Source organism: Fusicatenibacter faecihominis, from assembly GCF_020686945.1.
Taxonomy (GTDB): Bacteria; Bacillota; Clostridia; order Lachnospirales; family Lachnospiraceae; genus Limivivens; species Limivivens faecihominis.
Map to the genome: position 1 here is coordinate 57,672 of NZ_JAJEPR010000010.1, position 50,452 is coordinate 108,123.

44 protein-coding genes and 1 pseudogene (1 of these 45 running past the window's edge) are annotated in these 50,452 nt (G+C 51.2%); 38 read left to right on the forward strand and 7 right to left on the reverse strand.

All coding sequences use genetic code 11. From position 1 onward, the window contains the following. The 6 genes from LKD71_RS07820 to LKD71_RS07845 all read left to right on the forward strand — a co-directional run. Positions 1–878, forward strand: partial view of an ABC transporter permease gene (locus LKD71_RS07820; RefSeq protein WP_227614993.1) — the 3' portion only. Its footprint begins 43 nt before the window's first position; the window shows 878 of its 921 coding nt (coding positions 44–921); its start codon lies beyond the left edge, outside the window; it ends in the stop codon at positions 876–878. A gap of 11 nt (positions 879–889) precedes the next feature. Beyond that, complete coding sequence (locus tag LKD71_RS07825) at positions 890–1,888, forward strand: ABC transporter permease (RefSeq protein WP_227614994.1); 999 nt, start codon at positions 890–892, stop codon at positions 1,886–1,888. A gap of 155 nt (positions 1,889–2,043) precedes the next feature. After that, positions 2,044–3,609, forward strand: a complete 1,566-nt coding sequence (locus tag LKD71_RS07830) for a peptide ABC transporter substrate-binding protein (protein WP_227614995.1) — start codon at positions 2,044–2,046, stop codon at positions 3,607–3,609. Positions 3,610–3,686: 77 nt separating this feature from the next. After that, positions 3,687–4,793 (forward strand): dipeptide epimerase, encoded by a 1,107-nt coding sequence (locus tag LKD71_RS07835; RefSeq protein ID WP_227614996.1) that lies wholly within the window; start codon positions 3,687–3,689, stop codon positions 4,791–4,793. Positions 4,794–4,814: 21 nt separating this feature from the next. After that, positions 4,815–5,720 (forward strand): SH3 domain-containing C40 family peptidase, encoded by a 906-nt coding sequence (locus LKD71_RS07840; RefSeq protein WP_227614997.1) that lies wholly within the window; start codon positions 4,815–4,817, stop codon positions 5,718–5,720. Further along, positions 5,717–7,126, forward strand: coding sequence for a transglutaminase-like domain-containing protein (locus LKD71_RS07845; protein WP_227614998.1), 1,410 nt, complete (start codon positions 5,717–5,719; stop codon positions 7,124–7,126). The genes LKD71_RS07840 and LKD71_RS07845 overlap by 4 nt, the downstream gene beginning before the upstream one ends. Before the next feature lie 56 nt (positions 7,127–7,182). On the opposite strand, the gene LKD71_RS07850 is transcribed toward LKD71_RS07845, so the two are convergent. Beyond that, positions 7,183–8,304, reverse strand: coding sequence for a GNAT family N-acetyltransferase (locus LKD71_RS07850; RefSeq protein ID WP_227614999.1), 1,122 nt, complete (start codon positions 8,302–8,304; stop codon positions 7,183–7,185). Between the two features lie 153 nt (positions 8,305–8,457). Here LKD71_RS07850 and LKD71_RS07855 point away from each other — a divergent pair, with 153 nt between their 5' ends. The 3 genes from LKD71_RS07855 to spoIIR are packed head-to-tail and all read left to right on the forward strand — an operon-like array spanning position 8,458 to position 10,082. Next, positions 8,458–9,099, forward strand: a complete 642-nt coding sequence (locus LKD71_RS07855) for a MerR family transcriptional regulator (RefSeq protein WP_227615000.1) — start codon at positions 8,458–8,460, stop codon at positions 9,097–9,099. After that, the gene (locus LKD71_RS07860) at positions 9,080–9,400 is read left to right on the forward strand and encodes a YbjQ family protein (RefSeq protein WP_227615001.1); all 321 of its coding nucleotides are present in this window, start codon (positions 9,080–9,082) and stop codon (positions 9,398–9,400) included. Before LKD71_RS07855 ends, LKD71_RS07860 begins: the two co-directional genes overlap by 20 nt. 58 nt (positions 9,401–9,458) lie before the next feature. Beyond that, the gene (gene spoIIR / locus LKD71_RS07865; protein ID WP_227615002.1) at positions 9,459–10,082 is read left to right on the forward strand and encodes a stage II sporulation protein R; all 624 of its coding nucleotides are present in this window, start codon (positions 9,459–9,461) and stop codon (positions 10,080–10,082) included. Positions 10,083–10,119: 37 nt separating this feature from the next. On the opposite strand, the gene typA is transcribed toward spoIIR, so the two are convergent. Next, a complete protein-coding gene (gene typA / locus LKD71_RS07870; RefSeq protein WP_227615003.1) occupies positions 10,120–11,952 on the reverse strand; it encodes a translational GTPase TypA in 1,833 nt (610 codons plus the stop codon). 246 nt (positions 11,953–12,198) lie between these two features. On the opposite strand from typA, the gene LKD71_RS07875 reads away from it, so the two are divergent. The 14 genes from LKD71_RS07875 to araD all read left to right on the forward strand — a co-directional run bounded on the left by LKD71_RS07875 (position 12,199) and on the right by araD (position 26,227). Next, positions 12,199–12,822, forward strand: a complete 624-nt coding sequence (locus LKD71_RS07875) for a single-stranded DNA-binding protein (RefSeq protein ID WP_178045367.1) — start codon at positions 12,199–12,201, stop codon at positions 12,820–12,822. Between the two features lie 112 nt (positions 12,823–12,934). Continuing rightward, entirely contained in the window at positions 12,935–13,465 is a 531-nt protein-coding gene (locus tag LKD71_RS07880; RefSeq protein ID WP_178045366.1) for a cob(I)yrinic acid a,c-diamide adenosyltransferase, read from the forward strand. Between the two features lie 164 nt (positions 13,466–13,629). After that, positions 13,630–14,523, forward strand: coding sequence for a 4-hydroxy-tetrahydrodipicolinate synthase (gene dapA / locus LKD71_RS07885; RefSeq protein ID WP_227615004.1), 894 nt, complete (start codon positions 13,630–13,632; stop codon positions 14,521–14,523). Positions 14,524–14,542: 19 nt separating this feature from the next. Continuing rightward, positions 14,543–15,307 carry a 4-hydroxy-tetrahydrodipicolinate reductase gene (gene dapB / locus LKD71_RS07890; RefSeq protein WP_227615005.1) on the forward strand — a complete coding sequence of 255 codons (765 nt, stop codon included), beginning with the start codon at positions 14,543–14,545 and terminating at the stop codon, positions 15,305–15,307. Positions 15,308–15,369: 62 nt separating this feature from the next. After that, positions 15,370–17,328, forward strand: coding sequence for a fructose-1,6-bisphosphatase (locus LKD71_RS07895; RefSeq protein WP_227615006.1), 1,959 nt, complete (start codon positions 15,370–15,372; stop codon positions 17,326–17,328). Positions 17,329–17,456: 128 nt separating this feature from the next. Then, positions 17,457–18,578, forward strand: coding sequence for an acyltransferase family protein (locus tag LKD71_RS07900; protein WP_227615007.1), 1,122 nt, complete (start codon positions 17,457–17,459; stop codon positions 18,576–18,578). Positions 18,579–18,591: 13 nt separating this feature from the next. Then, complete coding sequence (locus LKD71_RS07905; RefSeq protein WP_227615008.1) at positions 18,592–19,392, forward strand: FAD binding domain-containing protein; 801 nt, start codon at positions 18,592–18,594, stop codon at positions 19,390–19,392. Further along, positions 19,382–19,855, forward strand: a complete 474-nt coding sequence (locus LKD71_RS07910) for a (2Fe-2S)-binding protein (RefSeq protein ID WP_227615009.1) — start codon at positions 19,382–19,384, stop codon at positions 19,853–19,855. The genes LKD71_RS07905 and LKD71_RS07910 overlap by 11 nt, the downstream gene beginning before the upstream one ends. Further along, entirely contained in the window at positions 19,852–22,131 is a 2,280-nt protein-coding gene (locus LKD71_RS07915; RefSeq protein WP_227615010.1) for a xanthine dehydrogenase family protein molybdopterin-binding subunit, read from the forward strand. Before LKD71_RS07910 ends, LKD71_RS07915 begins: the two co-directional genes overlap by 4 nt. Continuing rightward, positions 22,121–22,714 (forward strand): nucleotidyltransferase family protein, encoded by a 594-nt coding sequence (locus tag LKD71_RS07920; protein WP_227615011.1) that lies wholly within the window; start codon positions 22,121–22,123, stop codon positions 22,712–22,714. The genes LKD71_RS07915 and LKD71_RS07920 overlap by 11 nt, the downstream gene beginning before the upstream one ends. A 154-nt stretch (positions 22,715–22,868) precedes the next feature. Next, positions 22,869–23,237: a hypothetical protein gene (locus LKD71_RS07925; protein ID WP_227615012.1), complete on the forward strand. Its 369-nt coding sequence runs from the start codon at positions 22,869–22,871 to the stop codon at positions 23,235–23,237. An 87-nt stretch (positions 23,238–23,324) separates the two neighbouring features. After that, the gene (locus LKD71_RS07930) at positions 23,325–23,906 is read left to right on the forward strand and encodes a xanthine phosphoribosyltransferase (RefSeq protein ID WP_178044743.1); all 582 of its coding nucleotides are present in this window, start codon (positions 23,325–23,327) and stop codon (positions 23,904–23,906) included. Between the two features lie 26 nt (positions 23,907–23,932). Beyond that, on the forward strand, positions 23,933–25,528 hold the full coding sequence (locus LKD71_RS07935) for a xylulokinase (RefSeq protein WP_178044742.1): 1,596 nt from the start codon (positions 23,933–23,935) through the stop codon (positions 25,526–25,528). A 12-nt stretch (positions 25,529–25,540) separates the two neighbouring features. Continuing rightward, a complete protein-coding gene (gene araD / locus LKD71_RS07940; protein WP_305038935.1) occupies positions 25,541–26,227 on the forward strand; it encodes an L-ribulose-5-phosphate 4-epimerase in 687 nt (228 codons plus the stop codon). Between the two features lie 113 nt (positions 26,228–26,340). Here the strand turns inward: araD and yqeC are convergent, their stop codons facing one another. Continuing rightward, positions 26,341–27,105: a selenium cofactor biosynthesis protein YqeC gene (yqeC, locus tag LKD71_RS07945; RefSeq protein ID WP_227615013.1), complete on the reverse strand. Its 765-nt coding sequence runs from the start codon at positions 27,103–27,105 to the stop codon at positions 26,341–26,343. Between the two features lie 229 nt (positions 27,106–27,334). Here yqeC and LKD71_RS07950 point away from each other — a divergent pair, with 229 nt between their 5' ends. From LKD71_RS07950 to LKD71_RS07990, 9 genes and pseudogenes are all read left to right on the forward strand, one after another. Continuing rightward, positions 27,335–27,874: a Uma2 family endonuclease gene (locus LKD71_RS07950; RefSeq protein ID WP_227615014.1), complete on the forward strand. Its 540-nt coding sequence runs from the start codon at positions 27,335–27,337 to the stop codon at positions 27,872–27,874. 6 nt (positions 27,875–27,880) lie between these two features. Beyond that, positions 27,881–28,324 (forward strand): GAF domain-containing protein, encoded by a 444-nt coding sequence (locus LKD71_RS07955; protein ID WP_227615015.1) that lies wholly within the window; start codon positions 27,881–27,883, stop codon positions 28,322–28,324. 139 nt (positions 28,325–28,463) lie between these two features. Next, a complete protein-coding gene (locus tag LKD71_RS07960; protein WP_227615016.1) occupies positions 28,464–29,369 on the forward strand; it encodes an NAD(P)/FAD-dependent oxidoreductase in 906 nt (301 codons plus the stop codon). Between the two features lie 94 nt (positions 29,370–29,463). Further along, positions 29,464–29,766: a thioredoxin gene (trxA, locus tag LKD71_RS07965; RefSeq protein WP_227615017.1), complete on the forward strand. Its 303-nt coding sequence runs from the start codon at positions 29,464–29,466 to the stop codon at positions 29,764–29,766. A 10-nt stretch (positions 29,767–29,776) separates the two neighbouring features. Continuing rightward, positions 29,777–30,934 (forward strand): annotated as a pseudogene (gene rlmD, locus LKD71_RS07970) (23S rRNA (uracil(1939)-C(5))-methyltransferase RlmD); the annotation flags it as partial. 268 nt (positions 30,935–31,202) lie between these two features. Then, entirely contained in the window at positions 31,203–32,654 is a 1,452-nt protein-coding gene (locus tag LKD71_RS07975; RefSeq protein WP_227615018.1) for a sensor domain-containing diguanylate cyclase, read from the forward strand. A gap of 119 nt (positions 32,655–32,773) precedes the next feature. Beyond that, a complete protein-coding gene (locus tag LKD71_RS07980; RefSeq protein ID WP_227615019.1) occupies positions 32,774–32,992 on the forward strand; it encodes a hypothetical protein in 219 nt (72 codons plus the stop codon). Between the two features lie 411 nt (positions 32,993–33,403). Continuing rightward, positions 33,404–34,459, forward strand: a complete 1,056-nt coding sequence (locus tag LKD71_RS07985) for a metallophosphoesterase family protein (protein ID WP_227615020.1) — start codon at positions 33,404–33,406, stop codon at positions 34,457–34,459. A 2-nt stretch (positions 34,460–34,461) separates the two neighbouring features. Then, complete coding sequence (locus LKD71_RS07990) at positions 34,462–35,985, forward strand: ATP-binding protein (RefSeq protein ID WP_227615021.1); 1,524 nt, start codon at positions 34,462–34,464, stop codon at positions 35,983–35,985. A 47-nt stretch (positions 35,986–36,032) separates the two neighbouring features. Here LKD71_RS07990 and LKD71_RS07995 read toward each other — a convergent pair whose 3' ends face one another. From LKD71_RS07995 to murC, 4 genes are all read right to left on the reverse strand, one after another. After that, complete coding sequence (locus LKD71_RS07995) at positions 36,033–37,208, reverse strand: ribose-phosphate pyrophosphokinase (protein WP_178044952.1); 1,176 nt, start codon at positions 37,206–37,208, stop codon at positions 36,033–36,035. A gap of 93 nt (positions 37,209–37,301) precedes the next feature. After that, complete coding sequence (locus LKD71_RS08000; RefSeq protein WP_227615022.1) at positions 37,302–38,309, reverse strand: ATP-binding protein; 1,008 nt, start codon at positions 38,307–38,309, stop codon at positions 37,302–37,304. Between the two features lie 18 nt (positions 38,310–38,327). Continuing rightward, positions 38,328–39,329 (reverse strand): DnaD domain protein, encoded by a 1,002-nt coding sequence (locus LKD71_RS08005; RefSeq protein ID WP_178044954.1) that lies wholly within the window; start codon positions 39,327–39,329, stop codon positions 38,328–38,330. 596 nt (positions 39,330–39,925) lie between these two features. Then, complete coding sequence (gene murC, locus LKD71_RS08010) at positions 39,926–41,305, reverse strand: UDP-N-acetylmuramate--L-alanine ligase (RefSeq protein ID WP_227615023.1); 1,380 nt, start codon at positions 41,303–41,305, stop codon at positions 39,926–39,928. A 392-nt stretch (positions 41,306–41,697) separates the two neighbouring features. On the opposite strand from murC, the gene LKD71_RS08015 reads away from it, so the two are divergent. The 6 genes from LKD71_RS08015 to LKD71_RS08040 all read left to right on the forward strand — a co-directional run bounded on the left by LKD71_RS08015 (position 41,698) and on the right by LKD71_RS08040 (position 50,373). Beyond that, positions 41,698–42,972: a glucose-1-phosphate adenylyltransferase gene (locus LKD71_RS08015; RefSeq protein ID WP_227615024.1), complete on the forward strand. Its 1,275-nt coding sequence runs from the start codon at positions 41,698–41,700 to the stop codon at positions 42,970–42,972. Then, on the forward strand, positions 42,969–44,087 hold the full coding sequence (gene glgD / locus LKD71_RS08020; RefSeq protein WP_178044957.1) for a glucose-1-phosphate adenylyltransferase subunit GlgD: 1,119 nt from the start codon (positions 42,969–42,971) through the stop codon (positions 44,085–44,087). The genes LKD71_RS08015 and glgD overlap by 4 nt, the downstream gene beginning before the upstream one ends. Before the next feature lie 94 nt (positions 44,088–44,181). After that, positions 44,182–44,469 (forward strand): septation regulator SpoVG, encoded by a 288-nt coding sequence (gene spoVG, locus LKD71_RS08025; RefSeq protein ID WP_178044958.1) that lies wholly within the window; start codon positions 44,182–44,184, stop codon positions 44,467–44,469. Positions 44,470–44,931: 462 nt separating this feature from the next. Beyond that, complete coding sequence (gene pth, locus LKD71_RS08030; protein ID WP_227615025.1) at positions 44,932–45,504, forward strand: aminoacyl-tRNA hydrolase; 573 nt, start codon at positions 44,932–44,934, stop codon at positions 45,502–45,504. Continuing rightward, entirely contained in the window at positions 45,501–49,055 is a 3,555-nt protein-coding gene (gene mfd / locus LKD71_RS08035; RefSeq protein WP_227615026.1) for a transcription-repair coupling factor, read from the forward strand. Before pth ends, mfd begins: the two co-directional genes overlap by 4 nt. Before the next feature lie 76 nt (positions 49,056–49,131). Beyond that, on the forward strand, positions 49,132–50,373 hold the full coding sequence (locus tag LKD71_RS08040; RefSeq protein ID WP_227615027.1) for a peptidylprolyl isomerase: 1,242 nt from the start codon (positions 49,132–49,134) through the stop codon (positions 50,371–50,373). Positions 50,374–50,452 lie beyond the last annotated feature (79 nt).

Here is a 50,452-nt window from a genome sequence, read left to right on the forward strand (position 1 = left end):
TGGTCAGCCTCTTCGCAATCATTACCATTACATATTTTCTGATGAATCTGATGCCCGGCGACCCCTTTATGTCGGAGAAGGCTTCAGAAGAAAACCGTGCGATCCTCATTGCCAAGTACGGACTGGATCAGCCGGTGTATGTGCAGTATGGAAAATACCTCGAAAATCTCCTGCACGGGGATATGGGAACCAGCTATGTGCTCCAGAAAGGCCGTGCGGTAAAGGATATCATTTTTGAATCCTTCCAGGTTTCAATGGGACTGGGCGTGAGAGCCCTTCTCCTTGCGATTGTGTGCGGCATCATCCTGGGCTGTATCGCAGGTCTCTGTAAGGATAAGCTGCCGGATGCGATCATCCGTGTCTTTTCGTCGATTGGAATTTCGATGCCTGGTTATGTCATCGCCTCCGGGCTGATGATTTTCCTGGCGGTAAACTTAAAGGTTCTTCCGGTCAATTACAATAAACCGGGCGGCTGGGTGATGCCGATGCTGACGCTGGCGATTTACCCGACCTCGTATCTGACCCGACTGACGAGAGCCAGTATTCTGGAGGTTATGAATCAGGATTATCTTCGAACCGAGAGGGCCAAGGGAATGTCAGAATTCGTGGTGGTTTTCATCCACGCTCTGAAAAACTCTTTGATCCCGGTTATCACTTACTTGGGACCGCTGACAGCCTCCATTCTGACCGGTGGTTTCGTGGCGGAGAGCGTATTCAGCGTACCGGGACTCGGCCGGTATTTCGTAAGCTCCATCAGCAGCAGAGACTACACCATGATCATGGGTGTGACGATCTTTTACTCAGCCCTCATCGTGTTCATGAACCTGATCTGCGATATCCTCTATAAGATCGTAGACCCGAGAATACAGTTGGATTAAAGGAAGAAGCCATGAAAAATATTTTAAGCCTACAGAATAAACTCACCCCGGATGATTTCGCTCCGCTGGATGAGAACTACTTTAAAGAAGAATCACTGGAAACAGAAGAGATCGGCTACTGGAAAGCCAGCTGGATCCGCTTAAAATCCAATAAGATTGCCATGGTGGCCCTGGTGCTTATCGTGATCATGTTTATTTTCGCCTTCGTCGGCCCGCTGCTTTCTCCCTATTCCTACGATCAGCAGGTAAGAGGAGACGAGGCACTGTGGCCCTGTCTCAAACATCCCTTCGGAACCGACCGTCTGGGCCGTGACATTCTGGTCCGCTGCATGATCGGTACCCGGATTTCCATGATCGTCGGTCTGGTATCCGCCGTGATCGTTATGATCGTGGGAAGCATTTACGGAGCCATCTCCGGACTCATCGGCGGCAAAGTCGATATCGTCATGATGCGTGTGGTGGATATCATCTATTCTGTGCCGGAGATCCTTCTCATTGTTGTCATCAAAATGGTCATCAGCGAACCCTTGCAGAACCTCATCGATACGGTGCCCATGTTTCATGGACTGCAGAAAATCGGTTCCGGCCTGATTGCCATCTTCATCGTTTACGGCTGTCTTTACTGGGTGGGCATGGCCCGGATTGTCCGCGGTCAGATCCTTCAGCTGAAGACGCTGGATTTCGTCACTGCCGCTGAGGCCCTGGGCTGCGGAAGAGCGACCATGATCAAGGAACATCTGCTTCCGAACTGTATCGGCCAGCTCATCGCTACCGTGATGCTTCAGATCCCCTCAGCCATCTTCACAGAGGCCTTCTTAAGCTACTTAGGAATCGGCGTATCTGCCCCCATGGCAAGCCTTGGTTCCCTGACCTCCGAGGCTCTGAACGGTATTACCACCTACCCCTACCGGGTTATTTTCCCGGCGGCTCTCATCAGTCTCATCATCCTGTCCTTCAACCTCTTCGGCGACGGACTGAGAGATGCACTGGATCCGAAAATGAAAAAATAGTTGAGAGCATAAGCAAAATGAAAAAGCAGAAGCTGCGAAAGCGGCGATAGTGCGAAGCGCGGGTCTGTGGCTTGTGCTCTCAACGGAAGCGCAGATATATACTCTATCAAGAGTTTATATAACATCCGATCATATTTTAAAGGAGGAAGATGATTATGAAAAAAATGAGCAAAATCGTATCCCTGGCAATGGCAGCAGCTCTGGCAGCAGCTTCTCTTTCCATGAGCGCCAGCGCAGACGGAGAGGACAAAATCGAGATCGCCATCACCGGCGGCGGTGAGGATTCCATGCAGCTGAACACAGCAACCGGCAGCTACCTCAACGGTCTTTCCGCTATGCGTCATCTCTATGAAGGCCTCTATAAACTGGATGCCAACAGCGAGATCTCTTTAGGCCAGGCAGCATCTGTTGATGTGAGCGATGACAAACTGACCTGGACCTTTACCCTGAGAGATGATATCACCTGGTCCGACGGACAGCCTGTGACCGCTCAGGATTTCATTTACGGCTTTGACAACCTGGCAGCTCAGGGCGGCGATTACTGCACGATTCTTTCCGATGTGGCAGAGAGCTATGAGGCTCCCGACGACAAGACCGTTGTGATCAAACTGAAACAGCCCTGCGCTTATCTTCCTTCGATTCTCGCTTTTCCGTCCACCTATCCGGCAAGACAGGATTATGTAGAACAGTACGGAGATGCTTACGCAACCGATCCGGACAAATCTGTTTACAACGGACCTTACGAGATGGAGAGCTGGGCTCATGAGTCTGAGGTAGTCATGAAGCTTCGTGACGACTACTACGATGCAGATAACATTCAGGTCGGCACCATCAACTGGGAGCTCATCACCGAGGAGAGCTCCGCACTGGCTTCCTTCGAGAGCGGCGACTATGTATATTCCGATATGTGCCCGGACGAGGAGAAACCGCGTATGGAGGGCAACGGCCTGGTTTACACCGAGGGCGACAACAACTACTGCGTGATGTTCAACCTGGGTGAGAACGGAAATGACGTGCTGAAGGATGAGAACGTCCGCAAAGCCCTTTCCCTCACCATTGACAGAGACCGTATCATGGCAATCCGCGGACTGAACGATGAGATCGGCGTGACTCTTGTCTGCCGCGGTTATGTGAATGCAGACGGAACCGATTTCGTAGACTATTGTGATCCCTGGGAGGACACTTCCGCTTACGAGGAAAACTGTGAGACAGCAAAACAGCTGCTGGCAGACGCAGGATACGCAGACGGCCAGGGCTTCCCGGCACTGAAATACATCGTGAACAACGACAGCCGCAAAGAGATTGCCGAAGCCATCGTCAACGACTGGAAAGAAGTTCTGGGAATCGACTCCATCACCGTAGAAAAAGTGGAAAACTTCTCCGCAGCAAGAAGAGCCGGTGAATATGATCTGGCTTATTATGGCTGGTACATGGATTACAAGGATCTCTCCAACATGTACAGCACTTTTATCAACACCGAGAGTGCAAACTCCTTCTATCACAGCGACGACTACGATGCCGCTTATGCAAAGGCAGTTTCTGCTGATACCGAGGAAGGACAGTGGGAAGCATACAAAGAGTGTGACGCGATCCTGGCAAAAGATCTGCCGGTATCTGTGATCCTGCACTCCATGAACACCTACCTCTTCAATGACACGAACTACGAAGGCCTGGTATATTCCTGCGGCAACTATGTATTTACTTATCTGAAAGCTCTGTAAGAGAACAAACGGAAGGCTGTGCGGATATCCGTGCAGCCTTTTTTCGGCGTTAAAAAAAGAAAGGAGTATTCACTATTATGAAACTGAAAGAAATCGCCATCGGATACATCGATATTCCTCTGGTGACACCTTTTAAGACGGCGCTGCGTACCGTAAACAGCGTAAATGACCTGATTGTGAAGGTGACAGCGGAGGATGGAACGGAAGGCTACGGGGAGGCTCCGCCAACGGCAGTCATCACCGGTGACACGAAGGAGTCCATCGAGGCGGCGATCCGCTATTACATCGCGCCCACGATCAAAGGCATGGATCTTGAGGATCTTCCGGCCATCATGCAGAAACTGGAAAAATGCCTGGCAAAAAACACAACCGCCAAGGCCGCTGTGGATATTGCCCTCTATGACCTCTACGCCAAGCTTCAGAAAAAGCCGCTGTTCCGTCTTCTTGGAGAAAAGGAGCCGGAGCTGGTCAAAACGAAGCTGGAAACTGACCTTACGATCAGCGTCAATGAGACCGAGGAGATGGTCCGCGACAGCCTCCTGGCCGTGGAAAAAGGTTTCCATGTGCTGAAGGTCAAGGTCGGAAAAGGCGGAGCCAAGGACGTGGAGCGCATCCGCGAGATCCGAAATGCTGTAGGTAAAGACATCGTGATCCGTGTAGACGCGAACCAGGGCTGGACCCGGGAGGAGGCTGTGTCCACGATCACTGCGATGGAAGATGCCGGTCTTGGCATCGAACTCGTGGAGCAGCCCGTTTCCTATCACGATTTCAAGGGTATGCAGTATGTGACCGCCCAGGTGGAGACTCCGATTCTGGCAGACGAGAGCGTTTTCTCCTATGAGGATGCGGTTCGTCTGATGGAGGAAAAAGGCGCGGATCTCATCAACATCAAGCTCATGAAGACCGGCGGCATCCACGAGGCCGTGCGGATCTGCGACGCTGCGGATCAGTTTGGAGTAAAATGCATGATCGGCTGCATGCTGGAGAGCAAGGTTTCTGTCAGCGCCGGCGTTCATCTGGCTGCCGCCCGTTCCTGCGTGACCATGGCGGACCTGGACGGCCCGTCTCTCTGCCGCATCGATCCTTACGAGGGCGGCCCGGTCTATGAGGGCCCGCACATTTTCTTGAAGGAAGACAACGGCATCGGCATCACCGGCGTTCCGGTCAAGTTCGAGACAATCTAAAAAATAACGGGGGTTTGAAAAATGGAAAGACAGCTGGCTGTGGTGACAGCGGAACATGCATATCTGCGTAGCGGCGCCGGAGAGACGGACGGAAGCAACCAGACCGGAATCGAGGATGAGATCTTTTCCGGCTGGGCCGTGGAGATTCTCGAGGAGGACCCGGAGAAAGCCTTTGTAAAGGTGCTTACCCATTATGGCTATGAAGGTTATGTGAGAAAGACAGAGCTTCGCCCGATGACAAAAGAAGAGCTGAAAGAAAGACAGGAGAAGAGCCGTTTTTACCGGATCGGCATTTCCGAGGCGGATCTTCTGGACCGGCCGAAGGTTCAGGGTCTGCCGCTGGAGCTGCTCCTGAAAAACGCGATTGTGGAGTATCTCGAGGATGCGCCCGAGGGCTGGTGCCGGGTAAGGAGCGCCGCCGGAAGAGAGGGCTATATTCATCAGGAAAATCTCCGGGAGCGGAGAGAGGATGACGGTTTTCTCCTCACAGAGGACAGGGTAGATTATTTCGCGAAGCGCCGGGAAGCGCTCGCCGTCAGCGAGGAGGCATTCCGGGAGGGCATTGTTGCAAGCGCCAGAGAGTTTCTCGGTACCCAGTACCGCTGGGGCGGCAAGTCATCCCAGGGCATCGATTGTTCTGGCCTCGCTTTCATGAGCTATCTGGACAACGGCCTTCTGATCTACCGGGACGCTTCCATCGAAGCCGGTTATCCGGTGAAAAAGATTCCGGTGGATGCTCTGAAAAAGGGCGACCTGATCTTTTTCCCGGGCCATGTGGCGATCTATCTCGGCGAGGACAGATACATCCATTCCACGGGCTATGCGAAAACGCCCTGTGTGACCATAAACAGCTTCAGGAAAGAGGATCCGGACTTTCGGGCGGATCTGGTAAATAAAATCACAGAATGTGGGAGTGTGTTTGCATGAAGATGAGAGATTTTTCCTGTGAGGAACTGAAAAGCCTGGCGGTGGAGCTGCCGGACGAGGTGAGCCGTTACGAGGCGGCCGGAGATTTTGAAGGGGCGGGAAAAGCCATTGACCGGTGGCTGGAGAAACCCGTGGGCGAGGCCATGAAGACCAGGCTTCGCTATGAAAAATATATCATTCAGGAGCTTCCGAAGGAATTTCCGGATACGGAGGAGGAAGTGATCCGGAAATTCCGGGAAAAGCTGCCTGATTTTTCCATGGAGGATCTTCAGAGGGCGGAAAGGGAAAATATGGCGGAGTGGATTCTGGTAGACGGAAAGAAGCACTACATCCACAGCTTGATCCGGAACCTCACGGACAAGGAGCCGGAGATCCGCCGTCGTCTGGGTCTCACAGAAGAGGTGACGGAGGAGGATCAGTATCAGCAGGCTGCGATCCGTGAAATGCAGGAAAAAGGAGAAAAGGCAGTCCGCATCCGCCTGAAAACCTCGATTCGCCTGAAGGATGAGAATTTCGTGTCGGGCATGAAAATCCGGGCCCATCTGCCCATTCCGGCGTGGCTTTCCCGAACCTTTGACGTGAAGATTTTAAATCACGCGGAGGGAAAAGTGACCGTGGACGAACCAACTTCCATGTGGCGGTCCATCTGCTTTGAGGATACGCTTCAGGAGAACCGGACTTTCTTTGTGGAGTATGAGTATGTTGTGTGGACAAAATATCTCGATCTCTGGCATGGAGAAGTTTCGGGAGCAGAGGATTTTAACCATGTACGGATGAAGTACGTCGGAGACTTCGTTGCCTGCCTGAGAGAACAGTACCCCCACATCCGTTTTACTCCGTATCTTAGGTCTCTGGCGTCGGAGATTGTCGGCGAGGAGAAGCGTCCCATGGAGATCGCCCGGCGGATCTACGATTACGTTACGAAAAACGTCCAGTATTCCTACATGCGGAACTATTCTCTGATGACCTGCATTCCGGAATACTGCGCGAAGAACCTTCGGGGAGACTGCGGCGTCCAGGCCCTGCTCTTTATCACGCTCTGCCGGATCGCCGGTGTGCCCGCGAGATGGGAGTCCGGTCTTTACAGCAATCCGGCCTATGTGGGAGCCCACGACTGGGCGATGTTTTATGTGGAGCCCTACGGCTGGCTTTACGCGGACCCATCCCTTGGAGGCTCTGCCTACGCGGAGGGCGATGAGAACCGCCGCCGCTTCTATTTCGGAAATGTGGAGCCTTTCCGGATGGCAGCCAACCATGAATTCCAGCAGAAATTCAGCGTGAAAAAAGAGTTCCTGCCCATCGATACCTGCGATAATCAGCTGGGTGAGATGGAATGTGAGGAGCGAGGCTTTGCGGAAGACGAACTTGAGATCACGAAAGAGATGATTTCGTACGAGGCTTTATAAGAAAAAAGACAGGCCCTGCCAGAATATTTGCCCGGCAGGGCCTGTTTGTGCTATATTTAAGCGATAACGACAGCCATCCGTCCCAAAGCGTCGTAGATTTCCTCGAAACGCTTCTCGTCTCTCCAGACGAGGCCGCTCAAGGCATCGCTGACCAGAACGCGATGCTTCTCGGGGTCGTAGCCGCAGAGGACGATGCAGTGTTCGTTATGGTAGAAATGCCAGGTTTTTCCATTGACGATGTATTCCGCCACGTCTACCGGTGTCTTGAGATAGACGGAATCATAGACGATGATGGGAATTTTCCGTTCGAGATAGGGATAGAGCTCGGAAAGAGCTGTACCCGTGAGGTCTTCAGCCTTCTGAGAGCAGCCGTTTTCCCGAAGAAAACGATTGGCCGTCTCCGTAAGGCCCGGTGCATAGATGCCGTCCCCGGAAATATCGTGGGGATCGCCCTTAAAGAGGGTGACGAAATTTTCAGGGTCTTTCTTAAGGTACTTGTCGGCGATCTCCGTCTTGGAGAGCTTCTGGCCGTAATAATTCAGCACCATCGTAAGAGCGACGGACTCGCAGCCTGTGGGGAGCTCCGGATTCTGCAGGATATTTTCCACAGGAAGAATCACGGCTTTATCAGAGGGCATAAACTCGGGGTATTCCCGCTCCGCATCCGGGATGCTTCCGAGAATAAAGCGCTCGTGACCGCCGTATTTCATCAGGCGTTTCCGGACCGTAAAGCCCTCGGCCTGAACGTTCCGGAGGCTGTACTCATTGTAGGGGGAGACCGTGGTCATCACGTTGCAGCTGGGAAGGATTTCCCGGGCATAAGAAACGCAGGTCTGGATGAGCATCCGCTGAAGCCCGTGTCCGCGGTAGTCCGGATCCACAACGATCGTATCAAGCGTGGCGGTGGAGAAGAGCTTTTCGCGGTTCCAGCCAAGATCCCAGCCTAAATTTTCAGGGGCGTCGTTTGGAAAAATGAGGGAGCCGTAGGCGATGAGGCGGGTCTCATCGTAGACACCGAAAATGGCATTGGGGGAGATGAGATAGTCCCTGTTGTCCGCCCGGTCGGTGGCAACGAAAAGATCCGGGTTTGTCATGGTGTCTGAGATATGCTGCTGCAGCTCCATGATGGCATCGAGGTCCGGGAGAGCGCAGCGGCGTATGGAAAATGAATTTTTCATAGAATCCTCCGATCAAAATATAATAACCAAAGAAAGTATAAGGTCTTGGAATCAAAAAGTCCAGTTTTCCAAAGAAAAAACAAGAAAACCCTTGACATTCCCCCTTGTGGAAGCTGTATAAGAGGGTCAGACACGCGAGGAAGGAGCATCAAAATGAAGATCAAACAGGTCGAAGAGCTGGTGGGCATCACCAGAAAGAACATCCGCTTTTATGAGGAGCAGGGGCTGCTCTCGGTGGAACGGGCCGAAAACGGCTACCGGGAGTACAGCTTGAAGGATGTGAAACGCTTACAGGAGATTCGTTTCTTAAGAAAACTTTTTATCCCCATCGAGGATATGCGGGAAGTTTTCGAAGGGAAAAAGAGCCTCACGAGCTGCCTGGAATATCAGGTGGAAAAAATGGAGCGGGAGAAAAAGAACCTGACTCAGGTGCAGGAGTTCTGCGAGACCCTTCTTCAGGAAAAACTGACCTTGGAGGAGCTGGATGCCGAGGCGTGTCTGGAACGGATGGAACAGCTGGAAAAGGAGGGGACGAATTTTATGAATATTCAGAAGACAGACGTTCATAAGAAAAAGATCCGGGGCGCATTTTTGGGAGCCGGGATCATGCTGGTCCTGATGGCAGGTACGGTGGGGATGATCCTCTGGGGAAATTCCGTGGATCCGCTGCCCATCGGGTGGCTCCTGTTTCTGATTGCCATTCCGGTAGCTTTTGTAATCGCTATCCTGGTGGCTTTAAGAGCACGCTTAAATGAGATCAAAGGAGGAGAAGAAGATGAAGCTTCTAAGTATTGAACACATCCCAGGCGTAGAATTTGAGGCCCTGGGCATGGTAAAAGGAACGGTCGTCCATTCCAAAAACTTCGGAAAAGACTTTATGGCAGCCATGAAGACGCTGGTGGGCGGCGAGATCGTGAGCTACACGGAAATGCTCAACGAGGCCCGGCAGATCGCGGTGAAACGGATGGTGGATGAGGCGAAAGAGCTGGGAGCCGACGCAGTCATCGGCGTCCGCTACGGTTCTTCCCAGGTCATGAACGGAGCCGCGGAGGTCATTGCCTACGGAACCGCCGTGAAATATCTGAAACAGAGTTGAATAAACCTCCTGTTCCCGGAAAGACTGGAACTATCAGTCAGGGACAGGAGGTTTTTGTATGCTCTATAAAAGATGGAAAGGAAGGCTTCTGCTTTTTCTTGCAGGTTTTTTTGCGGCGGTATTGTTTTTCAGCCAGGCGGCAGCGGCAGGGCGGATCGAGGATAAGGTGCTCCGTCTTCACGTCATTGCCAACAGCGACAGCGAGGAGGACCAGGCCCTGAAGCTCAAAGTGCGGGATCAGGTCCTTGCAACTCTAAAGCCTCTCCTTGAAAATGCAGAGGATAGAAGCAGCAGCGAAGCCATTGTGCGTGCTCATTTGTCCGAGGTCGAGGCGGCGGCCCGGGAGACCGCCTGGCAGGAGAAGCCCGGGGAAAACGTGCATGCGGAGCTTACCAACACCCGCTTCCCGGAGAAGACCTACGGCGACTGCACTTTTCCCGCAGGAAACTATGACGCCCTACGGATCACGATCGGCGAGGCGAAAGGGAAAAACTGGTGGTGCGTGCTTTTTCCGAGTCTCTGTTTTGTGGACACGGTCCACGGCGTCGTGCCAGAGGAGTCCAAAGAGCTCCTGAAAAATGTGCTGACGGAGGAAGAGTACGAGAGCCTTTTCACCCCGGGAAAAAGCGAGTATAAGGTCCGGTGGAAGGCAGCGGAAATCTGGCAGTCACTTTTTGGATAAAAAAAGACCCCGAAGAAAATTTCGAGGCCTGATTTTATTAAGCGTTCTTATTCTTGAAGGAAGCTCTCTTTCTCTGCATGGAATCCAGGATCTTTTTCCGGATGCGGAGGGACTTCGGAGTAACCTCCAGAAGCTCGTCGCTGTCGATGAACTCCAGGCACTGCTCCAGGCTCATGATCTTGGGCGGAGTCAGTTTCAGGGCCTCGTCAGAACCGGAAGAACGGGTGTTGGTCAGATGCTTGGTCTTGCAGACGTTGAGCTCGATATCCTCGGGCTTTCCGCTCTGGCCGATGACCATACCAGCGTAAACCTTGGTGCCCGGCTCGATGAAGAGGGTACCGCGGTCCTGAGCGTTGAAAAGACCGTAGGCAACGGCCTCGCCGCTCTCGAAAGCGATGAGGGAACCCTGTTTACGGAACTGGATATCGCCCTTGTAGGGAGCGTAGCCGTCGAAGATGGAGTTCATGATACCGTTACCCTTGGTGTCGGTCATAAACTCTCCGCGGTAGCCGATGAGGCCGCGGGCCGGGATGGAGAACTGCAGGCGGGTGTTTCCGCTGTTGTTCACACTCATGCCCTGAAGCTCACCCTTTCTGAGAGCCAGCTTCTGGATGACGTTTCCGGAGAACTCGTCGGGAACGTCGATGTATACCAGCTCCATGGGCTCCAGCTTTTTGCCGCGCTCGTCGGTGTGGTAAATTACCTCAGCCTTACTTACGGCGAACTCATAACCCTCACGGCGCATGTTCTCGATGAGGACGGACAGATGAAGCTCACCACGGCCGGAAACCTTGAAGGCCTCGGTGGTCTCAGTCTCCTCCACGCGGAGGCTGACGTCGGTGTTCAGCTCACGGAACAGACGGTCTCTTAAGTGACGGGAGGTAACAAACTTACCTTCCTGACCTGCCATCGGGCTGTCGTTTACGACGAAATGCATGGAGATCGTCGGCTCGGAAATTTTCTGGAAGGGGATGGCTTCCACATGCTCCGGGGAGCAGAGGGTATCACCGATATGAAGATCGGAAATACCGGAGATGGCTACGATGGAACCAACGGTAGCCTCGTTTACTGCTACTTTGTTCAGACCATCAAACTCATAGAGCTTGCTGATCTTGACACGGCGCTGCTTGTCCGGCTCGTGATGGTTTACGAGGACACAGTCCTGGTTTACTTTGATAGTACCGTTGTCCACTTTGCCGACGCCGATACGGCCCACATACTCGTTGTAGTCGATGGTGCTGATCAGAACCTGGGTTCCGGCAGTCTCGTCGCCTTCGGGAGCGGGGATATAGTTCAGAATGGTCTCAAACAGCGGCACCATGTCGTGGGACTCTTTGTTGAGGTCCAGGGTGGCAAAACCGCTCTTTGCGGAAGCGTAGACGAAGGGGCAGTCGAGCTGCTCATCGGAAGCGTCGAGATCCATCAGAAGCTCCAGAACCTCGTCCACAACCTCATCCGGACGGGCTTCCGGACGGTCAATCTTGTTGACACAGACGATAACCGGCAGATCCAGCTCCAGAGCCTTGCTCAGTACGAAACGGGTCTGGGGCATCGGTCCCTCGAAAGCATCCACCACAAGGATAACGCCGTTTACCATCTTCAGGACACGCTCTACCTCGCCGCCGAAATCTGCATGGCCCGGGGTGTCGATGATGTTGATTTTTGTGTCTTTATAAAATACAGCCGTGTTTTTGGAAAGGATCGTGATTCCACGCTCTCTTTCAATGGCATTGGAGTCCATGACACGTTCAGCGACTTCCTGATTTGCGCGGAAAACGCCGCTCTGTTTCAGAAGCTCGTCTACAAGGGTCGTTTTACCGTGGTCTACATGGGCGATGATCGCAATGTTACGCACATCTTCTCTTTTCATAAAAAATCGTTCCTCTCAAAAAATGTACAAGTACATACCTTATTATATGTTTATCAGTTCACAACTAATCCAGTTTATCATATTTTTTCAAGATTACAAGAGTCTTTTGAAATTTTCCAAAAAACAGTTCTAAAGTAGGAAAGGCCTGCATAAATATACTTACTAAGTAACCGCTCCGAAAGGAAAAGCTTCCGTCCGGGGCCGCTTACGGGATACTACGGGAAAGAGAAGGGAGAAGATTTATCTATGGATAAAATCATTGAAAACAATCAGGTAACTGTCATGGGCGAGATCGCTTCGGAATTTGAGTTCAGTCATGAGGTGTTTGGGGAAGGCTTTTATATGCTGGAACTTCTGGTGAAACGCCTGAGTGATTCTTTTGACCGGATTCCGGTGATGATCTCTGAGCGCCTCATCGATGTGACGCAGGATTATCGGGGGGAATTTATCCAGATCTCCGGCCAGTTCCGGTCCTATAACCGTCATGAGGAGAAAAAGAACCGTCTGGTGCTGTCTGTCTTTGCCCGGGAGGCTGCTTTTGTGGAAGCCGAGGATGATAAGGTGAAGAGCAACCAGATTTTTCTGGACGGCTTCATCTGCAAGCCGCCGGTCTACCGGAAGACGCCTTTGGGGCGGGAGATCGCAGATATGCTGGTGGCCGTGAACCGTCCCTACGGAAAATCGGACTATATTCCCTGCATTTCCTGGGGCCGGAATGCCCGTTTCGCCTCCAATTTTGAGGTGGGAAGCCGGGTACAGATCTGGGGCCGGATTCAGAGCCGTGAGTATGTGAAAAAGCTCGAGGACGACCGGACGGAAAAACGGACCGCCTATGAGGTTTCAGTCAGCAAAATGGAAGAAATTTCCTGACGAAAATCTTCTTGTAAATCCGGGAAAATTGTAGTAAGATGGACTGGCTCAGAATGAAAAAATGTTGATTTTCCGGTGCAGGGGAGCCCCTCCGGAAAAAAGAGGTGCGGAAATGGATAAAGGTACAGTACATATTTACTGTGGAAAAGGAAAAGGGAAAACCACCGCTGCCATCGGTCAGGCCATCAAAGCTGCCTGCGAGGGCCGGAATGTGGTGATCATTGAATTCCTGAAGGCGAAGGAGGAAGACGAACTCGGTTTCCTCAAGCGTCTGGAGCCGGAAATCAAGGTTTTCCGTTTTGAAAAATTCCAGGAATGCTTTGAAGATCTTCCGGAAGAGAAAAAAGAGGAAGAGATTCTGAATATGAAAAATGCCCTGAATTTTGCCAGAAAAGTCCTGGTGACGGAGGAGTGCGACGTGCTGATCCTCGATGAAGTCCTGGGGCTGATTCCCCATGGAATTGCAGGGGAGGCGGAGCTTCGGACGATTCTGGAGGCCAGAAGCGGCTCCACGGATCTTTATATGACCGGTGTTTACGGGGCCAGAGAAATCTGGGATGCCGTGGACGAGGTGACGGAGCTGGTGGCGCACAAAAGCCTGCCTGCACCTGACAAAACAGCGGTTGACAAGGAAAATCAATAATGATATAGTTATGAAAAAGCGGGATTTTTTACCCGCGGATTGAATACTCATGAAGATAGAAAGCTTGCCTAAAGAACTTTCTATTGTGATGCAGGATGATCGGGGGCGGACTTCATCGGGTCTGTCCCCTGTTTTTATGAATGATTTGTCAAGGAGGAAAAGAAATGGCAATTTTCAAAGGAGCCGGTGTTGCGATCGTGACACCTATGACGGCTGACGGAGAAGTAAATTATGAAGTTTTAGGGGAAATGCTGGAGGCACAGATTGCAGGCGGTACCGATGCCATCATCATCTGCGGCACCACCGGCGAGTCCGCCACCCTCAGCGAAGAAGAGCATTCCGCAGTAATCCGCTATGCGATCAAGAAGGTCAACAAACGGATTCCGGTGATTGCAGGAACCGGTTCTAATTGTACCGCGACTGCCATTAAGCTTTCCAAAGAGGCAGAGAAAGACGGAGCAGACGGTCTCCTTCTGGTGACTCCGTACTACAACAAAGCGACACAGAAGGGCCTGATCGCTCACTATACTGCTATCGCAAAAGCAGTGAGCCTGCCCATCATTCTTTATAACGTACCCAGCCGTACGGGCTGCAATCTTCAGCCGGAGACCATTGCCGCACTGGTGAAAAATGTGAAGAACATCGTGGGTGTGAAAGAAGCCAGCGGAAATATTTCCCAGATTGCCAAAGTGAAACTGCTCTGCGGTGACGACATCGACCTCTATTCCGGAAACGACGACCAGGTAGTGCCCATCCTTTCTCTGGGTGGTATCGGCGTGATCTCCGTTCTCTCCAACGTGGCTCCGAAGGAGACCCACAACATGGTTATGGATTACCTGAACGGTGATGTGGATAAAGCAAGACAGATGCAGCTGAAAGCCATTCCTCTGATCGACGCTCTCTTCTCCGAGGTAAACCCGATCCCGGTGAAAAAAGCTCTGAATCTCATGGGCTGGGAGGCAGGTCCTCTTCGCGCTCCCTTAACGGAGATGGAAGCTTCTCATGCAGAAGTGCTGAAGAAAACCATGAAGGATTTTGGCATCAAAGTTGTTGACTAAGCTTACGGAGGAAGAAAAAATGGTCAGAATTATCATGCATGGCTGTAACGGCCATATGGGTCAGGTGATCACTGGCATTGTAAAGGAAGACAAAGATGCCGAGATCGTGGCAGGTATCGACCTGGTAGATAACCGCGATAACGGCTATCCCGTATTTAAAAGCCTGAAAGACTGCGATGTGGAGGCGGATGTGGTCATCGATTTCGCTTCTGCCAAGGCTGAGGACGCTCTCATCGACGCCTGCCTGGAGAAAAAGCTTCCGGTTGTTGTCTGCACCACCGGCCTTTCCGAGGAGCAGCTTGCCAAAATCCGCGAGGCTTCCAGGGAAGTAGCAGTTCTCAAATCCGCCAACATGTCCCTGGGGGTGAATACCCTCTTAAAGCTTCTGCAGGACGCAGCTAAAGTGCTGGCTCCGGCTGGTTTTGACATGGAGATCGTTGAGAAGCATCACAAACATAAACTGGACGCTCCGAGTGGAACCGCCATTGCCATGGCTGACAGCATCAACGAGGCTATGGGTAACGAGTACACCTATACATACGACCGCAGCGGCCGCCGTCAGGAGCGCGATCCGAAGGAGATCGGCATTTCTGCTGTCCGCGGCGGAAATATCGTGGGCGAGCATGAGGTGATTTTCGCAGGCCTTGACGAGGTCATCGAGTTCAAGCACACCGCTTACTCCAAGGCCGTATTTGCCAAAGGAGCCGTATCTGCGGCAAAATTCCTCAAAGGAAAAGGTCCGGGTTACTACGATATGAGCGATGTCATCGAGGCAAACGCATAAATAAAGACAGAAAAAACGCTGTACCGTCTGGTATGGCGTTTTTTTGAAGGAGTGAGACTCATATGGAAAAGGAAATGGAACTGAAATACCTGAAAAGCCTGGCGAAGCTCTATCCCAGCGTGGCGGCGGCTTCCACAGAGATCATCAATCTGCAGTCCGTGCTGAACCTGCCGAAAGGGACGGAACATTTCATGACGGATATCCATGGAGAGTACGAGCAGTTTTTCCATGTGCTGAAAAATGGTTCCGGCTCTGTGAAAAAGAAGATCAATGAAGAGTTTGGAAATACCTTAAGCAAGAAAGACAAGAGCGGCCTGGCGACGCTGATCTATTACCCGGAGCTCAAAGTCGATCTGGTGGAAAAGACCGAGGAGAATCTGGAGGACTGGTATAAGATCACACTCCACCGCCTGATCCAGATCTGCAAACGGGTGGCCAGCAAATACACCCGAGCCAAGGTACGGAAAATGCTGCCCCAGGATTTTGCCTATGTCATCGAGGAGCTCATCACAGAAAAGGAAGAGCTTCTCGACAAGGAAGCCTACTACAATGCGATTATCAGCACGATCATCCGGGTGGGCAGCGCCCGGGAATTTATCATCGCTTTAAGCAACCTGATCCAGCGTCTGGCCGTGGACCACATCCATATCGTGGGTGACATTTTTGACCGCGGACCGGGGCCGCATCTTATCATGGACAAGCTGATGAGCTACCAGTCTGTGGATATCCAGTGGGGAAATCATGACGTGGTGTGGATGGGGGCTGCCGCCGGTCATCTGGCCTGCATCGCCAACGTGATCCGGGTGGCCTGCCGCTATGGAAACCTCGATATGCTGGAGGACGGCTACGGCATCAACCTGATTCCGCTGGCCAATTTCGCCACCTCTGTCTACGGTGATGATCCCTGTGAATGTTTTAAGATCCACTATACGCCCAACGAGTACAACACCAACGACCTGGCCTGGGATCTGCGGATCCAGAAAGCCATCTCTGTCATTATGTTCAAACTGGAGGGTCAGATCATCCATGAAAACCCCGAGTTTGAGATGGAGGATGAGCTGTTTCTCGATAAGCTGGATCTTGAAAAAGGTACGGTGAAGATCCGCGGAAAAGACTATGCCCTTCTCGACAGCAGCTTCCCCACCGTGGACCCGAAGGACCCCTATGCCCTGACGCCCGAGGAGGCGGAGGTCATGGAGCGGCTTCAGTCCGCCTTCCTGAAATGCGAAAAACTCCAGCGCCATGTACGTTTTTTGTATACAAACGGCAGTCTGTACAAAGTATACAATGGAAATCTTCTCTATCACGGCTGTGTACCTCTGAATAATGACGGCACCTTCCGGAAGGTACGGATCTTCGGGAAGGAGTACAGCGGCAAGGCGCTCTATGATATTTTGGAGGTTTACGCCCGGAAGGGCTACTATTCCATGGATAAGGAAGAGCGCAAGAAGGGGCGGAATATCCTCTGGTATATCTGGAAAAACAAGAACTCACCGGTTTATGGAAAAGACCGGATGACCACCTTCGAGAGGTATTTCGTGGCGGCACCTGAGACCCATGTGGAGCAGAAAAATCCCTACTACGCCTATGTAAACGAGGAACGGGTCATCGACCGGATTCTGGCGGAGTTCGGCCTCGACCCGGAAAATTCCCACATCGTCAACGGCCATATGCCGGTCAAGGTAGCGAAGGGCGAGACTCCGATCAAGTGCAACGGCAAGCTCTTTATCATCGACGGCGGCTTTTCCAAGGCCTACCAGAAGGTGACGGGAATTGCGGGCTATACCCTTGTATACAATTCCTATGGCCTGCTTCTGGTGGCCCATGATCCCTTCGTTTCCGTGGAGGAGGCCGTGCGTACAGAATCCGATATCCATTCCCAGACCATGGTGGTGGAGCGGACCTTCAATCGGCTGACTGTGGCGGACACCGATGCGGGCAGGGAGATCCAGGAGCGGATTCACGATCTCGAGGAGCTTCTCCGGGCCTACCGTTCCGGTGAGGTGACGGAGAAAAATTAGGGCTGGGGGTCAGTCTGCCTTGATTCCATCAAAGATTCATGATACACTTTTCTTATCAACGGGAAAGCTCCATCAGAGGGCGCCTTTGCTCTTCTGCGGGGCTTTTTTCCGCAAAAAGGAGGATTGTAATGTCGGCCAGAAAACGTATCGAGTATGTGGATGTCGCTAAAGGAATCGCGATTCTCTGCGTGGTGGCAGGCCATACTTTTGCAGCTTATGACCCTGGAAGTCTTCAGAATAAATTTATCTATTCGTTTCATATGCCCCTCTTTTTTATCCTGTCCGGTTTTTTCTACAAACCGCAGGAGTTTAAAAAAGCTTTTTGGAAAAAGGTAAAAAGCCTTCTGGTCCCTTATTTTGTGATCAATGCGCTTCGTTGTCTGGTGGCCTTGTATCAGAGCGGCTTTGAAAACATGCTTACGGGGTATTTCTTTCCGGCTCTGTACGGAAACGGTTCCACGCCGAAAATCGCCCTCAGTCTTTTCGATGTGAAGATCGTGGGCATGACCTGGTTTCTCATGGCCCTGTTCATGTGCCAGGTGATGTATCTCAGTCTGGAAGAATTTTCAAAAAAATATGGCGCGCCCATGTGGATGCTGGTATTCATCACCGCCATTACAGGAATTGGATTCAACGATAAAGTCTGGCTGCCCTTTTCCATTCAGCCAGCTATGGGAGCCCTGATTTTTTATCATGCCGGAAGGCTTATGCGGGAGAAAAAGGTGCTGGAGGAGCCGGTGACGGCCATGCCTGTGGGAATTCTCGTCATGGGAGCCGTGATGTGGCTGGTGACGATTTTCTATGCGAATCTGGGGATGCATGCCAATTCCTACCACAGTCTGGTATCCTTCCTCGGAGCCATTGCCGCCACCTATTTTATTACTCAGTTTTCCAAATGGCTTTACCGGGTGCCCGCGTTGGGCGTTTTTCTGAACTGGTGCGGAAGAAATTCGATTTATATTTACTGCCTCCATGCGATTGACAGAACAATCATCGTTCCGATCAAACGTGTGGTTCTTATGGTTTTCCCACTGCCCTCCACCAAGGGAGCGCTGTTGTTTGTTGTGATCCGGCTGTGCTGTATCCTTCTCGGGGCTCTGCTTTTTGTTGTGGCAAAAACCATTGTGCAGGAGTTCATATGGGAACAGAAGAGAAAGAGGAAAAGAGAGCTGGAACTGCAGAAGCGCAGACAGCAGCTGATGATGAGACAGCGCCGGAGAGAAGAGATACGGCGCAGGGAAAGAAGATAACAGGAGGAAAAAGATGCTGAACATCAGAGAATATGTGAAGGTTCAGAGCCTTGAGGAGGCCTACGAACTGAATCAGAAGAGGACAAACAAGGTCATTGGCGGCATGCTCTGGATGAAGATGGGCAGCCGGAACATCCAGAAGGCCATCGATCTTTCGGGCCTTGGTCTTGATAAAATCGAGGAGACGGAGGAAGAGTTCCGGATCGGCTGCATGACTACCCTCCGGGACCTGGAGCTGCATCCGGGGCTGGAAGCTTACACCGGAGGCGCAATGAAGGAAAGCCTCCGCCATATCGTGGGCGTACAGTTCAGGAATCTGGCCACGGTGGGAGGAAGCATTTTCGGGCGCTTTGGGTTTTCAGATGTGCTGACTCTGTTTCTGGGGCTTGACACCGATGTGGAGCTTTATAAGGGCGGTATTGTTCCCCTTTCCGAGTTTGCCTGGAGCAAGCGGGACAACGATATTCTCGTGGGCCTCATTGTGAAAAAGAGACCGGTGCAAATTGTTTATCAGTCCCTGCGCCTTTCCAGGACGGATTTCCCGGTGCTGGCGAGCGCCGTGGTCTGTCTTGACGGAAAATGGAGAGCTGTCATCGGGGCAAGACCTCAGCGGGCCCTGCTTATTGAGGACGAGGAGAACCTTCTCGGGGGCGGCCTTACCGAGGAAAACATTCGGAAATTTGTAGCCTATGTGAAGGAGAAAACGCCCACGGGCTCCAACATGCGGGCCGGAGCGGATTACCGGAGCCATCTGGTGGAAGTTCAGGTGCGGAGAGCACTGGAGAGAATGAGAGGTGAAGAGAATGCAGATTAACCTGAAATTAAACGGAAAAACGATTAAGGAAGAGATCGCAGATGACCTGCTTCTCATTGATTTTGTGCGGAAGCACGGCTGCTACAGCGTGAAGAGAGGCTGCGAGACGGCAAACTGCGGGCTCTGCACGGTATTTTTAAATGGCAAACCGGTGTTATCCTGCTCGCTGCTGACAGCCAGAGCCAACGGACAGGAAGTGACCACGCTGGAAGGTCTCCAGCCCGAGGCGGAAGAGATCGGTTCCTTCCTGGCCGGGCAGGGAGCGGAGCAGTGCGGTTTCTGCAATCCGGGCTTTATGATGAACGCCATCGCTCTTTTCCGGGAAAATCAGGACCCGACCGATGAGGAGATCCTCGAGTATCTGTCCGGAAACCTCTGCCGCTGTTCCGGTTACGAGGGCCAGCTCCGGGCGATGAAAAAATATCTCGCATGGAAAAAAGAAAAACAGGAGGTGGGTGCATGAAGGTAGTCAATCAGCCGGTAATGAAAAAGGACGCCATGTCCCTGGTGACAGGAAAACCGGTCTTCCTGGATGATGTGGTGCCTGACAATGCCCTTGTGGTAAAAGTAAAAAGAAGCCCCTATGCCCATGCCCTCATCGAGGAGATCAAGATCGACACGGCGCTGAAGGTGCCGGGCATCGAGGCCATTTATACCTATAAAGACGTGCCGAATATCCGCTTCACGATGGCGGGCCAGACTTATCCGGAGCCCAGCCCCTACGACCGCCTGATTCTGGATCAGAGAGTCCGTTTCGTTGGCGATGCGGTAGCCATTGTGGCCGGAGAAAATGAGAAAGCCGTGGAAAAGGCTCTGCGCCTTATCAAGGTCAAATATCAGGAGCTGGAGCCGGTGCTGGATTTCCACACGGCGAAGGACAATCCGATTCTGGTGCATCCGGAAGATAACTGGGAGTCCAAATGTCCGGTAGGTGCGGACAACAAGCGGAACCTCTGCGCCAGCGAGGTTTCCGGCCACGGGGATATCGAGGCGGTCTTAAAGGACTGCGATGTGGTGGTGGAGCATACCTACCATACGAAAGCGGACCAGCAGGCCATGATGGAGACCTTCCGGACCTACACGAGCATGGACACCTACGGAAGACTGAACGTCATCAGCTCCACGCAGATCGTCTTCCATGCCCGCCGCATCATCGCGACGGCTCTTGGAATTCCAAAATCCAAGGTGCGGGTGAGCAAGCCCAGAATCGGCGGCGGTTTTGGCGCGAAGCAGACCCTTGTGGCGGAGATTTATCCGGCTTTTGTCACCTGGACCACGGGAAAGCCGGCGAAGATGATTTACACCCGGGAAGAGTGTCAGATCGCTTCCACGCCCCGTCACGAGATGGAAGTTACGGTAAAAGTGGGAGCGAATAAGGACGGCCGGATCCGGGCCATCGATATGTATACGCTTTCCAATACGGGAGCCTTCGGTGAGCACGGACCGACGACGGTTGGCCTTTCCGGTCACAAGGCCATTTCCCTCTACGGACGGCTGGAGGCCCATCGTTTTGCCTATGATGTGGTTTACACGAACCATATGTCCGCGGGCGCTTACCGCGGATACGGAGCAACCCAGGGCATCTTTGCCGTGGAGTCCGCCGTGAATGAGCTGGCAGACCGGCTGGGAATGGATCCGGTGAAGCTTCGTGAGAGGAATATGGTCCGTCAGGGTGAGATCATGCCTTCCTATTATAATGAGCTCAATTCCAGCTGTGCCCTGGACCGCTGCATGGCCCGGGCCAAAGAGATGATGCACTGGGACGAGAAATTTCCGGCAAGAGATATGGGCAACGGAAAAATCCGAAGCGTCGGCGTGGCCATGGCCATGCAGGGTTCCGGTATCTCCGGCGTGGACGTGGGTTCCGCCTCGATTAAGCTCAACGACGAGGGCTTCTATGTGCTCCGGATCGGCGCTGCGGATATGGGAACGGGCTGTGACACGATTCTGGCCCAAATGGCAGCAGAGTGTCTGTCCTGCGGCGTGGAGGATGTGGATGTCTTCGGTGCGGATACAGACGCTTCTCCCTACGATTCCGGTTCCTACGCTTCCAGTACGACCTATGTCACCGGTATGGCGGTGGTGAAGGCCTGCGAGAAGCTGAAAAATAACATTATCGCCCGGGCGGCCGAGATGCTGAACTGTCCTGTGGAAAGCCTGGAATTTGATGGAAAGACCGTTTCCGGGGAAAAGGGCAGCGTGACTTTGGCGGATATCGCGACCAGTTCCATGTGTGGAAACAACATTCCCATGGAGGTTTCCGAGAGCAACAGCGCTCCCACCTCCCCGCCTCCTTTCATGGTCGGCATGGTGGAGATCGAGCTGGACAAGGAAACCGGAGCCATCGAGCTTCTGGACTATGTGGCCGTGGTGGACTGCGGAACGCCGGTAAACCCGAATCTTGCGAGAGTACAGACCGAGGGCGGCCTGGGCCAGGGCATCGGCATGACTCTCTACGAGGATATACAGTATAATTCCAAGGGAAAACTCTGGAACAATTCCTTTATGCAGTACAAAATCCCGAGCCGTCTGGATGTGGGCAGACTTCGCGTGGAGTTTGAGAGCAGTTACGAGGAAAGCGGTCCTTTCGGAGCGAAATCCATCGGCGAGATCGTCATCAATACGCCTTCCCCGGCCATCGCCCATGCGGTACACAACGCTTCCGGCGTCTGGGTACGGGAACTTCCGATCACCCCGGAGAAGATCTGGAGTGGAATGCAGGAAAAAAATGAAGATTGACCTGATTTTAATGGCGGCTGGAAACAGCCGCCGTTTTGGAAGCAACAAGCTGTTGTATGAGTGGAGAGGGAAAAAACTGTACCGGTATATGTTCGATGCCCTGGTGGAAGCGGCGGAAGGGCTTCCGCAGGTCCGGGTCCGGGTGGTGACGCAGTATGAGGAGATCCTGAAAATGGCAGAAGAATTGGCGAAAAGGGAGGCACCGGGTTTTCTGACCGGCGTTTACAGCCCGGAAAGCGTCAAAGGCCTTTCCTATACGATAAGGAAGACACTGGACTTTGAGGCTGCCGATCCGCCGGAGGCTTTCGCTTTTTTTACAGCGGACACGCCGGAGTTTTCCTCTTCGGATATTCGGGAGTTTCTGGAGGCTTTCTTAGCTTCAGGCCGTCCGTTGGCCTGTGTCCGTTGCGGAGAAACTTACGGAAATCCTGCCGTTTTTTCCTGGAAATATGCACCGCTTTTTCAGGTCCTCACCGGGGACCAGGGTGGAAAGAAGGTGCTGAATCAGCTGCTTGACGACTGCTTTTTCTACGAGCTTCCGGAGGGCAGCCGGAGGGATATCGATACACCGGAGGATTTATAGTTTTTAATGAAGGAGAGTGGAGTTATGAAGAATCATACCTGGCTTGGCATCACGAATGAAAGGCAGGAAAATGTGTACTTTCTGGATTATGAGCTCCGTCCGCTGGAGACAATGACGATTTCTATCTGGCCGGATACTTCCGGCTACAAGAGTCTTGGCGGCGTTTATATCAACCGGGAACCGGCCGAATACAGAGGCGGTAAGGAATGTACGACGTATTCCATGGGAAAGTTTCCTTCTGGCCGGCTATATGGGACAGGGCTATTCGATCTCGACCTATTACCGGCTGACAGATGGACGCCTGGAAAAAATGGAGAATTTTGTCCACGAGACCGCCGGCGATCCCAATGTACCTCCCTATGTAATCAATGACGAGGAGGTCTCCGAGGAAGATTTCAATTCCCGGAAGGAAAAATGGAATCAGATATCCAGTCATTTCGTGACGATAAGCTATGATCTCATGACGGATATCACGGATACGAATATCGAGATTCTGCTGAATGCGGACTATCAAACTTCCTGAAAAAGGAGTCGAAAAAAGACTTGAAACCTCTGGAAGATATGCATACAATAGAGTAAATGTGAAAAACAATTAGGAGGAAAATCGCTCATGAAGCTTTTGGAAGACAGAATCCGCCGGGACGGTGTGGTTAAGGAAGGAAATGTACTGAAAGTAGATCGTTTTTTGAATCATCAGATGGATATTGAACTGTTTCAGGAGATTGGAAAAGAGTTCAAACGCCGTTTCGCAAATGAGAATGTAAACAAGATCCTCACGATCGAGGCTTCCGGAATCGGAATCGCCTGTATCGCGGCAGAATCTTTTCATGTGCCGGTAGTCTTCGCAAAGAAGACCCAGACAAAAAACATTGCCGGAGAGGTTTACACCACTCAGGTGGAGTCCTTTACCCACGGAAGAATCTATGACATCATCGTGTCCAAAGAATTTTTAGGAAAAGGTGACCGGGTGCTTCTGATCGACGACTTCCTGGCCAATGGAAAAGCTCTGGAAGGCCTGGCACAGCTGGTACAGGATTCCGGCGCAGAGCTGGTGGGAGCCGGCGTTGTGATCGAGAAAGGTTTCCAGAGAGGCGGAGATGCCATCCGTGCAAAAGGCATCCATCTGGAGTCCCTGGCCATCGTAGAGTCCATGAATGACAAGACCGGAGAGATCGTATTCCGTGAGCAGTAAACGAGCAGAAGTGGGAGGTTTATCGTATGAATACAAAACAGGCAGTGCAGGAGGGCAGAACCGTCCTCGGCATCGAATTTGGTTCCACGAGAATCAAGGCAGTACTGGTAGATGAGAATGCCCATCCCATCGCCCAGGGCGGCTATGACTGGGAAAACCGCTATGTGGACAACATCTGGAGTTATACGCTGGAGGATATCTGGAAAGGCCTCCAGGGCTGTTATCAGGAAATGGCGGAGGATGTGAAAAAGACCTACGGCGTCACGCTGAAAAAAATCGGAGCCATCGGTTTCAGCGGCATGATGCACGGCTATATGCCTTTTGATAAGGAAGGAAAGCTTCTGGTTCCCTTCCGGACCTGGAGAAACAACATCACAGGACAGGCTTCTGACGTCCTTTCCGAGCTTTTCAACTTCCAGATTCCTCAGAGATGGAGCATCGCCCATCTTTACCAGGCGATCCTCAACGGAGAAGAGCATGTGAAGGATGTGGCCTTTTTCACGACTCTGGCGGGCTATATCCACTGGAAACTCACGGGAGAGAAGGTCATCGGTATCGGCGAGGCCTCCGGCATGTTCCCCATTGATGTGGAGAAAAAAGATTTTTATCCGAAAATGCTGGATCAGTTCGACGAGCTGGTAGCTCCGAAAGGCTATCCCTGGAAGATCCGCGAGATCCTTCCGAAAGTCCTGGTGGCCGGTGAAGCTGCTGGAATCCTGACGGAAGAGGGAGCGAAGCTTCTGGATGTCAGCGGTGAACTGGAAGCGGGCATTCCCTTATGTCCGCCGGAGGGAGACGCCGGAACCGGCATGGCAGCCACCAACAGCGTGCGTCAGCGTACGGGTAATGTTTCCGCCGGAACCTCTGTGTTTGCAATGCTGGTTCTGGAAAAAGAGCTCAGCACCCGTTATCCGGAGATCGATATGGTGACGACGCCGGCAGGCGATTCTGTCGCCATGGTTCATTCCAATAACTGCACCTCCGACCTCAATGCCTGGGTGGGCCTTTTTGATGAGTTCGCCTCCGCAATCGGGGCGAAGATCGACAAAAATCAGCTGTTTTCCACGCTCTACAATAAGGCTCTGGAAGGAGATAAGGACTGCGGTGGTCTTCTGGCCTACGGCTATCTTTCCGGTGAGCATATCACGCATTTTGAGGAAGGCCGTCCGCTCTTTGTCCGCACACCGGGGAGCCATTTCTCCCTGGCAAACTTTATGCGGGTGAATCTCTATACAGCTCTCGGCGCTTTAAAGACCGGCCTGGATATCCTTTCCTCCAAAGAGGGTGTGGAAGTGGACAAGATTCTGGGCCACGGCGGTCTCTTCAAGACGCCGGGCGTGGGACAGAAGATCCTGGCAGCAGCCATGAACGCTCCGGTTTCCGTCATGGAGACGGCAGGCGAGGGCGGAGCCTGGGGAATCGCCCTTCTGGCTTCCTATATGCTGCAGAAGAAAGATGGCGAGAGCCTTGCGGATTATCTGGACAGCAGAGTATTTGCGGACAGCAAGGCCATCCGTGTGGAGCCGGATACGGAAGATGTGGCTGGTTTTGAGACCTTTATGAAACGGTATCAGGCAGGGCTTGCCATCGAGCGTGCGGCTGTGGAGAGCCTGGCAGATTAAGGAGAATGGATTATGCTGGAAGAACTGAAACAACAGGTGTATGAAGCAAATATGCTTCTGCCGAAATATAAACTGGTAACTTTTACCTGGGGAAATGTGAGCGGCATCGACCGGGAGAAAGGGCTTTTTGTCATCAAACCCAGCGGGGTGGATTATGACAAGTTGACGCCGGAAGATATGGTGGTTATGGATCTTGAGGGCAACCGCGTGGAGGGACATTATAATCCTTCTTCCGATACGGCTACTCATCTGGAGATTTATAAAGCCTTCCCGAAGATCGGCGGCATCGTACATACCCATTCTTCCTGGGCTACCTCCTGGGCCCAGGCCGGCCGGGGAATCCCCTGCTACGGCACGACTCAGGCGGATTATTTCTACGGGGAGATCCCCTGCGTGCGAAACCTGACCAAAGAGGAGATCGAGGAAGCCTATGAGAAAAATACGGGGCTTCTGATTGTGGATTATTTCAAAGACAAAGATTATATCGCCATGCCCGGCGTTCTCTGCAAGAACCACGGGCCCTTTACCTGGGGAAAAGATGCCTTTGAAGCCGTTCACAACGCTGTTGTTCTCGAAGAGGTGGCCAAGATGGCCAGCCGCTGTGAGCGGATCAATCCCGATGTGAAACCGGCTCCCCAGGAGCTGCAGGATAAGCATTATTACCGGAAACACGGGGCAAACGCCTACTACGGCCAGTAATCCAATGGGGGCGGGAAAAATTGGTCTTTTCTCTGTCCCGGGTGGCATCATATAACAAGAAGAATCCCGGTCTTCGTGATGGATGGCAGGGATTTTTCTGTGTCAAGGAAAAGTTAAGCTAAAGTGCAAGTCACAAGTCCCTTTTTTTCGCCGAGAAATTCCAGCATGGAGAGAGCGGTCTCCTGAAGCTCTGGCGTGTCGGCCTGGTTCCAGACGGGAATCACCGGGGCGGGAAAGTGGCTCCGAAGAGGGACGAGGTAGCCCAGATTTTGGAGGAGGGCCATATCCTGGGCAGTGATGGTCTGCCAGTCCTGTGGTGAAGAGAGAGGTTCACAGAGTGCTGAAGGGATCTGCTGGTGTCCGGTCGGAGGCTCGCAAGTTGACAGAGCGGAGAGCAGCGAGTAAGCTTTGGCGAGGGCTTCCACGGCAAGTTCCTTCCGGTGACAGAATTTCGCCGGATCTTTTCCTAGGGCGGAAAGGCCGGTGACGGCGAGGATGAGATCCGTGTCTTCCGGAACAATAGGTTCCGTCGCATTGGGATATTTTAAAGGAAGGCGTCTCGAACCGTCAGCCTCCACGAGCACCAGGTCTGCGAAAGCGCCCGCTTTTTCATAGGTTTCCCAGCCGGGAAAACCTATTTTTTTGATTTCTGAGGAGCCGACAGGTACGCCCGCGACTGCAAAGCCGTCTTTTTTTAATTTCTCAATCACATCCTCCGCCCTGCCGGTGAGTACGCCGTCCCTTTCCGGAAGCTGCATATGAGTCGTGGGCAGCAGCAGAACAGAAAGCCCCCGCTCCCGGGCTTCCCGGGCCAGTGTATAGAGAAGAGTGGTCTTACCGCCGGAGCCCACGGCCGCGATATGAAAAGGTTTTTTCAATACTTTTTCTCCAAGCCCCAAAGCCTCCCAGAGAGATTCACAGGGAGTTGGGGAGGCTGCTTTTCGGATATACATAAGTGATAGTCCTTTCTGTCAGTTACATATTTGTCTACATTACTTACCCTTATTTTACCGGATTCTCCATGTAACCACAATCTCTTTTCACGCATATTCCTTGACCCCGCAGCCTCCAGGGCTTACAATAGCGATATGCAAAGGAGGGGAGTTTATGCCTTTACCAAAAGAAGAACTTTATACCATAGATGATATTTACAGCCTGCCGGAAGGAGAACGTGCAGAACTGATCGATGGGCAGATTTATGACATGGCCCCGCCAAGCCGGCATCATCAGGAGATCTCGATGGAATTATCGACGGCTATTCAGTCCTACATCCGCTCAAAAAAAGGAAACTGCAGAGTTTATGCCGCTCCTTTTGCCGTGCAGCTGGACGAGGACTCCCATACTTATGTGGAGCCTGATATTTCCGTGATCTGTGATCCGAACAAACTGGATGAGAGGGGCTGCAAGGGGGCTCCGGACTGGATCATCGAGATTGTTTCGCCTGCCAGCAGGAGAATGGACTATTACACCAAGCTTTTCAGGTACCGGACGGCCGGTGTGCGGGAATATTGGATTGTAGATCCGTCCAAAAATCAGATCATCGTCTACGATTTCGAGCACGGAGATATGGAACAGTTTACGTTTCAGGATTCCATCAAGGCCGGGATCTATGAAGACCTTTTTATCAGATTAGAGAATGTGGAGTAAAAATTTATGAACTACGAAAATCTGCTCCGGGAGATGCGGTCTCTGGCGGAGCATGTATCTTACCCGATCACGAACCTGGCCAATGCTTCGGCCCTTCTCTTTGAGGAGATGGACCGCTTAAACTGGGCGGGCTTTTATATCCGGCAGGGCGAGGAGCTTCTTCTGGGGCCGTTTCAGGGAAAAGTGGCCTGCACGAGGATTCCGCTGGGAAAAGGAGTCTGCGGGACCGCGGCGAAGAGCGGCCAGACCCAGCTTGTGAAGGATGTTCACGAGTTTCCGGGTCATATTGCCTGCGACAGTGCGTCCAATTCTGAGATTGTGGTGCCCCTCTGGAAAGACGGGGAAGTCTGGGGCGTTCTGGATATCGACAGTCCCGAGAAAGCCCGTTTTGATGAAAAAGATCAGGAAGGCCTGGAGGCCTTTGCCCGCCTGCTGGAAGAGTTCCTGTAAGAAAGCAGCCAGATTGACAGAATTAAATGTGTATGCTATTATAGGAATGATTCCTGATTTCAATAATCAGTACAGAACATAAAAATGAAAAAACAGGCTATGCAAATTTATTTGCAATAGACTAAACGAGGACAATCCAATGGAAAATATCATTATCATAGGCGGCGGCCCAGCAGGTATTTCCGCGGCCCTTTATGCTGCCCGCTCCGGCAGAGACCCGCTGGTCATCGAGCACGGGGCCGGAGGCCTCAAGAAGGCCGAAAAAATTGAAAATTATTACGGAGGCGGAACCCTGTCGGGCCAGGAGCTCTACGATAGAGGCATTGATCAGGCCAAGACTCTTGGCGTCCGCATCCTCACGGCCCAGGTCGTGGGCGTGGAAGGCTTCGATACCTTCACGGTTCACACCGACCAGGGCGATTTTGACGCAAAGGCAGTGATTTTGGCAACAGGCACCAGCCGGAAAGCTCCGGTGATTCCGGGCCTTAAGGAGCTGGAAGGCAGAGGCGTGAGCTACTGTGCAGTCTGCGATGCCTTTTTCTACCGGGGCAAAAAAGTGGCAGTCATCGGAAACGGCGATTTCGCTCTGAAAGAAGCGGAGGAGATTGGAAACGTGGCCTCCGAAGTGACGATCCTCACGAACGGCCTTCCCGGAGCCTTCTCCAGGAAGCCGGAATATCCGGTCCGCACAGAGAAAATCCAAAACTTAAAAGGCACGGACTTTCTGGAGGGTGTGGAGCTTGCCGACGGAACCGGGCTTGAAGTTTCCGGCGTTTTTGTAGCCATAGGAACGGCAGGAAGTACGGAGATTGCCCGGCGTATGGGAGCAGAGCTCACAGAAAAAGGCAACATCCGGGTGGATGAAGAAATGCGTACCACGATTCCGGGCCTCTACGCTGCAGGAGACTGCACCGGCGGCCTTCTCCAGGTAGTGAAAGCCGTCTACGAGGGAGCTGTGGCAGGTATGGACGCTTCCAGATACACCCGCCCCGAGAAAGCACCGGAGCTTGCAGCCGCAGAAGCAACTGGAAAAAGGCAGGAATAGCGGGCGTTTTCACGGCCAGGATTTACCGGCCGCCGGAATAAAAAACACAGAACAAGAAAAAATAAGCACAAAACATAAATAAGGAGAACATACTATGGAAATCACATTAAACAGCAGTAATTTCAATGAAACCATCAAAAGCGAGGAGAAAATCCTCGTAGACTTCTGGGCAACCTGGTGCGGTCCCTGCATGCGTCAGGCTCCGATCCTGGAGGAGCTGGCCGGAGAGGGCTATCACATCGGCAAAGTGGACGTTGACCAGGCACCGGATCTCGCTGGAACCTACCGCGTTATGAGCATCCCGACCCTGATCCTCTTCAAAAACGGCGAAGAGGTGAAGCGTTTCATCGGCCTGCAGACCAAAGATACCTTAAAAGCGCTTCTGGACGCAGAATAAGAGGCACAAAGCGATGCAGAACAGAGCCAAAGATCTCTGCCCTGTGGCGAAAAAATGCGGAGGCTGCCAGTATCAGGGCGTGCCCTACGAGAAACAGCTGCAGGAAAAAGAGAAGACGGTAAAAAAACTTTTTAAGGGGATCTGCCCCGTCCATTCCATCAAAGGAATGAAGGAGCCCTATCACTATCGGAACAAAGTCCATGCAGTTTTTGACCGGGACAGAAGGGGAAATATCATCTCCGGCGTTTACGAGATGGGCAGTCACCGGGTCGTTCCTGTGGAAACCTGCAGGATCGAGGATCAGAAGGCGGACGAAATCATCGGAACGATCCGGGGCATGCTGAAATCCTTCAAGATCCGCACCTACGATGAGGATACGGGATACGGCCTGCTCCGCCATGTTCTGGTAAAACGGGGCTTTGCTACCGGGCAGATCATGGTGGTTCTGGTGACGGCCTCTCCGGTTTTTCCCTCCAAAAATAATTTCGTGAAAGCTCTCCGGCAGAAACATCCGGAGATTACCACGATTGTCCAGAACATCAACGGCAGAGGAACCAGCGCCGTTCTTGGCAAACAGGAGCAGGTGCTCTATGGAAAAGGCTACATTGAGGACAGCCTTATGGGCCTGAAATTCCGGATTTCTGCCCGTTCCTTCTACCAGATCAATCCGGTTCAGACCGAGGTGCTCTACGGAAAAGCCCTGGAGCTTGCGGGCCTGAAAGGAAAAGAGACCGTCATCGACGCCTACTGCGGCATCGGCACCATCGGTCTTCTGGCGGCGAAAAAGGCCGGAAACGTCATCGGCGTGGAGCTGAATCCCGACGCTGTGCGGGATGCCATCGGAAACGCCAGGGGAAACAAGATCACGAATGCCCGCTTTTTCTCAGGGGATGCCGGCGAGTTCATGATTGATATGGCAGACCAGGAGGAGAAAGCCGACGTGGTCTTCATGGACCCACCCCGAAGCGGAAGCACGGAAGCCTTCCTCGACGCGGTAGCGCGCCTGGCTCCGAAAACCGTAGTCTACATTTCATGTGGTCCCGAGACCCAGGCCAGAGATGTGAAATATCTCCTGAAAAAAGGCTATCGCGCAGAAGGCGCCTGGCCGGTGGATATGTTCCCCATGACCGACGAGATCGAGAACATCTGCCTTCTGAAGAAAATTTAAATGGTAAATACGAAAGAACAGTTCAAAAACAGCAGGACTGTTCTTTTTTTGTGCATACAAATGAGAAATTTTAAATTTTATAGTCAGGAGAAATTGACAGATGTTTTCAGGTAAGGGTATACTAGTATAGTGTTTTCGAAATAATCAGACCATTGACTTGTCTGCAAATCCGATTGCACAGTTGAATCTGCATCCTGCGTGAATGGTCCAGTTATTTTCGAAACGTTATACTAGGCTAAACTATTCATTTATGTGGAGAAAAATAGATATGAAGACGATAATAAAGTATGAGCTGGTTATCAATGAGGCTCTCAGATCGGCGCTTAATTATGATACACCGGATGAGCAGATCAATGAATTTATCCGCTTTTTCGGGAAGCATATCGGTTCTGACAGAATCTACATTTTTGAAGATCGTGAGGAAAGACATTGCACAGATAATACCTATGAATGGTGTGCGGAAGGAATTGTCCCTGAAATCGATGCCTTGCAGAACATTGATATGGATGTAATCAACTGGTGGTATGAAGCATTTTCTGAAGGACAGAGTGTGATCATCAATGATATAGAAGATATCAGAGAAGAGCATGATATATCCTATCATATCTTAAAAAAGCAGAATGTGAAAAATGTGGTAGTCTGCCCTTTATACTATAAAGATGAGATAAGAGGATTTTTTGGCGTGGATAATCCTCCCAAGAGTGATTACAGAGGGCTGACGACCTTTCTGGATATGATTGGAACGCTGCTGATTTCGTTTTTGAAATTGCGTAATTCGTTTATAAAGTCGAATAACTTGACAAAACTCAGCACTTACTCATCGCTTTCAAAAATCTATGAATCTATGCATTATATCAATGTGCAGACACATAAATTCAATATTGTAAAGACAACAGCCCAATTTACAGAGTATTTTGGAAAAGATATTGCAAAAACTGGGGAATATGAGGTCAGCGATGATTTTTGCGGATATATCAATCGCATTGCGGAGAAAATGTGCCCGGAATCACAAATGGAAGGAATCCTGGAATTTATAGATATCGGTACGATCGAAGAACGGCTTCGTGGGAAAAACAGTATCGCCCACGAGTTTATTGAACAGAAAATAGGTTGGTGCCGCAGCAGATTCCTTCCGGTAGACTATGATGAAAATGGCAGACTTTTGCATGTGCTTTTTTGTATCGAGTGTATTGAGGAAGAGAAAAAACGTGAGAACAAGCTGCTTTATCTGGCAGAGACGGATCTTATGACAGGCTTATGTAACCGTGGAAGCGGAGAAAAAAAGATCACTGCTTTTTTAAAGGAAAGAACAGCCGGTCTGCTCTGCCTGCTTGACTGTGACAAATTCAAATCGATCAATGACACCTATGGTCACTCGGTAGGTGACAAGGTTATCATAGCCATTGCAGAGAAGTTACAGAAATCATGCCGTGACAAGGATGTGATTTTTCGGCTCGGCGGTGATGAGTTCGCCATGTTTATGACGGGAATGGTGGAACAAAAGGCAGCAGAGCGGTTTTTTGAGCGGCTTTTTCAGAACATCAGGCAGATTGATCTTGCAGAAATGCAGGGAAAAAAGATAGAAATGAGCCTGGGCGCATGTTTCTATGACGGAGATGAGAACGTTTCTTTTGATGAGCTCTACCGGAATGCAGATAGCGCCATGTATCAGAGCAAAAAGAAGCAGGGATATAGTTACACTATTTATGATGGACAATAAATTCTCACTGCTATACTATTAAAAATAATAGCGACTCAGAAATTTGCTAATATCTTCCAAACCGGAAGTTGATTTGTTAACATGGATACACCAAATAACTTATTCAGGAGGTATATTCAATGTTAAACGAATCAGTTGTCAAATTATTAAAAAGTGGTATGTGGGATCTTGCAACCTGTGCAGATGGAGAGCCAAATGTAGTGCCGGTTGCGTTCAAAGATGTTACCGAGGATGGAAAGCTTGTTGTGGGAGATGTTTCATGGAGCAGCAAACGCAAAGGGAGCGCTGATTATTACTCCGTCCAAAGTAATTGTTACCACACCTGGCGCGGAGAATAAGAAAGAGCTTTGCTAATAAATTTCATAGTAACTTCAAAAATAATTGCCTTCAAGCTATAATGAAACAAAATAATAGTTTGAAGGTGATTTTTTATGGCGAGATATAAGAAAAAATCGGATGATGACAGAAAAAGGAAAATCCGTTGTGCCTATTTTGCAGAATATCTGTCAATGGTCAGGCATTTTCAAGGTATGTATTGACCGCATTTTAATTTTTTTGGCTTTACAGTCATAAATTTTCGGTGTGTTCATTGACTGCATTTTGGATTTTTTTGATTTGCAGTCGATTTGGCCTGTTTTGAATCGTTGCTCTCTTTTTATAAAAAACAACAGTACCAAATTTTGCCGAAATTTGATATACTGTAGGGTGAAATGAAAAATTTGGAGTAAAAACAAAAGAGTGAAACGATCATGAAATTTTATCATACGTCAGATATCCATCTGGGGGCAGTGCCAGACGGCTGCTTTCCCTGGAGTAAGGCCAGAGGAGAGGAGATTTACGACAGCTTTGTGCGGCTGGTGGATCAGGCCAACCTGGAAAAAATCGATCTTCTACTGATCTCCGGGGATCTTTTTCACCGGCAGCCCCTCACAAGGGAGCTTCAGGTAGTGGGAGAGCTTCTGGGTTCCCTGAGAAAAACTCAGGTGGTCTTCATCGCCGGAAACCGCGATTATCTCCGGGAGGACAGCAGCTACCGGACCTTCCGTTTTCCGGAAAATGTGCATTTCCTCGATGGGATTCAGAATAAGAAGATTGTTTTTCCAGAGCTTCAGACCGTGGTTTACGGCCTGAGCTATACCAGAAAACAGCAGCAGGAGCCGCTCTATGAGAGCTTCCGCCCCGAGGAAGAGGGGATTTTTTCGATTTTTCTGGTCCATGCCGGGGAGGAGGGGCATATGAAGCTTCACCCGGAAAAGTTGGCAGCTTCCGGTTTTTCCTATATCGCCCTGGGCGGCAGCCACGAGTATCATTCCTGGCTGGAGAACCGGCTGGTCTGCGCCGGAGCCCTGGAGCCGATCAGAAAAAAAGATCTGGGCGAGCACGGCTTTGTGGAAGGGGAGTGGAAGGAAGGCTTCCTCACCACCCGCTTTATGCCCTTCGCCCTCCGCAGTTACCGGAAAGTCGTCCTTCAGTCAAAGAATGATACCACGGAGGAGAACCTTTGGGAGGAACTGAAGGCGGCTATCCAGAGACAGGGAAGCCGGGACATCTACCGCCTGGAGATTCAGGGCGTGCGGAAGCCGGGCCGGGACTTCGATCCGGAGCATTTTCTGAATCTGGGAAATGTGGTGGAGGTTCGGGATCTTTCCGAGCCGGAATTTAACCTCAAGGAGCTGAAAAAACAGCACGGAAAAGATATGATCGGCCGCTACATCGACTACTTTGAACGGCAGGATACAAAAGATGAGATCTCCAGAAAAGCGTTGTACTGCGGGCTTCTGGCCCTTCTGGAGGCGGAGAGTTAAGGATGAAAATCTTAGAAGCGGAATTAAAAAATTTCGGAAATTTTGTGGATGAAAAGCTGAGCTTTCATGACGGCATCAATGTGGTCTGGGCGAAGAACGGCGCCGGAAAATCCACGATACATGAATTTATCCTGGCCATGTTCTATGGCCTGAAGGGCGAGGAGTGCATCCGCTGGCAGTCCTGGAACGGAAATGGCTGTCTCAGCGGAAAGCTGCGCTTTGAGAGCGGCGGAAAAACTTATCTTCTGGAGAGGGATTTCTTGGACGGCAAGAATAAAGGCCATCTTCATTGCGAGACGGATGATCAGGAGCTTTCCGTGGAGGAGGATCTTCCGGAGCTTCTTGGAAACATGAGCGAAAATGCCTGGAAAAATACGCTCTATGTGACGCAGCGCGGGCCTAACATCGGCAAGGAACTGGCTTCGGAGCTCAAAAACTATCTCGGAAATCTTTCCGGAAAAGGCCATATTGACGTGAGCCATGCCCAGGAAAAGCTGGAAAAGCAGCAGGACGAGCTTGAGTGGGAGAAAAAACAGGCCCAGGCCGATCTCATCAGCCGGCAGCAGGAGATCCGTATGAAGATGGACTACATTGAGCAGGATATCGAGCGGCTGAAAAAAGAGCAGGAGGACTCCCTCGAAAGTCTTCGTCTTTTAAAGGAGGCGAAGGCCAGGGAAGATCAGGAATTTGCCAGAAAGCAGGAAAAAGAGCGGGAGGACCGCAAACAGGTCCGGAACGTGGTCGGCCTTTTCATCATGCTGGGAGCCGTCCTTTTCGCCGTGGCCGGGATCTATGTGCCTCCGATCTGGGCGAAAGTCCTTCTCTTTGTGGGGGCCGTCCTTCTTGGCGTAACCGACTATTTTTACCAGCGGAGCAGAAGCCGGATGCTGGAAGCGGAGGCCGAGCTTTTCAAAGCCCGGGAATCCTTAAAAAAAGCAGCCTGGAAAAAGAAGGTGGACGAGCAGGAACGCCTGCGCTGGCAGCTTGAAAAGGTGAAAGACTCTCTGAGAGAAAAACAGCTGGATTACGAGAATTTAAGGGAATCCGTGGCGGAGCTTCGGAGTACGGACAGCCGCCTGGATTCGATTGACGAGGAGCTCAAGGCCGTGAGCCAGGCCCTTCTGGCCATTGGGGAGATCACCCGGGAGATCTACGATGAGTCGGCCTTAAAGCTCAATGCTTTTGCCTCCGGCATCATGGATGAGATTGTGGGAAAAGATTTCGGCGAGCTCTATCTCGATCAGGATATGGAGATCTGTGTCCGCACCGGCGAGCAGACGCTCCGGCTTTCCGACGAGAGCTACGGGACTCTCTCTCAGGTCTATTTCGCGGCCCGGATGGCCATCGGAAAGACGCTAAGCGACCGGGAATCTATGCCAATTGTTCTGGACGATACCTTTTCCATGTACGATCCGGAACGGCTTCTGGCGGTCTTCCGGTGGCTTAAGAAGAGCGGCAGCCAGGTGATTCTTTTCACCAGCCGCCTTTTGGAAGCGGAAACCGCTGAAAAGGTGGAAAAAGAATAAAAAAGCGGGAAGAAATCTCAAAGCAGAAGATTTCTTCCCGTTTTTCATTACTGATTGTTGTGCTCTTTTAAGAACTTGTTGATCCGGTTCAGTGGGCTTAAGAGGCTGCTGATGGAGGTATCATGGTTCAGAGTATCGATGATGTAAGCGATGTATTTGCTCATATCACAGTTTACATAATACGGTTTCTGAAGAAGCTCCGGTGTCTGGTATACAAGGTTGGTGGTCAGGAGGTAGTCGAAGAGACCTTCCTCATAAGCCTTGTCGAACTTGTCCATACCGTCGGTGAAAAGACCAAAAGTAGCACAGATGAAGATGCGGCCGGCTTTTCTCTTTTTCAGCTCGGTGGCAACCTCGATCATGCTGTCTCCAGAGGAGATCATATCGTCGATGATGACCATATCCTTGCCCTCTACGTCAGCACCCAGGAACTCATGAGCAACGATGGGGTTCTTGCCGTTTACGATGCGGGCGTAATCGCGGCGTTTGTAGAACATACCCATATCCACGCTGAGTACGTTGGACATGTAGATGGCACGGCCCATGCCGCCCTCATCCGGGCTGATGATCATCATGGTGTCTTTATCAATGTGAAGATCCGGAACAGCCTTGAAAAGACCCTTGATGAACTGGTAAACAGGCTGTACGGTCTCAAAGCCTTTTAAAGGAATCGCATTCTGGACACGGGGATCGTGAGCGTCGAAAGTGATGATGTTGTCAACACCCATATCCACAAGCTCCTGCAGGGCCAGGGCACAGTCGAGAGATTCACGGCCGGTACGCTTGTGCTGGCGGCTCTCATACAGGAAAGGCATAATAACAGTGATTCTCTTTGCTTTTCCACCTACGGCAGCAATAATACGTTTCAGGTCCTGGAAATGGTCATCCGGGGACATGTGGTTGGTATAACCGTACAGGGAATAGGTCATGTTGTAGTTGCACACGTCAACCATAATGTAGAGATCGTCTCCGCGGACCGATTCCTTGATGACACCTTTGGCTTCACCGGAACCGAAACGGGGGGTTGCTGTGCCGATGATATAGCTGTCTCTCTGATAGCCCTTGAAAGCAATGTTGCTCTTGTGCTCATGCTCCCGCTCATTGCGCCAGGCAACCAGATAGCTGTTGACCTTATCACCCAGCTCTTTGCAGCTTTCCAGGGGAATGATCCCTAAGGGGCCTACAGGAATGGTTTCCAGGTTACGTTCATCTGTTACTTGCATGTTTTTTTATCCTCCATCTAAAAAAGATATGACGTATATTCATACTTATCATATAGGAAGTTTTCGGGAAGGTCAAGGGCAATACCGGTGTTTTCAGCTTAAACTTCCGGGATTTTTCAGCTTTTTCAGGATCCGGATGTCGTCTCCGAAAAACTTTCTCATTTTGTAGCTGCTGGTGATCCGGGAAAAGACTCGCTCGGAGTAGGTGTCACGGAAAACGTTGAGCCCGAGGTTCGTGGAAATGATCGTGGATTTCCGTCTCGCCAGCCGCTCATTGATGCAGAGGAAAAGCTGGGTTGAGATAAAGGAGTTGGTAAGCTCCGTGCCGAGATCGTCGATGATGAGAAGGTCACAGTCGAAAATGTAGGCGTGCATGTTCTTCATCTCCTCCTCGGTTTCTCCGCGCTGGAAGGTGGTCCGGCCCAGAAGGTCGAAGAGCTCAAAGGCAGAAAAATAGATCACCGAATGGGCCGTTTTCAGAAGCTCCCGGGCAATGCAGTGGGAGAGAAAGGTCTTGCCCACGCCCGTATCACCGTAGAAAAAGAAATTCTGGAAATCCGTGTCGAAATTCCGGATGAAATCCATGGATTCCGCCACAAGTTTTTTCATTGTGACAAGGGAAGAAAGGCCGGTGGTGGGGCTCACCGACGTATCGGAATAGTAACGGAAGGAAAAATGATCGAAATTTTCCTCTTCCAGAATGTCCCGGATGTTGGACTGGGTGTAGAGAAGATCGATGACGGCCTGGCGGAAACAGTGGCATTTCTCCTGACCGATATAGCCAGTGTCCTGGCAGTCCGGGCAGTGGTAATGCATTTCAAGATAATCCGCCGGATAACCGTGGGAGGTAAGAAGCTCTGTTTTTTTCTCACTGAGAGCCTTGATATCCTCCCGGAGGTGGGAGAGGGCTGTCTCATCGCCTTCGAGGGCTTTTCTCGCGGAAGAGACGCTAAGAGAAGCGATCTCATGATCGATGGCGGCAAGCTCCGGGAGAGCCTCTGTGGCTCGGCGGATGCGTTCCTCCTGCTCATGGCGGTCTTCTGTCTGTTTGCGGTAATATTCCCGCATAATCTCATCGTACTGGGTATTTTTCAGCGCCATGGCTGCCTCCTTTTTCTATCAGTGGTTTAAAAGTTCTTTTTCGAGGCGGTCAAAATCGTAATCCCGCTGGTCGAAATTGTTGAAACGGTTGGAAGCGATCGTCTTGGGCTGTTTTTTCACCTTGGTCTTCGCGTGCTCCGTATCGAGGGGCTTGATGTCGTTTAAGTGGCGGACCTTCTTTTTCGACCAGTCTTCGAGGATCTTGTCCGCGTAGGCGAAGCTCGGGGAATGGGTCTTGGCGATGGTCCGGTTGCAGGCCTCCTCAATGATATCCAGCGTAAAATGGAAGGTGTCCGTCCAGCGGTCGATGTATTCCTTCTCCGTACGCGCCGGTCCGCGGCCCTTGATGCCGAAGGCGTTCAGTACGGAATAATATTTTTTATGGTAGAGATTGGTGCTGTTTTTCGCTTCCTGTACGGAGGTGATGCCTTCCTCGGCCCAGCCTAAAGCCACCTTTTCCATGTAGTGGCAACTTTTGTTTCCCTTGGAGACACAGTATTCCACGAGATATTCGATGAGATCCGTGGAAAAATGAAGGGAATCATAGTAGTACAGGATGTTTCCAATCTCCGTGGAAGTCAGGGGCCGGCCGATGTAGCGGGCGGCGATGAAGAGAAGCTGCTCCATATCGTCGTGGGATTTGAGTTCCGCGATCCGATCCGGACTTAAGGGAACCTTGGGCGGGGCCACGAAAGCGGGCTTCTCCGGCAGAACGGCGGCCTTCGGGGAGGGTTCCAGGAAATCGATGCCCGTCAGATTTCCTTCATTATCATAGGAGAGGGAGAGAAGCTGCATTTTCTCCCAGTATTTCAGGGCCCGGGTCACGTCCTTCTCCGTGTGTTCAAAAATATCTGCAATGCGGCCCATGGAGATCTCTTTTTCACCGGAAGCGCAGCGGAGAAGATAGAGGTAAATCTTTACAAATTCTCCGCTGGCTTCCGGCATATACTCATCCAGAAAGACGTTCCGTACCAGCGTCACATCCATATCGGGCTTTTTCTGTAGCTGAATGTTGTTCATAGCCTCACCTTTTAAAAAACTGTTTCCTTTCCGTTGATATCCATGAGTCATTTAAAGCCGCAGGGCTCGTACGCGCTGCGGCTGAATACTTTTGCTCAGTCTGACATACAGTATAACATAGAAAGAGGTCCGGAAGCAAGTACCGGAGAGGGTTTCTCCATGGAAAATTTCTCCGTTTCCGTCGTGATCCGGCGGTGTGTATAACCCTGCCTTTTTGTACGCCGTACGGAGAAATATGCGGGGATTTTTCTCAGTGACAGGCCTGTGGAAAATGTGGAAAATGTGGATAAATCGGTGGATAAAAAAGAAGCGCAACCGGAGAAAATGAGATAGAATCAACGATTCTACAGAATTCGACATATTACGGGAAAATAGTTATGTAAATCACTTTTTCCACAGCGCCATCCACAGAATCTGAAAAATGGAATGTGAATAAAACTGTGGATAAGGTGGATAACTTTTTCACACAGAGCGAGATAAATTTCGCTCTGATTAGCGGTCGTCAAATGCACTTGCACAAGTGCGTGCATTTTCCTTGTCGCCATAACAAAAAAGAGACGTAAGCCTGAGCCGTACGTCTCTTTTTATCGTGAAATTTATTTTCCTAAGATATGTTCCCCAATCTGGTAAACATCTCCTGCACCCATGGTCAGAAGCAAGTCTCCGCTCTCTGCATTTTCGAGAAGGTAATTCTCGATCGCATCGAAGGAACGGAAGTAGTGGGCGGGGGTTCCGAGGGCCTCAATCTTTTCCCGAAGGGTATCGGAAGTGATGCCCAAATTGTCGGTCTCGCGGGCAGCATAGATATCAGCCAGCACGACCTCGTCAGCCATGGAGAGAGCTTTGGCGAAATCATCCATTAGGGCCTTGGTACGGGTGTATGTATGGGGCTGGAAGACACACCAGAGCTTTTTGTGCGGACAGTTTTTGGCTGCCTTCAGCGTAGCCATGATCTCTGTGGGATGATGCGCGTAATCGTCGATGATGGTCACGCCGCCAATCTCGCCTTTTTTCTCAAAACGGCGGTCAGCGCCGGAGAACTCGGAGAGACCCTTTTTCATGGTTTCGATGTCAATGCCCAGAAGGTCGCCGAGGGCCAGGGCAGCGGTGGCGTTCCATACGTTGTGGATGCCCGGAACCTTGAGGGAAAACTGAGCCACAGGCTGGCCTTTTTTCACAAAGGTGAAGGTGGGGTGTGCGTGGTCGTCGAAGGTGATATCGGAAGCACTGTATTCGCTGTCGGCGCTGCTTCCGTAGGTGACGATCCGGCAGGGCAGGCCCTTGGTGATTTCCTCGTAGTTCGGAATATCGCTGTTGATGATGAGGATGCCGTTCTCGGGAAGCTTCTCGGCGAAGAGACGGAAGGAGTGACGGATGTCATCGATATCCTTGAAGAAGTCCAGATGATCCGCGTCGATGTTCAGGATGATGCTGATTGTCGGGAAAAAGCTTAAGAAGCTGTTCGTGTACTCGCAGGCTTCGGTGATGAAGGTATCGTGGCCGCCCACACGGATGTTTCCGTGGATGGCTTTCAAGATACCGCCGACGGAGATCGTGGGATCTTTCTCAGCCGCCAGCAGGATATGGGAAGCCATGGAGGTTGTGGAAGTCTTTCCGTGGGTTCCGGATACGGCGATGGAGGTCTTGTAGTTGGTCATGAGCTGGCCCAGGAGATCGGCTCTGGTCATCATGGGGATGCCCTTTTCCACAGCGGCTTTATATTCGGGATTGTCCGGATGGATGGCTGCGGTGTAGACCACGAGGTCCGTACCGTCCTTAATGTTGTCTGCGCGCTGACCGTAATAAATCGTGGCGCCGCGGCTGGTCAGAAGGTCGGTCAGGGGGGACTCTTTGGAATCAGAACCGGATACGGTGAAATGGGCTGCCAGCAGGATCTCTGCCAGGCCGCTCATGCTGATTCCGCCGATGCCGATGAAATGGACATGAATGGGCTTCTTGAAATCTATCTGATACATAGTGAAAATCTCCTTTTATACTTTGTGGCGGAGAAAAATCCGCATACTCTTTCTTATTATATCCTCTTTTACGGAAAATGGGAAGTATTTCTTCGGCGCCTGCTGTAAGGTCTGCGGAAAAAAGCCCTGTCGTTTTTATGCAGATTGCCGTGAAAAATGGAAAAAGTTGTGAGTAATAGTGCAAAACAGACAAAAACAAATCGCAAAATCCTTGTAAAAAGGTGGGATTTAGACAAATTCTATGAATAAATTGTAAAAATGAGGGTTTTTATGATTGTAAAAAGCGATAATTTTGGAAAAAAATACATCAAATTTTTGTAAAAAGTGTTCACATATGAGCGGAAGTGTGCTATAATCGTTAATACAATAAATTTACAACAAGAGGTGATAGCGTGATTAAGAAAGAAATGATTGCAATGCTGCTTGCAGGAGGCCAGGGAAGCCGTCTGGGTGTACTGACAGCGAAGGTGGCGAAACCGGCGGTTGCTTTTGGCGGAAAATATCGCATCATCGATTTTCCTCTCAGCAACTGTATTAATTCTGGTGTAGATACAGTAGGCGTTCTGACACAATATCAGCCCTTACGGCTGAATACACATATCGGGATTGGTATCCCGTGGGATCTTGACCGCAATATCGGTGGTGTGACTGTCCTTCCTCCCTATGAGAAGAGCGAGAACAGTGAGTGGTATACAGGTACCGCCAATGCGATCTATCAGAACCTGAATTACATGGAAAGCTTCAATCCGGAATACGTTTTAATCCTTTCCGGAGACCATATCTATAAAATGGATTACGAAGTGATGCTTGACTTCCACAAGGCAAACAATGCCGATGTGACCATCGCCGTTATGCCGGTTCCGATGGAGGAGGCCAGCCGCTTCGGTATCGTTGTGACTGACGATAATGCACAGATCACGGAGTTCCAGGAGAAACCGGAGCATCCGAGCAGTAATCTGGCATCAATGGGTATCTACATATTCTCATGGAAGGTTCTGAAAGAAGCCCTGGTGACTCTGAAGGATCAGAGCAACTGCGACTTTGGTAAACATGTCATTCCCTACTGCTTCGAGCAGGGCAAGAAGCTGGTAGCCTACGAGTACAACGGTTACTGGAAGGATGTAGGAACCCTCGGTTCTTACTGGGAAGCAAATATGGAGCTCATCGATATCATTCCTGAGTTCAATCTTTACGAGGAGTTCTGGAAAATTTATACCAGCAGCGAGATCATCCCGCCGCAGTATATTTCTTCTGAGGCAAAGATCGGAAAGAGCATCATCGGAGACGGCGCGGAGATCTACGGTGAAGTGGAAAATTCCGTTATCGGGCCCGGTGTTTTCATCGGCAAGGGAGCTGTGGTGCGTGATTCCATCATCATGAAGGAAGCAAGCATCGGAGCAGGCTGCGTCATCGACCGCAGCATCATTGCAGAGAATGTAAAGGTCGGCGAAAATGTTGTGACCAACGTGGGCGAAGATGTACCGAATAAATTAAAGCCAAAGGTATACTCCTTCGGTCTTACCACCATCGGCGAGGACAGTGTGATTCCCGCCAACGTGAAGATCGGCAAGAATACCGCCATTTCCGGCGAGACCACACCGGAGGATTATCCGGACGGAGTACTGGAAAGCGGTGAGACTTTGATTAAGGAAGGTGATTTAGCATGAGAGCAGTAGGAATTATTTTGGCAGGTGGCAATAATCACCGGATGAAAGAACTTTCAAATAAACGTGCGATCGCAGCTATGCCCATCGCAGGCAGCTACCGCAGCATCGACTTCGCACTCAGTAATATGACGAACAGCGGCGTTCAGAAGGTTGCTGTTCTGACCCAGTACAATGCCCGTTCCTTAAACGAGCACTTGAGCTCCTCCAAATGGTGGAACTTTGGCCGTAAACAGGGCGGTATGTTCGTATTCACACCGACCATCACCAAGGAGAACAGCTTCTGGTATCAGGGTACCGCAGATGCCATCTATCAGAACCTGGATTTCCTGAAAAGATGCCATGAGCCCTATGTGATCATCGCTTCCGGTGACGGTGTGTACAAGTTGGATTACAACAAAGTCTTGGAATACCATATCCAGAAAAAAGCCGATATCACCGTTGTGTGCAAAGAGCTTCCGTCCACCGAGGATGTGACCCGCTTCGGTGTGCTGAAGATGAACGAGGACTGCCGGATTGAGGAGTTCGAGGAGAAACCCATGGTGAGCAACTCCAACATCGTCTCCACCGGTATCTATGTGATCCGCCGCCGTCAGCTCATTGAGCTCGTAGAGCGCTGCGCCCAGGAAGACCGTTACGATTTCGTAAAGGATATCCTGATCCGTTATAAGAACCTCAAGAGAATCTATGGCTACAAGATGCAGGATTACTGGAGCAATATCGCAGCAGTGGATTCCTACTACAGAACTAATATGGATTTCCTGAAACCGGAAGTGAGAAACTACTTCTTCCATCAGTATCCGGACATCTATTCCAAAGTGGACGATCTGCCCCCCGCAAAATACAATCCGGGCAGCGAGGTCCGCAACAGTCTGGTATCCGCGGGCTGTATCATCAACGGAACCGTGGAAAATTCCATCCTGTTTAAAAAGGTATTTGTCGGCGAGAATTGTGTGATCAAAAATTCCATCATTCTGAATGACGTATATTTAGGGGACAACACACATATCGAGAATTGTATCGTGGAGAGCCGCGATACGATCCGGGCGAACTCCTACCATGTGGGTGAGGATGACATCAAGATCGTGATCGAGAAGAACGAGAGATACGTTCTCTGATCAGGCACGGCAGTTGAGAAGGTCTGCCGTAAGGGCACACAGAAACTGTCTGCCCTGTGGAAAAAGGAGAAAGAGCGAAAGGGGCTAACGAGGAATGAGGATTACAGATGTGAGAGTTAGAAAGGTAGCAAAAGATGGAAAAATGAAGGCAGTCGTCTCCATTACACTGGATGACGAGTTTGTTGTTCATGATATCAAGGTAATTGAAGGGGAAAAGGGTTTATTTATCGCCATGCCGAGCCGGAAAGCATCGGATGGAGAATACCGTGATATCGCTCACCCGATTAACTCTGAGACCAGAGAGCGCATTCAGACTATCATTCTGGAGCAGTATGAAAAAGCGGCTGCAGAGTCTGCCGAGGCGGAGGAAGCAGCAGAGTAGTTTTAAAAGGGAACAGATCCCGGAAACAGAGAAAAGAACAGGAGATACCGCAGAAAATTGCAGTTATGCATATCTGCGGTATCTTTTTGCGCGTTTATACTTGACAACACTTGGAAATTATGCTATGGTGATATTGTTGGAACAGTTCTATTCATTCAGAGATTACGGCAGTCTGCCGGGTGATGGTTTCATTCTGGGACCTCACATTATTCCAATGAGAACTAAAAGTAAAGAGGCAAGGGGAGGATGTGTATGGAATCCGTGCGTCTGCCGGCGGGGAAACTTGTGAATTTTCTTTTCCTGCAGACAAAAACCATCAGAGAGGCTTTGGGAAGAAAGGAGCAGCTCATGGGGAAAATTTCCTGTTTTTCTGCCGACAGGAGCGCACTGGACATTTTGCAAAGAATCCTGTACAATCGTGAGATGAAAGATTCGATTTATAAGAACAGGAGATAATTATATATGTATATCATAGCAGGACTTGGAAATCCGGGAAAGCAGTACGAGCATACCCGTCATAATGTGGGTTTTGATACCCTGGATAAGCTGGCAGAGAAGTATCACATCCCGATCGACACACAGAAACATAAGGCCGTCTGCGGCAGCGGCTATATCGAAGGGCAGAAGGTGATTCTGGTGAAACCCCAGACTTATATGAATCTCAGTGGTGAAAGTCTGCGGGAAATCATAGACTTTTACAAACTGAACCCGGCGGAGGAGCTCATCGTGATCTATGATGATATCAGTCTGGATCCGGGCCAGCTTCGGATCCGTGCAAAGGGAAGCGCCGGCGGCCACAACGGGATCAAGAGTATCATTGCCCATCTGGGAAGCGAGTTTATGCGGGTGAAGATGGGGGTCGGCGAGAAGCCGGCTCACTATGATCTGGCGGACTATGTGTTGGGCCATTTTCAGAAGGCAGACCGGGAGCTTGTGGAGGAAGCCATGGACCGGGCGGTGGAGGCCATTGCCATGATGGTTCAGGGGGACTGTGCCGGCGCCATGAACCATTATAATAAGAAGGTAGAGAGATGAAAGCTTTTACAGAACCCCTGAAAGCGCTGGGGGAATTTGAGTCCATACGGGATAGCCTGAAAAAACAGAAGGGCATGACAGAGGTGCAGGGCTGCATCGATGCCCAGAAGGCTCATTTTATCTATGGACTCAGCGAGGATTTTCTGTTCCGGGTCATTGTGACCTACAGTGAGCTGCGGGCCAGGGAGATCTACGACAATTACCGCTGTTTTGATAAGGACGTGCTGCTCTTTCCGGCCCGGGACCTGATCTTTTACAGCGCGGATATCCACAGCAGTCTCATCGTGCAGCAGCGAATCCGGGTGCTGGAGAAGATTCTCTCGGGAAAAGGAGGAACCATCATCACGACGATGGGAAGCTGTATGGATCACCTGCTTCCGCTGGGCGAGTTTCAGAAAAATATCCTGAAAATCGAGATCGAAAGCACGCTTGATCTCGAGGAGCTGAAAAAGACGCTGGTATCTCTGGGCTATGAGCGCATGGGCCAGGTGGAGGGAGAAGGCCAGTTTGCGATCCGAGGCGGGATTCTGGATATCTTTCCGCTGACTGAGGAGACGCCGGTTCGGGTGGAGCTCTGGGGCGATGAGGTGGATTCAATCCGAAGCTTTGATGTGGAGAGCCAGCGGTCCATTGAAAATCTGGAAGAACTGGTGATCTATCCGGCCACGGAGGTTCCTGCGGACTCGAAGCGCATCGAGGAAGGCCTAAAGCGTATGGAAGCCGATGTGAAGGCGGCGAAAAAAGTCATGGAAAAGCAGGGGAATACCGAAGGTGCTCACCGGCTAGGAACGCTTTTTTCCGAGACGAAGGAGAAGCTTACGGAGTTTCAGGGACAGGGAAGCCTGGGGCTTGACGGTATCGTGGACTATTTCTATAAGGAAACGGTCTCTTTTCCGCAGTATCTGGACCCGGAGCGGACGCTCTTTGTCTTGGATGAACCCAACCGGGTGCAGCAGGAGGGAGAGGCCATCGAGACGGAGTTTCAGGAGAGTATGACGCAGCGACTGGAGAAGGGCTATCTTCTGCCGGGGCAGATGAAGATTCTCTTCGGTACGGCCACAGCTCTTTCAAGGCTTACCGAACATCATACGCTGGGGCTCTCCACGCTGGAGGCGGCGAGAGGGCATTTTCAGATCGTGAACCAGTTCAGCATGTCCGTACGAAGCGTCAATCCCTACAACAACAGCTTCGAGCTTCTGGTGAAAGATCTGGCCCGCTGGAAAAAAGAGGGCTACCGGGTGATTCTTCTGTCGGGTTCCAGGACAAGAGCCGAGCGGCTGGCGGCAGATCTCACGGAAAACGGTGTCACAGCCTTTTATTCTGAGGATATGGACCGGGTGCCGAAGCCGGGGGAGATCATGACAGCCTGCGGAAATATTCACCGGGGCTTTGAATATCCGCTGATCAAATTTGTGGTGATCTCCGAGAGCGATGTTTTCGGCAAGGACCATAAGAAAAAGAAACGCCAGAAGACCTACGAGGGCCAGAAGATCCAGAGCTTTACCGAGCTTTCTGTGGGAGATTATGTGGTTCACGAAAATCACGGTCTCGGTGTTTACCGGGGTATCGAGAAAATCGTGGTGGACAAGGTCGCCAAGGATTACATGAAGATCGAGTACGCGGGAAAAAGCTTTCTCTATGTGCTGGCAACTCAGCTCGACGCGATTCAGAAGTACGCCGGGGCCGACGCGAAGCAGCCGAAGCTCAACAAATTGGGAACCCAGGACTGGAACAAGACCAAGACCCGGGTTCGTACGGCGGTAAAGGCCATCGCCCAGGATCTGGTGAAGCTCTATGCGGTGCGCCAGGCAAAGAATGGTTTTGTCTACAGCGAGGATTCGATCTGGCAGCGGGAATTCGAGGAAGCCTTTCCCTATGAAGAGACGGATGACCAGCTGGCAGCCATCGAGGCTACGAAGAAGGATATGGAGAGCACGAAGATTATGGACCGGCTGATCTGTGGGGATGTGGGCTACGGAAAGACGGAGATTGCGATCCGGGCAGCCTTCAAGGCCGTACAGGATGGAAAACAGGTGGTTTTTCTGGTGCCGACCACGATTCTGGCCCAGCAGCACTACAACAATTTCGTCCAGCGGATGAAGGATTTTCCTGTGCGGGTGGACCTTCTATGCCGTTTCCGTACGCCAAAGGAACAGACCAAAACCCTCACGGATGTGAAAAAAGGCCTTGTGGATATCCTCATCGGAACTCACAGAGTTCTGTCAAAGGATGTACAGTTTAAGGATCTTGGGCTTCTCATCATCGATGAGGAGCAGCGTTTCGGCGTGACCCACAAGGAGAAGATCAAGCAGCTCCGGGAAAATGTGGATGTTCTGACGCTGACGGCGACGCCGATCCCCAGAACCCTTCATATGAGCCTTATCGGCATCCGTGATATGAGTGTCCTAGAGGAGGCACCCAGGGAGCGGGTACCGATTCAGACCTATGTGATGGAATACAATGAGGAGATGGTCCGGGAGGCCATCAGCCGGGAGCTGGCCAGAGGCGGTCAGGTCTACTATGTCTATAACCGGGTCAACACGATCGTGGAGATGACAAACACAATCGCTAAACTGGTGCCGGAGGCCAACGTGGCCTTTGCCCACGGACAGATGAAAGAGCACGAACTGGAACGGATCATGTACGATTTCATCAACGGGGAGATCGATGTACTGGTGTCCACGACGATCATCGAGACGGGCCTGGATATCTCGAATGTCAACACGATGATCATTCACGATGCCGACAACATGGGACTATCCCAGCTCTATCAGCTCCGGGGCCGGGTGGGCCGTTCCAACCGTACCGCCTACGCCTTCCTTATGTATAAGAGAAACAAAATGCTGAAAGAAGTGGCGGAGAAGCGTCTTCATGCGATCCGGGAATTTACGGATCTTGGCAGCGGCTTCAAGATCGCGATGAGGGATCTGGAGATCCGGGGAGCCGGAAACCTGTTGGGAGCGGAGCAGCACGGCCACATGGAGGCGGTCGGCTATGATCTCTACTGTAAGATGCTCAATGAGGCGGTAAAAGAACAGAAGGGCGAGTGGCAGGAGAAGGAAGAATTTGAAACGACCATTGACCTGGATGTGAACGCTTTTATCCCCGAGCGCTATATCAAAAACGAGATGCAGAAGCTGGATATTTACAAGAGGATCGCCGGTATCGAGTCCGAGGAGGAGCGGGACGATATGCTGGAGGAGCTGATGGACCGCTTCGGGGAACCACCGAGATCCGTACAGAACCTTCTCTCCATCGCAAACCTCAAGGCCATTGCTCACCGCTGTTATTTTACCGAGGTGGCCCAGAAGGGCGATTTTATCCGGTTTACGATGTTTGAACATGCGATCGCCGACCCGGTGAAAATCGAAGAGCTGGTGAAACGAGGCAAGGGAAGGCTCAAATTCATCATCGATACGAATCCCTATTTCCTTTACAGCAAGCCCAGAAAGAACGGAAACGATAATCAGGACGTGCTCTATGTGGTGGGAGAACTTCTGAAGGAATTTCAGGCCCTCGTGCCGAAGGAAGCTTGTGAAAAAAGTGTGTAAATTCCACAAAATCGTTGCGGGAACGGGAAAAAAGGGCTATAATAGCAAAAGGTAATGAGACAGGAGGATCGTTTTTATGAACAAGTTAGGGAGAAAATTACTGGTAGCGAGTCTGTGTGCCTGCATGGCGGCGGCTTCACTTACGGGCTGTGGTTCCAAGGCAGGAAAGGCAGCGGTTACTGTGGGAGATGATACGGCGAGCCTCGGACTGGTAAATCTGATGCTGCGTTATAATCAGGCGCAGATGCAGAGCCTTTATGCTTCCTTCATGGGTGACAATATGTGGGAGACCTATGGAGAGACCACAAAGAGCAATATCGTTGAGAGCCTTGAAAATATGTTCCTGATGGAGCAGCATATGAGCGACTACGGCGTTTCCATCACGGATGAGGACAAGACAAAGATTTCTGAGGCGGCAACCCGCTTCATCGAGGAGAATGACGAGAAGACCGTAAAGGCCATGAATGCCACTCAGGAGAATGTGGAGCGTCTTCTGACTCTCTATACGGTTCAGTCCAGAATGTATAATGCTATCATCGCTGGTGTGGATACCAATGTGACCGACGAGGAAGCAGCCCAGAAGACTGTAAAATACGTTCTTTTCAGCACTGCAGGCAGCACCGATGAGGATGGCAACAGCGTGGAAATGAGCGATGAAGAGAAAGCAGCCAAGAAAGAACAGGCTCAGAAACTTCTGGATGCAGTCAAAGGCGGCGAGGATATGGCGGATGCCCTTACCGAGCTGGGCGAGGACCGTTCTCCGGTGACGAGCTCCTATGGTGCAGATAACGGAACTCTGAACGATACGCTGAAGGAAGCCGCTGACAAGCTTTCTGACGGCGAGGTGGCAGATGAGCTGATCGAGACCGACGGCGGTTACTATGTTCTTCAGATGGTGACGACCTTTGATGAGGAGAAGACCAACGAGCAGAAAGAGACGATTCTTTCCCAGAGAAAGAGCGATCTCTATACAGAGACCCTGGACGGCTGGAAAGAGGACGCGAAGATCTCTACAGATTCCGATTTGTTGACAGAGCTCGACTTTACTGATACCTATCAGATGAAGGAGACCGAGACGGAGACTTCCACCGATACCACTGAGACCGAGACTGGCAGCGAGGCAGGTTCCGAGGCAGAAACCACGGAAGCAGCAACCGAGGCGGCATCTGAGGCAGGGACAACAGAGGCAGCAACCGAGGCGGCATCTGAGGCAGAGACAACAGAGGCAGCAACCGAGGCAGCATCTGAGATCGAGACCACAGAGGCGGCTACGGAAGCAGCATCTGAAACAGAAACTGAGACTGCTGCGGAGAAATAATCTTATGATACCAGTGTCAAAAGGTCAAAAAGCTGTTCGTGCTTGCACGATAAGGCTTTTGAACTTGGGACACGCCAAA

Coding starts and splice junctions, on each gene's coding strand:
- LKD71_RS07825 (WP_227614994.1), top strand. CDS start 890: ATGAAAAATATTTTAAGCCTACAGAATAAACTCACCCCGGATGATTTC.
- LKD71_RS07830 (WP_227614995.1), top strand. CDS start 2,044: ATGAAAAAAATGAGCAAAATCGTATCCCTGGCAATGGCAGCAGCTCTG.
- LKD71_RS07835 (WP_227614996.1), top strand. CDS start 3,687: ATGAAACTGAAAGAAATCGCCATCGGATACATCGATATTCCTCTGGTG.
- LKD71_RS07840 (WP_227614997.1), top strand. CDS start 4,815: ATGGAAAGACAGCTGGCTGTGGTGACAGCGGAACATGCATATCTGCGT.
- LKD71_RS07845 (WP_227614998.1), top strand. CDS start 5,717: ATGAAGATGAGAGATTTTTCCTGTGAGGAACTGAAAAGCCTGGCGGTG.
- LKD71_RS07850 (WP_227614999.1), bottom strand. CDS start 8,304: ATGAAAAATTCATTTTCCATACGCCGCTGCGCTCTCCCGGACCTCGAT.
- LKD71_RS07855 (WP_227615000.1), top strand. CDS start 8,458: ATGAAGATCAAACAGGTCGAAGAGCTGGTGGGCATCACCAGAAAGAAC.
- LKD71_RS07860 (WP_227615001.1), top strand. CDS start 9,080: ATGAAGCTTCTAAGTATTGAACACATCCCAGGCGTAGAATTTGAGGCC.
- spoIIR (WP_227615002.1), top strand. CDS start 9,459: ATGCTCTATAAAAGATGGAAAGGAAGGCTTCTGCTTTTTCTTGCAGGT.
- typA (WP_227615003.1), bottom strand. CDS start 11,952: ATGAAAAGAGAAGATGTGCGTAACATTGCGATCATCGCCCATGTAGAC.
- LKD71_RS07875 (WP_178045367.1), top strand. CDS start 12,199: ATGGATAAAATCATTGAAAACAATCAGGTAACTGTCATGGGCGAGATC.
- LKD71_RS07880 (WP_178045366.1), top strand. CDS start 12,935: ATGGATAAAGGTACAGTACATATTTACTGTGGAAAAGGAAAAGGGAAA.
- dapA (WP_227615004.1), top strand. CDS start 13,630: ATGGCAATTTTCAAAGGAGCCGGTGTTGCGATCGTGACACCTATGACG.
- dapB (WP_227615005.1), top strand. CDS start 14,543: ATGGTCAGAATTATCATGCATGGCTGTAACGGCCATATGGGTCAGGTG.
- LKD71_RS07895 (WP_227615006.1), top strand. CDS start 15,370: ATGGAAAAGGAAATGGAACTGAAATACCTGAAAAGCCTGGCGAAGCTC.
- LKD71_RS07900 (WP_227615007.1), top strand. CDS start 17,457: ATGTCGGCCAGAAAACGTATCGAGTATGTGGATGTCGCTAAAGGAATC.
- LKD71_RS07905 (WP_227615008.1), top strand. CDS start 18,592: ATGCTGAACATCAGAGAATATGTGAAGGTTCAGAGCCTTGAGGAGGCC.
- LKD71_RS07910 (WP_227615009.1), top strand. CDS start 19,382: ATGCAGATTAACCTGAAATTAAACGGAAAAACGATTAAGGAAGAGATC.
- LKD71_RS07915 (WP_227615010.1), top strand. CDS start 19,852: ATGAAGGTAGTCAATCAGCCGGTAATGAAAAAGGACGCCATGTCCCTG.
- LKD71_RS07920 (WP_227615011.1), top strand. CDS start 22,121: ATGAAGATTGACCTGATTTTAATGGCGGCTGGAAACAGCCGCCGTTTT.
- LKD71_RS07930 (WP_178044743.1), top strand. CDS start 23,325: ATGAAGCTTTTGGAAGACAGAATCCGCCGGGACGGTGTGGTTAAGGAA.
- LKD71_RS07935 (WP_178044742.1), top strand. CDS start 23,933: ATGAATACAAAACAGGCAGTGCAGGAGGGCAGAACCGTCCTCGGCATC.
- araD (WP_305038935.1), top strand. CDS start 25,541: ATGCTGGAAGAACTGAAACAACAGGTGTATGAAGCAAATATGCTTCTG.
- LKD71_RS07950 (WP_227615014.1), top strand. CDS start 27,335: ATGCCTTTACCAAAAGAAGAACTTTATACCATAGATGATATTTACAGC.
- LKD71_RS07955 (WP_227615015.1), top strand. CDS start 27,881: ATGAACTACGAAAATCTGCTCCGGGAGATGCGGTCTCTGGCGGAGCAT.
- LKD71_RS07960 (WP_227615016.1), top strand. CDS start 28,464: ATGGAAAATATCATTATCATAGGCGGCGGCCCAGCAGGTATTTCCGCG.
- trxA (WP_227615017.1), top strand. CDS start 29,464: ATGGAAATCACATTAAACAGCAGTAATTTCAATGAAACCATCAAAAGC.
- LKD71_RS07975 (WP_227615018.1), top strand. CDS start 31,203: ATGAAGACGATAATAAAGTATGAGCTGGTTATCAATGAGGCTCTCAGA.
- LKD71_RS07980 (WP_227615019.1), top strand. CDS start 32,774: ATGTTAAACGAATCAGTTGTCAAATTATTAAAAAGTGGTATGTGGGAT.
- LKD71_RS07985 (WP_227615020.1), top strand. CDS start 33,404: ATGAAATTTTATCATACGTCAGATATCCATCTGGGGGCAGTGCCAGAC.
- LKD71_RS07990 (WP_227615021.1), top strand. CDS start 34,462: ATGAAAATCTTAGAAGCGGAATTAAAAAATTTCGGAAATTTTGTGGAT.
- LKD71_RS07995 (WP_178044952.1), bottom strand. CDS start 37,208: ATGCAAGTAACAGATGAACGTAACCTGGAAACCATTCCTGTAGGCCCC.
- LKD71_RS08000 (WP_227615022.1), bottom strand. CDS start 38,309: ATGGCGCTGAAAAATACCCAGTACGATGAGATTATGCGGGAATATTAC.
- LKD71_RS08005 (WP_178044954.1), bottom strand. CDS start 39,329: ATGAACAACATTCAGCTACAGAAAAAGCCCGATATGGATGTGACGCTG.
- murC (WP_227615023.1), bottom strand. CDS start 41,305: ATGTATCAGATAGATTTCAAGAAGCCCATTCATGTCCATTTCATCGGC.
- glgD (WP_178044957.1), top strand. CDS start 42,969: ATGAGAGCAGTAGGAATTATTTTGGCAGGTGGCAATAATCACCGGATG.
- spoVG (WP_178044958.1), top strand. CDS start 44,182: ATGAGGATTACAGATGTGAGAGTTAGAAAGGTAGCAAAAGATGGAAAA.
- pth (WP_227615025.1), top strand. CDS start 44,932: ATGTATATCATAGCAGGACTTGGAAATCCGGGAAAGCAGTACGAGCAT.
- mfd (WP_227615026.1), top strand. CDS start 45,501: ATGAAAGCTTTTACAGAACCCCTGAAAGCGCTGGGGGAATTTGAGTCC.
- LKD71_RS08040 (WP_227615027.1), top strand. CDS start 49,132: ATGAACAAGTTAGGGAGAAAATTACTGGTAGCGAGTCTGTGTGCCTGC.